General features: G+C 66.0%; 37 protein-coding genes and 1 tRNA gene. 20 read left to right on the top strand and 18 right to left on the bottom strand.

Annotation, left to right across the window (positions count from 1 at the left end; genetic code table 11):
• Nucleotides 1-180 precede the first annotated feature (180 nt).
• Nucleotides 181-501 (top strand): AzlD domain-containing protein, encoded by a 321-nt coding sequence (locus tag ACFU4Z_RS15290; protein WP_379063161.1) that lies wholly within the window; start codon nt 181-183, stop codon nt 499-501.
• 6 nt (nt 502-507) lie between these two features.
• Here ACFU4Z_RS15290 and ACFU4Z_RS15295 read toward each other — a convergent pair whose 3' ends face one another.
• From ACFU4Z_RS15295 to ACFU4Z_RS15330, 8 genes are all read right to left on the bottom strand, one after another.
• Complete coding sequence (locus tag ACFU4Z_RS15295; protein ID WP_379063163.1) at nt 508-1173, bottom strand: hypothetical protein; 666 nt, start codon at nt 1171-1173, stop codon at nt 508-510.
• A gap of 43 nt (nt 1174-1216) precedes the next feature.
• Nucleotides 1217-1672, bottom strand: coding sequence for an acyl-CoA thioesterase (locus tag ACFU4Z_RS15300; RefSeq protein ID WP_379063488.1), 456 nt, complete (start codon nt 1670-1672; stop codon nt 1217-1219).
• Nucleotides 1673-1680: 8 nt separating this feature from the next.
• A complete protein-coding gene (locus tag ACFU4Z_RS15305; protein WP_379063165.1) occupies nt 1681-6621 on the bottom strand; it encodes an NAD-glutamate dehydrogenase in 4941 nt (1646 codons plus the stop codon).
• Nucleotides 6622-7039: 418 nt separating this feature from the next.
• Nucleotides 7040-8716 (bottom strand): energy-dependent translational throttle protein EttA, encoded by a 1677-nt coding sequence (ettA, locus tag ACFU4Z_RS15310; protein ID WP_379063167.1) that lies wholly within the window; start codon nt 8714-8716, stop codon nt 7040-7042.
• A gap of 79 nt (nt 8717-8795) precedes the next feature.
• Nucleotides 8796-9320, bottom strand: a complete 525-nt coding sequence (locus ACFU4Z_RS15315) for a single-stranded DNA-binding protein (protein ID WP_379063169.1) — start codon at nt 9318-9320, stop codon at nt 8796-8798.
• A 357-nt stretch (nt 9321-9677) separates the two neighbouring features.
• Complete coding sequence (locus ACFU4Z_RS15320; RefSeq protein WP_379063172.1) at nt 9678-10361, bottom strand: hypothetical protein; 684 nt, start codon at nt 10359-10361, stop codon at nt 9678-9680.
• 399 nt (nt 10362-10760) lie between these two features.
• Complete coding sequence (locus tag ACFU4Z_RS15325; RefSeq protein ID WP_379063174.1) at nt 10761-11729, bottom strand: threonine/serine dehydratase; 969 nt, start codon at nt 11727-11729, stop codon at nt 10761-10763.
• Entirely contained in the window at nt 11726-13768 is a 2043-nt protein-coding gene (locus ACFU4Z_RS15330; RefSeq protein ID WP_379063176.1) for a cytochrome c oxidase assembly protein, read from the bottom strand. Before ACFU4Z_RS15330 ends, ACFU4Z_RS15325 begins: the two co-directional genes overlap by 4 nt.
• An 81-nt stretch (nt 13769-13849) precedes the next feature.
• Here ACFU4Z_RS15330 and ACFU4Z_RS15335 point away from each other — a divergent pair, with 81 nt between their 5' ends.
• The 6 genes from ACFU4Z_RS15335 to ACFU4Z_RS15360 all read left to right on the top strand — a co-directional run bounded on the left by ACFU4Z_RS15335 (nt 13850) and on the right by ACFU4Z_RS15360 (nt 18150).
• Nucleotides 13850-14224 carry a DUF4345 family protein gene (locus tag ACFU4Z_RS15335; RefSeq protein WP_379063178.1) on the top strand — a complete coding sequence of 125 codons (375 nt, stop codon included), beginning with the start codon at nt 13850-13852 and terminating at the stop codon, nt 14222-14224.
• 103 nt (nt 14225-14327) lie between these two features.
• A tRNA-Arg gene (locus tag ACFU4Z_RS15340) sits at nt 14328-14401 on the top strand.
• A gap of 100 nt (nt 14402-14501) precedes the next feature.
• Nucleotides 14502-15182, top strand: a complete 681-nt coding sequence (locus ACFU4Z_RS15345; protein WP_379063180.1) for a hypothetical protein — start codon at nt 14502-14504, stop codon at nt 15180-15182.
• Entirely contained in the window at nt 15179-16093 is a 915-nt protein-coding gene (locus ACFU4Z_RS15350; protein WP_379063182.1) for an alpha/beta fold hydrolase, read from the top strand. The genes ACFU4Z_RS15345 and ACFU4Z_RS15350 overlap by 4 nt, the downstream gene beginning before the upstream one ends.
• Before the next feature lie 38 nt (nt 16094-16131).
• Complete coding sequence (locus tag ACFU4Z_RS15355) at nt 16132-16869, top strand: MerR family transcriptional regulator (RefSeq protein WP_379063184.1); 738 nt, start codon at nt 16132-16134, stop codon at nt 16867-16869.
• A gap of 402 nt (nt 16870-17271) precedes the next feature.
• Entirely contained in the window at nt 17272-18150 is an 879-nt protein-coding gene (locus ACFU4Z_RS15360) for a TIGR03619 family F420-dependent LLM class oxidoreductase (RefSeq protein ID WP_379063186.1), read from the top strand.
• 275 nt (nt 18151-18425) lie between these two features.
• On the opposite strand, the gene ACFU4Z_RS15365 is transcribed toward ACFU4Z_RS15360, so the two are convergent.
• Entirely contained in the window at nt 18426-19856 is a 1431-nt protein-coding gene (locus ACFU4Z_RS15365; protein ID WP_379063188.1) for a lipase maturation factor family protein, read from the bottom strand.
• 737 nt (nt 19857-20593) lie between these two features.
• On the opposite strand from ACFU4Z_RS15365, the gene ACFU4Z_RS15370 reads away from it, so the two are divergent.
• A complete protein-coding gene (locus tag ACFU4Z_RS15370) occupies nt 20594-22171 on the top strand; it encodes an alpha/beta fold hydrolase (protein ID WP_379063190.1) in 1578 nt (525 codons plus the stop codon).
• 6 nt (nt 22172-22177) lie between these two features.
• Here the strand turns inward: ACFU4Z_RS15370 and ectB are convergent, their stop codons facing one another.
• Entirely contained in the window at nt 22178-23419 is a 1242-nt protein-coding gene (gene ectB, locus ACFU4Z_RS15375; RefSeq protein WP_379063490.1) for a diaminobutyrate--2-oxoglutarate transaminase, read from the bottom strand.
• A gap of 355 nt (nt 23420-23774) precedes the next feature.
• Here ectB and ACFU4Z_RS15380 point away from each other — a divergent pair, with 355 nt between their 5' ends.
• From ACFU4Z_RS15380 to ACFU4Z_RS15390, 3 genes are read left to right on the top strand one after another with little or no spacing between them, the layout of a single operon-like run.
• Complete coding sequence (locus ACFU4Z_RS15380; protein ID WP_379063192.1) at nt 23775-24506, top strand: ABC transporter permease; 732 nt, start codon at nt 23775-23777, stop codon at nt 24504-24506.
• Nucleotides 24499-25332: an ABC transporter permease gene (locus ACFU4Z_RS15385; RefSeq protein ID WP_379063194.1), complete on the top strand. Its 834-nt coding sequence runs from the start codon at nt 24499-24501 to the stop codon at nt 25330-25332. Before ACFU4Z_RS15380 ends, ACFU4Z_RS15385 begins: the two co-directional genes overlap by 8 nt.
• A 2-nt stretch (nt 25333-25334) precedes the next feature.
• Nucleotides 25335-26327, top strand: a complete 993-nt coding sequence (locus ACFU4Z_RS15390) for an ATP-binding cassette domain-containing protein (protein ID WP_379063196.1) — start codon at nt 25335-25337, stop codon at nt 26325-26327.
• Between the two features lie 32 nt (nt 26328-26359).
• Here ACFU4Z_RS15390 and ACFU4Z_RS15395 read toward each other — a convergent pair whose 3' ends face one another.
• The gene (locus tag ACFU4Z_RS15395) at nt 26360-27043 is read right to left on the bottom strand and encodes a DUF4389 domain-containing protein (protein ID WP_379063198.1); all 684 of its coding nucleotides are present in this window, start codon (nt 27041-27043) and stop codon (nt 26360-26362) included.
• Between the two features lie 238 nt (nt 27044-27281).
• Here ACFU4Z_RS15395 and ACFU4Z_RS15400 point away from each other — a divergent pair, with 238 nt between their 5' ends.
• The 4 genes from ACFU4Z_RS15400 to ACFU4Z_RS15415 all read left to right on the top strand — a co-directional run bounded on the left by ACFU4Z_RS15400 (nt 27282) and on the right by ACFU4Z_RS15415 (nt 30658).
• The gene (locus tag ACFU4Z_RS15400) at nt 27282-27575 is read left to right on the top strand and encodes an excalibur calcium-binding domain-containing protein (RefSeq protein WP_379063200.1); all 294 of its coding nucleotides are present in this window, start codon (nt 27282-27284) and stop codon (nt 27573-27575) included.
• A 53-nt stretch (nt 27576-27628) separates the two neighbouring features.
• On the top strand, nt 27629-28045 hold the full coding sequence (locus tag ACFU4Z_RS15405) for a hypothetical protein (protein ID WP_379063202.1): 417 nt from the start codon (nt 27629-27631) through the stop codon (nt 28043-28045).
• 232 nt (nt 28046-28277) lie between these two features.
• Nucleotides 28278-29420, top strand: coding sequence for a PLP-dependent cysteine synthase family protein (locus ACFU4Z_RS15410; protein WP_379063492.1), 1143 nt, complete (start codon nt 28278-28280; stop codon nt 29418-29420).
• A gap of 44 nt (nt 29421-29464) precedes the next feature.
• Nucleotides 29465-30658, top strand: a complete 1194-nt coding sequence (locus ACFU4Z_RS15415; RefSeq protein ID WP_379063494.1) for an MFS transporter — start codon at nt 29465-29467, stop codon at nt 30656-30658.
• Nucleotides 30659-30721: 63 nt separating this feature from the next.
• On the opposite strand, the gene ACFU4Z_RS15420 is transcribed toward ACFU4Z_RS15415, so the two are convergent.
• Nucleotides 30722-31048 carry a hypothetical protein gene (locus tag ACFU4Z_RS15420; RefSeq protein WP_379063204.1) on the bottom strand — a complete coding sequence of 109 codons (327 nt, stop codon included), beginning with the start codon at nt 31046-31048 and terminating at the stop codon, nt 30722-30724.
• A 393-nt stretch (nt 31049-31441) separates the two neighbouring features.
• Here ACFU4Z_RS15420 and ACFU4Z_RS15425 point away from each other — a divergent pair, with 393 nt between their 5' ends.
• Nucleotides 31442-31975 carry a DUF4254 domain-containing protein gene (locus ACFU4Z_RS15425; RefSeq protein ID WP_379063206.1) on the top strand — a complete coding sequence of 178 codons (534 nt, stop codon included), beginning with the start codon at nt 31442-31444 and terminating at the stop codon, nt 31973-31975.
• Here ACFU4Z_RS15425 and ACFU4Z_RS15430 read toward each other — a convergent pair whose 3' ends face one another.
• Genes ACFU4Z_RS15430 through ACFU4Z_RS15440 form a run of 3 tightly spaced genes read right to left on the bottom strand, consistent with a single transcriptional unit; the run spans nt 31976 to nt 34537 of the window.
• Nucleotides 31976-32296 (bottom strand): hypothetical protein, encoded by a 321-nt coding sequence (locus tag ACFU4Z_RS15430; protein WP_379063208.1) that lies wholly within the window; start codon nt 32294-32296, stop codon nt 31976-31978. It abuts the gene before it with no gap.
• On the bottom strand, nt 32297-33445 hold the full coding sequence (locus ACFU4Z_RS15435) for a fatty acid desaturase family protein (protein WP_379063210.1): 1149 nt from the start codon (nt 33443-33445) through the stop codon (nt 32297-32299). It lies immediately after the preceding gene.
• Nucleotides 33446-33478: 33 nt separating this feature from the next.
• Entirely contained in the window at nt 33479-34537 is a 1059-nt protein-coding gene (locus ACFU4Z_RS15440; RefSeq protein ID WP_379063212.1) for a ferredoxin reductase, read from the bottom strand.
• 198 nt (nt 34538-34735) lie between these two features.
• Here ACFU4Z_RS15440 and ACFU4Z_RS15445 point away from each other — a divergent pair, with 198 nt between their 5' ends.
• A complete protein-coding gene (locus ACFU4Z_RS15445) occupies nt 34736-35353 on the top strand; it encodes a TetR family transcriptional regulator (RefSeq protein ID WP_379063214.1) in 618 nt (205 codons plus the stop codon).
• Here ACFU4Z_RS15445 and ACFU4Z_RS15450 read toward each other — a convergent pair.
• From ACFU4Z_RS15450 to ACFU4Z_RS15460, 3 genes are all read right to left on the bottom strand, one after another.
• Nucleotides 35350-36675, bottom strand: coding sequence for an MFS transporter (locus ACFU4Z_RS15450; RefSeq protein WP_379063216.1), 1326 nt, complete (start codon nt 36673-36675; stop codon nt 35350-35352). The two genes, ACFU4Z_RS15445 and ACFU4Z_RS15450, sit on opposite strands and share 4 nt — an antisense overlap.
• Before the next feature lie 187 nt (nt 36676-36862).
• Nucleotides 36863-38023: a hypothetical protein gene (locus ACFU4Z_RS15455; protein WP_379063218.1), complete on the bottom strand. Its 1161-nt coding sequence runs from the start codon at nt 38021-38023 to the stop codon at nt 36863-36865.
• Nucleotides 38023-38958: a metal-dependent hydrolase gene (locus ACFU4Z_RS15460; RefSeq protein WP_379063220.1), complete on the bottom strand. Its 936-nt coding sequence runs from the start codon at nt 38956-38958 to the stop codon at nt 38023-38025. Before ACFU4Z_RS15460 ends, ACFU4Z_RS15455 begins: the two co-directional genes overlap by 1 nt.
• A 256-nt stretch (nt 38959-39214) precedes the next feature.
• Between ACFU4Z_RS15460 and ACFU4Z_RS15465 the strand changes: the two genes are divergently transcribed.
• The 3 genes from ACFU4Z_RS15465 (at nt 39215) to ACFU4Z_RS15475 (ending at nt 42582) form a co-directional block, all read left to right on the top strand.
• A complete protein-coding gene (locus ACFU4Z_RS15465) occupies nt 39215-39859 on the top strand; it encodes a TetR/AcrR family transcriptional regulator (protein WP_379063222.1) in 645 nt (214 codons plus the stop codon).
• A gap of 113 nt (nt 39860-39972) precedes the next feature.
• Nucleotides 39973-40542: a PadR family transcriptional regulator gene (locus tag ACFU4Z_RS15470; protein WP_379063224.1), complete on the top strand. Its 570-nt coding sequence runs from the start codon at nt 39973-39975 to the stop codon at nt 40540-40542.
• A gap of 9 nt (nt 40543-40551) precedes the next feature.
• Nucleotides 40552-42582: an FAD-dependent oxidoreductase gene (locus ACFU4Z_RS15475; protein WP_379063226.1), complete on the top strand. Its 2031-nt coding sequence runs from the start codon at nt 40552-40554 to the stop codon at nt 42580-42582.
• The last annotated feature ends 147 nt before the right edge of the window (nt 42583-42729 follow it).

The raw sequence follows: 42729 nt of genomic DNA on the forward strand, positions 1-42729 counted from the left end.
GGGGGGGGGGGGGGGCGGCCCCCCCTGGCGGGGGGGCGGCCCCCCGGGGGGGGGGGGCCCCCCCCCCCCCGCGCCGGAACCGAGCATCGAATGAGTGCGTCCTCGGCACTCGCGTCCGACCCGAACCTGTTCGACAGCATCAGCTTTCGACAGCGCGCAGCTCGATAGGCGGATGTGCTCATGATGTCGCCGTTATTGCTCGCCGCCGCACTCGTGCTCGCGGCGGGAACCTACGCGTTCCGGTGGGCCGGGCCCGCGTTGCGAACCCGGATCCGATTCCCCGCCCGGGCAACGGCATTGCTGGATACAGGCGCGGTTGTCCTGCTCACCGCGCTGGTGGCGGTCACCACCCTGCCCGTCGGATCCGGCCACCTCGGGTCGGCCCTGCCCACAGGAGTTCTCGTCGGCGGCCTGCTGGCCTGGCGCAACCAACCGATGCTCGTGGTCATCCTCGCGGCGGCGGGCACGACCGCCCTTCTGCGCTTGGTGGGCGTCAGCTGAGACGAGTCAGCTCGGGGTGAGCGGAATGGCGCCGCCCATGCGGCGGGCGACCGAGCCGTAGCGGGCATCGATGCGCAACCACGTTTTGGTGGCGCGCACGCGGACGATTTCGGTGGGCAGGATGCGACGAGAGTCGGCCTTGTCACCGGAGTGTGGGATGAAATCCATTGCGGTGAGAGCGAACACGACTCGCATCGGCACCTCCACCTGCGTGTCCGCGGCAGAGACGGTCAGCACCGTCTGGTCGAGCAGCGAGGCGGGCGGCCCGTGGCCGCTGCCGTGCTCCTTGGCCAATCGCGCGCCTTGCTCGGCGAGTTCGACCAGAGTACGGGCGGGCACATCGTCGATGTGGACGAAACCGTCGGTGGGCGGCAGGGCGCCGCGCCAGGCCGAGTCCATCGAGTAGCCCAGGTCGATCGGACTTCCGGTGGCCAAGCCCGCAAGCACCAGATCGGCGCCGACGGTGGCATCGGCGACACCGAGCTCGGCGACCACGGTCCGTACGGCCAGCGCTTCGAAACCCGTTGCTACCCAGCCGGACACGAAACGATCCCCGCGACGGCGCAATCGCACCACCGCCGCGGGGTCCAGGCGCACAGCCCTGGTGAGAAAAGTTGCGAGGTTCTCTCGCTCGGCTGGATCGGAAACCTCCAGCACACGTTGCCCGGACATCACGCTGTTGTCACCACGCGGCTGTCACCGAGTGCGCGACCTTTCACTCCATCCACTCGGCGAGATAGTCGCGCTCGGTGTCGGTGATCCGGCGCAGGCGCTGCTGCTGGATGTCGAACGCGGCGATCTGCGTCGAGGCGATCACCGCGGGCGGCGAATCGGGCGCGGCAGCTGCCGCGCGCACCTCGTAGCCGATGGTGAAGTCGACCGCACGCAGCTGCTCGATCCACATGGCGATATCGAGCGGGGTGTCCTCGTGGCGCAGCTGGCCGCGGTAGCGCACCCGCAGGTCGGCCAGCACGCAGCCCTCTCGCAGCGGCGCGGTCGGACGGCCGTCCTCGAACAGCCACGGGATCCGCGCCTCTTCCAGCAACGTCACCATCCGGGCGTGGTTGACGTGCTGGAACACGTCCATATCCGACCACCTGACGTCTACCTTGGCGTGGAAGCGCTTCGGCAGCACGATACTGCCGCCGTGCGCCTGCCCGCGACCGTTCAACGAACTCGTCAACGTGGTACCTCCGATTGGGCGCCCACCCCGCTCACCATGCTTCGCACTTGCCGCGCTGCAACCGACAGCGTGGCGAGATCGTGGGTTCCGGACTCGAACAATTCCGACAGTGCGGCACGGGCACGCCCGAGCCGAGACTGGTTCTTCGACTCCCAGTATGCAATCTTCTCGTCGGCGGTCTCTTCCGGGTCACCGCCGGAGAGCACGTCGAGGGTCAGCGAGCGCAGCGAGCCGTACATGTCGTCACGCAGTGCGAGCCGGGCGAGCGCATGCCAGCGATCGCCGCGTTCCAGGTGGCTGACGGCCTGCAGCAGCCAGTCGATCTTCAGATGTTCGTTCAGCGCGTAGTACAGCGAACCGACCTCGTCGCCGCCACGATCGGTGATGTCTGCGATATCCAACACATCCAGCAGCGGGAAAAGATTCAGCAGGCCGAAGATCTCGGTGGCCAGATCGGTCGGCGCGCCTCGGGCGATCACTTCCGCCGACTGATCGGTCAGCGTCGCGACGTGGTGACCGCGCAGCCAGCCGGGGACCTGCGGCGCAAGCTCTCGCACGCCCCTGCTGTACCTATTGACCTCCGCACCGACCGCGATCGGCTGCGGCCGGTTGCTCAGCAGCCAGCGGGAGGCACGGTCGAGGATGCGCTTGGTTTCCAGCTCCAGTTCGTCACGGACCGAGACCGAGGCGTCGGTGTCGCGGATTCGCCGCCATACGTCGTGCAGGTCGAAGATCTGGGTGGTCGCCGCGAACGCGCGCACCGCGTCGGTGGTGGTCGCGCCGATCTCCTCGTTCAGCCGATGCGCATAGGTGATGCCGCCGTAGTCGACCATCTCGTTCACCACCACCGTGGTGACGATCTCGCGCCGCAGCCGGTGCTTCTTGATCGCGGTCCCGAACCGGCCGCGCAGCGGCGTGGGGAAGTAGTCGGGCAGCCGGGCCGCGAAATAGGTGCTGTCGGGCAGGTCGGTGTCGAGCAGATCGGCCTTGAGCGAAAGCTTCACGTGCGCCATGAGATTGGCGAGCTCGGGCGAAGCAAGGCCGGAACCCTCTTCCATCCTGTGCGTGATCTCGGCGCCCGAGGGCAGCGCCTCCAACTCGCGGTCGAGGCCACGGCGCTCGTGCAGGTCTTCGATGAGCCGATGGTGCACATTCATCATGCGCGGGGCCTCGGCCCGCGAGATGCCCATCAGGTAGTTCTGAGACACGTTGTCCTGCAACACCATCTGCGCGACCTCGTCGGTCATCGAGGCGAGCAGCGGATTGCGCTCGGCCTCGACCAACTGGCCCGCGCTGACCACGCCGTCGAGCAGTACTTTGATGTTGACCTCGTGGTCGGAGCAGTCCACACCCGCCGAGTTGTCCAGGGCGTCGGTGTTCATCTTGCCGCCGTTGCGGCAGAACTCGATCCGGCCGAGCGCGGTCGCGCCGAGATTGCCGCCCTCGCCGATCACCTCGACCCGCAACTGGTTTCCATTCACCCGCACCGGATCGTTGGACTTGTCGCCGACCTCGGCGTTGGTTTCGGTGCTCGCCTTGATATAGGTGCCGATGCCGCCGTTCCACAGCAGCCCGACCGGTGCGAGCAGGATCGCGCGCACCAGTTCCGGCGGTGACAGCGCTTCCACCCCATCGGCCAAGCCGAGCGCCCTGCGAGCCTGCGGGCTGATCGGAACGGACTTCACCGTGCGGTCCCACACGCCACCGCCCTCGCTGATGAGCGAGGTGTCGTAGTCGGCCCAGGACGAGCGGGGCAGCTCGAACATCCGCTGCCGCTCGACGAAGGAGCGGGCCGCGTCCGGGTTCGGGTCCAGGAAGATGTGCCGGTGGTCGAACGCCGCGACCAGGCGAATGTGTTCGGAGAGCAACATGCCGTTGCCGAACACGTCGCCGCTCATATCGCCGACGCCGACCACAGTGAAGTCCTGAGTCTGGGTGTCGATGTCCATCTCTTGGAAGTGGCGCTTCACGCTCTCCCACGCGCCCTTGGCGGTGATGCCCATCGCCTTGTGGTCGTAACCCGCGGAACCGCCGGAGGCGAAGGCGTCACCGAGCCAGAAACCGTAGCGCTGTGCGACGTCGTTGGCGATGTCGGAGAACGTCGCGGTGCCCTTGTCCGCGGCGACCACCAGATAGGTGTCGTCGCCGTCGCGTCGGATCACCCGTTCGGGCGGCAGCACAGCGCCGGTCGCGAGATCCACGTTGTCGGTGACATCGAGCAGGCCGGAGATGAAGGTGCGGTAGCAGTCGACGCCCTCGGCGCTGAGCGCCTGCCGATCCACGCCGGGATCACCGGTGGCGGCGGGCGGCTGCTTGACCACGAAACCGCCCTTGGCCCCGACCGGGACGATGACGGCGTTCTTCACCGCCTGCGCCTTCACCAGACCGAGGATCTCGGTGCGGAAATCCTCCAGACGGTCCGACCAGCGCAACCCGCCGCGCGCCACCGGCCCGAAGCGCAAGTGCACGCCCTCGACCCGCGGCGAGTACACGAAGATCTCGAATTGCGGCTTGGGCTTGGGCAATTCGGCGATCTCGCGCGGCTCGACCTTCACCGATATGTACGACCGCGGTGTGCCCTCGGCGTCGGTCACGTAGTAGTTGGTCCGCAGTGTCGCCTTGATCAGCGAGAGGATGGCGCGCAGGATGCGGTCGGCGTCGAGACTGACGACCTCGTCGATGCGGCCGCGCACCTGTGTCTCCAGGTCGCCGACATGCAGCGACGTCTCGGTGTCCGGATCGAACCGGGCCGCGAACAGGTCGACGAACAGCCGCGCGATGTCCGGATAGGTGAGCAACACCCTGGCGATATTCGCCTGACTGTACGGAAAATCCGCCTGCTGCAAGTACTTCGAGTACATGCGCAGAATCGACACCGCACGCCACGGCAGCCGGGCGCGCAACACGAGTTCATTGAGCGCGTCCGCTTCGGCGCGGTCGTACCAGACGGCTTCGAAGGCCTCGGTGAACCGCTCGCGCAGGCCACGCACCTCCGACGCCAAGGCGGCGACACGGGCCGAGGACTCCAGCAGTTCCGCGTCCAGGTCCCGATCCAGGGAGCTGCGCAACAGCTCGGGCCTTGCGACAAGGCCGAAGTCGTAGATCCAGCGTTCGACGGCCTGATCGCCGCCGGCCGGTGCGTCGAGCTGAACCTGGTACGGCCGCTCGTCGACCACCTCGACGCCGAGGCTCTGCAACACCGGAAGCACCTGACTCAGCGATACCCCGGTGCCGCCGATGTACAGCGTGAACCGCCAGGAACCCGGATCCGAATGCGCACGGCGATACAGGTTCTGGTCGATGGAGCCTTCGGTGAGCCGCTCCAGCCGGACGACGTCGAACAGCGCACGGTCCGGTGTGAAGTCTTGCTTGTATCCCTCGGGGAACGCCTCGGCATAGCGCTGGACCACACCGGGATCGAGCACCGTCGAGGTGCTCACCTCGTCGTTGAGATGGTCGTCCCAGGTCCGGCTCGCCTCGGCGAGCAGTTTCTGGATGCGCAGCCGGTTGTCCTCGGAGGTGTCGGCGACCGCCTCCGAGGTGCGCGGCACACCGAACTCGGCCTCCGGCATCCGCACCGTGAAATAAACGCTGGCCAGCTCGCTTTCACTGACCCGCGCCGAATAGTCGATGGAGACGCCGCCCAGTTCCCGCACCAGGATTTCCTGCATCTCCAACCGCACCCGCGTGGTGTAGCGGTCCCGCGGCAGATAGACCAGGCAGGCGACGAACCGGCCGTAACCGTCGGAGCGCAGGAACAGCCGAACCTGTCTGCGCAGGCCGACATTGAGCACCGCGGTCGCGGTCCTGCGCATCGTCTCGGCATTCGAGGAGAACAGCTCGGTACGCGGGAACGACTGGATGACCTCGAGCATCGCCTGCCCGGAGAAGGATTCCAGATCGAATCCGCTCTCCTCGATGACCGAACGCACCCTGCGCTCGATGACCGGAATGTCCAGGACGTTCTCGTGCACCGCCGTCACAGTGAAGACACCGATGAACAGATGCTCACCGATGATGGTTCCCGCCTCGTCGAAGTCCGCGACGCCGACGAAGTACGGGTACACCGACCGATGCACCGTCGCGGGCACCAAGCCCTGGGTCAACATCAGCAGTGGCCGCTCGCCCGCGTTGACGGGCACCCGGAAATCGGTGCCGACATCGGGACGCAGCACGCCGAGGCAGGTGCCGGGCAGCGCGGCCGACAGGGTCTGGCCCTCCGTGGTGGTCTGCCGGTAGCGGGCATAGCCGAGAACGGTGAAATTGCCACTGGCCAACCAGCGCAACAGGTTCGCGCAGTCCACCAGGTCGGTGCCGGAGAAGGGCGCCGTGCCGGCCTTGGCCGCGAGTTCCAGCTCGTCGGCCAGCGTGCTCTGCACGTCGCGGATGGCTTCGGTGTCACCGGTCACCTGACGCACGTCGGCGATCACGTCCGGCATCGCCCCCTCGATCCGGTCGAGCAGCGCCCGGCTGGTCGAGGGGTGCAGCTGGATGTGCATCCATGATTCCTGCAGCCCGGTATTGCCGTTGCTGTCGACCTCGTGCGGCACCGCCCTGAGCAGTCGGCCGTCCGCGTCGCGCTCGACCTCGAAGATCGGGTGGATCACCTCGCTGACGCTGACCCCCATCCGGCTCAGTGACGAGGTGATCGACTCCACCAGCAGCGGCATATCGTCGGTGACCAGCTGCACCGCGGCGCCGAGCCCGGATGCGTCGTCCGGGTGATACACCCGAACCAGCGCCCGACCGGCCGGGCGGGTCATCGCCAGCTCCGTGTGCCGTCGGAAGATCTGGGTGATACCGGTGATCGCGCAGTCCACATCGCCCGCGTCGACGTGGCGGAAATACGCCTCCTCGAGTGGCCCGAGGTCGCCGCGCAACGCCTGCGGCAAACTCGCGGCCCACGCCGCACTGGACAATTCGGACGAGACCGTCATTTTTCGCCAACTCCCTCGGATTCGGTTCCGCACCAAAGTGACGCCGGTCCGAGAGTAGCTGCGAGTCGCGAACATAGGGGTGAATTCCCTTTCGAACCCAGGGTGTTCACCGCGAACGCGAGTTCGCTGCTTGATTGCCGAAGTCGACGATCCCGGCACGGCAACCGATCGGACCGACGAAGTTATGTTGCCGCGTCGGCGATAAGACCTACCCAGTCCTCGGACTGCGCCTTCGCATGCACAGATCCCACCCTAGCCAGATCCGATCCGTGGCGCGGGCCGACCGTATTTCCTTCGGCAACTGGTCCGATCCGGCGGGGCTGTCCGTATTTCCTTCGGCAGAGTCGGCAGTTACTCGCCAGTCTGCTCGACCGCCTCGACAGGCCGCACCCGCGAGTGCGGCCTGTCGAGCCTCCGCTCAGTCGCGGGTGAGCTTGCGGTGGGTGACCCGATGCGGGCGGGCCGCTTCCAGGCCGAGGCGTTCGATCTTGTTGGCCTCGTACGCCTCGAAGTTGCCCTCGAACCAGAACCACTTGGCGTCGTTGTCGTTGTCGCCCTCCCACGCCAGGATGTGGGTGCACGTGCGGTCGAGGAACCAGCGGTCGTGGGAAATGACCACGGCGCAGCCGGGGAACTGCTCGAGCGCATTCTCCAGCGAGCTCAGGGTTTCCACATCGAGGTCGTTGGTCGGCTCGTCGAGCAGGATCAGGTTGCCGCCCTGCTTGAGGGTGAGCGCCAGGTTCAACCGGTTGCGTTCACCGCCGGAGAGCACGCCGGCGGGCTTCTGCTGATCGGGACCCTTGAATCCGAACGCGCTGACGTAGGCGCGCGACGGCATTTCCTGGTTGCCGACCTGGATGAAGTCGAGGCCCTCGGAAACGACCTGCCAGACGTTCTTCTTCGGGTCGATGCCCGCCCGGTTCTGGTCGACGTAGCTCAGCTTGACCGTCTCGCCGACTCGGACGATGCCGCTGTCCGGATCCTCCAGCCCGACGATGGTCTTGAACAGCGTGGTCTTACCGACACCGTTCGGTCCGATGACGCCGACAATTCCGTTGCGCGGCAACGTGAACGACAGGTCCTTGATGAGCTGGCGATCGCCGAAGCCCTTGTCCAGGTTCGTGACCTCGACCACCACACTGCCCAGGCGCGGACCGGCCGGGATCTGGATCTCCTCGAAGTCCAATTTCCTGTGCTTGTCGGCCTCCGCCGCCATTTCCTCGTACCGGCCGAGGCGGGCCTTGTTCTTGGCCTGGCGGGCCTTGGCGCCCGAGCGCACCCAGGCCAGCTCGTCCTTGAGCCGCTTCTGCAGCTTCTGGTCCTTCTTGCCCTGGACTTCGAGCCGCTGGGCCTTCTTCTCCAGGTAGGTGGAGTAGTTGCCCTCATAGGGGTAGGCGCGACCACGGTCGAGCTCGAGGATCCACTCGGCGACGTTGTCGAGGAAGTACCGGTCGTGGGTGACGGCGAGCACGGCGCCCGCGTACGCGGCCAGGTGCTGCTCCAGCCAGAGCACGCTCTCGGCGTCGAGATGGTTGGTCGGCTCGTCGAGCAGCAGCAAATCCGGCTTGCTCAGCAGCAGCTTGCACAGCGCGACGCGGCGGCGCTCACCACCGGAGAGGTTGGTGACCGACTCGTCCGGCGGCGGGCAGCGCAGCGCGTCCATGGCCTGCTCGAGCTGCGAGTCGACATCCCACGCATCAGCATGATCCAGGTACTCCTGGAGCTTGCCCATCTCGTCCATGAGCTCGTCGGAGTAGTCGGTGGCCATGAGCTCGGCGATCTCGTTGAAGCGATCCAGCTTCACCTTGACCTCGCCGAGGCCCTCCTCGACATTGCCGCGCACGGTCTTCTCTTCGTTCAGCGGCGGCTCCTGCTGCAAGATGCCGACCGTGGCGCCGGGCGCGAGAAAGGCGTCGCCGTTGTTCGGCTGGTCCAGTGCGGCCATGATCTTCAGCACGCTGGATTTACCGGCGCCATTGGGGCCGACGACGCCGATCTTGGCGCCTGGAAGGAAGTTCAAGTTGACGTCGTCGAGCACGACCTTGTCGCCGTGCGCCTTACGAACTTTCTTCATTTGGTAAATGAACTCAGCCATATACACAAGCCTATCGGTGTGAGGTTTGGTGGAACGAAGCAGAGCTACCACTGCCGCCGAGCGCAAACCAGCCGTACGGTCAGGCGTCTGCCGACGCGGATTCGGTGATCCGGGCTGGTACAGCAGGCATGGGCGGCGTGCCCTCCCCCAGCCCCTCGCCGTCGACCCGTGCACGGTCTTCTGCGCTCGATCGGTCACAGGTATTGCGCCCTAGATTACTCGGACCGAATGAACGTCCCGCTTCGGTCCGGCGGAGGGGCTGTGCGGTGCAGCGCGACAGGTCGGGGCCCAGCACACTGGCCCGCATTTCGAGGTCGCGCCGTTCGACGCCGTCCTTGGTCCGGTATTCGTGCGACCGCAGCTGGCCGTAGACGATGATCGGATCACCGCGACGTATCGATGCATCGACCCCGGCCACCAGCCTGCGCCAGCAGCTGATGGTCAGGTACAGCGTTCCGCTGTCGACCCACTCCCCGGTCGCGGGGTCGAGCCTGCGGGAATTGCTGGCCATCCGGAAAGTGACCACCTGCTCCCCGTTCGTCAGATCCCGCTTGACCGGATGGGTGACCACATTGCCGATCACCGTTGCCATCGCCTCGTACATGGTCCCGCCCCTTCATTCGTGTTTCGCCCCTCGGCCATCCGCCTCGGTCGCTGCCTCCCCCACCAGGAGTGCACCTCCAGCCTGACCGATCCGGGGCCCGAGAGGACCCCCGAATTCCGAAGCTGTGGACAACTTTCCCGTATGTGGACAACAACCATTTCCAGCGTTGTCGGCAGAAGCCCGCGCGCCGGACATCCACAGCGGACTGCGCGCGGGACAGATACGCCGGCTCGCCGCGTCGAGAACCGCTGCCGTGGACGAGTCGCACCGACATCGACCGCGCTGTCCCGGCCCGGCGCAGCGACGGCGAGATCGCCGAGATCCCCTGTGGTGTAACCGTTTCGGTAGCTCGATCACCTATCCGAACATGGCGCGACGTTGCCTGAACCGCTGTTCGAACGATTTGATATACGCGGACGGTTCGGCAGAGGATGACGTTTCTTCGAGCTCTCCATCGTCGGCAATGCAGTAGATGCGCTCACCGTCGCGCTGACGCCCGATGGCAGCTGCGCGCACGATCCAGCCCACGCTCAATCGTTCGGCCACCAGTGTTCCCGGTGCGCATTTACTCGGGTCGGAATTGCGGCTGAGCATGTATCTGCGGACATTCGCAATCGCCTGCGCCTCGGGCATCGCCTCAATGTCATCCACCGGGGTAATTTCGGCTACCACCACTGGCTGCGGCGACCATGGAGTCACGGCGGGGACTCGCTCGTGGCCGTGGCCATTTCCTCCGGGAGACGACACCAGCGAATCGGCCGCACGATGCTGGTGTGCTGACGGTGCCGCGTTACGCCCGTCCTGCTCACCACTACCATCGGCATCCACTGCCGGGTGCGGGCTTACTCTGCCATGTATGACTCGTGGATCGTCCACCCACGCTCGATTGCGAGCGGTCGGATCATTCGTATCGGCCGATGACTCAATACCACCCGATCGCCCGAATCCGTAACCGACGATCGGAGTCCTGTGCAACGCGACACTGTGCTGATCGCGGGACACACTCGGCATGGACAGCCAGTTCTGAGGTCTTTCGCTCATGTTGGGCTCCCTTCGCTGGATACGACGCGCAGCGGCTGGTGGAGGTAGGGGTCACGGTCAGCCGGTGGCAGCTCGATCGAGCGGCTCGTCCGAGTAGGTCGATCAGGTAGTCGGGGTTTCGGGCCGCCGCATGACGCCACTTCCGCCCGCAGCGATTCTACGGGTACCCAGAGCCGTTCGTCGCGGTCAGCGGGCGAACCATCCCGAGGGCGCGACTGCCGACCGGCACGTCATCGAGCGGTTCACGTGTCGACGTCAGCCGAATCTGCGGTTCGGCACTGACACAGCGACCCGACCTCGCCGAGCGAGGAAACCGCGTCATCGACGCGAGCGTGCTATAGATCCGCCGAAATCCATTCGGAGCGGCCGGTTTCCGCGCGATAGAGCGGCAGCCGAGCTCTACAGCATCGCCAGATCGGTGTTCGCCCCACACAGCACCACTATCGGTCGCTCACCTTCCGCAGGAACATAAGCGCCGCTCTGCACCGCGGCCAACGCGGTCGCGCCGGCGAGTTCGACGACGATCCGGAACTCCCGCCACAGATACTCCCGAGCGGTCGTGATGGCGTCATCGGTGACCAGCACCGAACGCACCTCGTGGCGGCGGGCGACTTCGAGGGCGATATCGCCGATCCTGGTGGCGCCGAGGGAATCCGCCGCGACACTCGACACCTCGATATCCACCGGCCGGTTCGCGACGAGCGCCGCGTGCAATGTGGGGATGCCCTCCGGCTCGATGCCGATCACCTGCTGGCGACGACCGACCGCCGCGGCGATCCCGGCGACGAGTCCGCCGCCGCCGACCGCGACGAGTACCGGCGGCCTGCCGCGTACCTGCTCCTCGAGCTCCAGGCCGACCACACCCGCGCCCGCGACGACGGCGGGCAGGTCGTAGGCGTGCAACTGCAAGGCCGCGCGCTCGGTGGCCAGATCGGTCGCGTAGAGGTACGCCTCGGCGTATGTGGTTCCGTGCCACAGCACTTCGGCGCCGTATGCCCACATCGCGGCCACCTTGGTGTGCGGCGCCGATTCCGGCACGACCACGGTGCACGTCTTGCCGAGGCGTGCCGAGGCCAGCGCGGCGGCGATGCCCGCGTTGCCACCGGAGGCGATGACCACCTGTTCGACGTCCGCACCCGACTCGAGCAGCGCATTGAGACTGCCCCGCACCTTGAAGGTGCCGCCGTGCTGGAGGTATTCGAGTTTCAATGTCACCGGCACCGGTCCGTGCGGACCCGAGACTGTGGTGTGGAAGACCGGCGTCTTGCGGGTCTGCCCGGCCAACCGCTTACGCGCGGCACGGACATCCGATCGGTATACCCGCCGAGACGTTCGGTGCTGCGGCTCAACTAAAGCCCGCTCGATCACTTGCGCACCTCTCGGTCACGTTTTGCCAGCTCGGCGAACATCGCGTTGTGCGCGCTGAGGTCCGCGTCGTTATCACGGTCGGCGGCCCGGTCGGTCCGCTTCGCGAGTTTCGCATCGCTGCGCGACCACTGGATCAGCAGCGCGAGCATTACGACAACCAACGGCACTTCACCGCTGGCCCATGCCAGGCTACCGCCGGTTCGCTGATCTCCGAGCAAATCGTTATTCCAGCCCAGGCCGAGACTACGGAAGAACCACCCGCCCATGACGGTGGTCATGCTCATCAGCGCGATACCGAAGAAGGCGTGGAAGGGCAGCGAACCGAACACCATGCCCAGTTTGGTCAGCGGTTGCACCTGGCGCGGCTTGGGATCGATGCCGATCACCACCCAATAGAACAGATAGCCGCTGAGCAGGAAGTGCGCATTCATCAGCAGGTGCGCGGCGTGCGAGTCGACGAACGAGTCGTAGATGCCGCCCATGTACAGCGCGTAGAAACCACCGACGAAGATCACCGACGCGACGATCGGGTGGGTCAGGAAGCGCGACACCGGGTTGTGCACGGCGGCCTGGATCCATTCCCGCGGCCCGGGAATGCCACCGCGCCCGGCCGGCGGCAGTGCGCGCAACGCCAGCGTGACCGCGCCGCCGAGCGCGAACAGAATGGGCGCCAGCATCGACAACGCCATGTGCTGGCCCATGTGCACGCTGAACACGGCGGGCGAATAACGCCCGACGCCGGAGGACGTGGCGAACAACAGCACCACGCACCCGGATATCCAGGCAAGGGTTCGACCGATCGGCCAGGAATCGCCCCGGGCGCGCAGCCGTCGCACCCCGAGCAGGTACAACACCGCGAGCACGATGGCCAGCGTGCCGAACATCAGGTCGAAGCGCCAGTCGAACAGCAACCGCGCGGCTGTCGGCGGCCCGGTGAGGTTGTAGCCGAGCTCCACTTCGGCGGGTGTCGGTACCGATGTCGGCGCGGGCGGCGGTGTGCGGCCGAGGCCGACGGCCAGTCCCATGGTCGCGGCGAACACCAATGCCTCTACCCCACCGAACCGGATCAGCGCCGCGCGGTCACGGGGGTTCGCCGTGAGCGCAGGCAGCGACGCACGGCGCTGCAGATAGCCGATCGCACCCAGTGCGACCAGCGCGGCGACCTTGGCAAGCACGAGCCTGCCATAGGTGGTGGTGAACAGTTCGTCCCAGCTCGGCACCCGGACCCACGAGTTGATCACACCGCTGAGCCCGATCACGACGAACGCGATTGTGGCGGTCATCGAGAATCGCCGGGCGGCGACATCGGTGTGCGCGCCGCCACGCATGGCGTGCGCGACCACCGCGAACAGTCCGCCGACCCACACCGCGGCGGAAACCAGGTGCAAGATCAGGCTGTTGGTGGCGAGATCGTGCGCACCGCCGGAGGATGAATGCCCGGTCAGCGCCAAGGGCATCATGGTCAGGATCGCGCCGCCGAATAGCACCGGAGTCCAGCCCCAGCGCAGGGCGATGCGGCAGCCGACCGCGACGACCAGCGCGAATACCACTGTGGTTCGCCAGGCCTCGGCCAGGTCGATCTGCCCGATCGCTCGCCACAGCTGTTCGGGCCGCCAGACATCGGCGACCGGTTGACCGGTCGTGTCCGATACGGTCAACGGGATCAGCAGCGCCGCGCAGCAGGCCCAGGCGACGGCGAAATTCGACGCACGCCGCACCGCGCGATACCCGCCCACATCCAGCAACCCGTTGGCCTGCGGCGGTACCAGGAATGCCGCGAAAAGCAGCGAGCCGACGGTCAACGCCGCGGACAGGTCGGCGAGCGCGCGGATCGCGGGCAGACCGTAGGTGGTCAGCGGGCCGGGATCGGGAATGCCCAGCAGGCTCAGCGCCTGCGCCGCGGACAGTCCGACCACCAGTGCGGCGACCACCGCCGCCGTCGCGCCGGCCAGTGCGGTCACCGTCGCGAAGGCCGACCAGGAACGCGACTCACCCGTCTCGACGTCGAGTTCTGCTGGCGGGTCCTGCGCTGACGACATACAACTGAGCGTAGTTCGGTCGGTAATGCGTAGCCCGGTGGGGTTTGGGCCGATACTGTGGGCCGCGGACCCGGAGGTGCGATGTCGATCGTGTTGATTGCCGTGGTGGCGTTGTTCTTCGCCGGCATGGGAATTTACGGGCTGTTGCGGCCCAGCCAGCTGGTCGATCCACTCGGCCTGCTCGCCGATCGCCCCGACGCTCGTGCCGAGGTGCGCGCCGTTTACGGCGGCTTCGGCATCGCGATCGCCGCGGTCCTCGGGCTCGCCGCCGCCGATGTCGGTGACCTGAGATACGGAGCGTGCCTCGCCGTGGCGGCCGCGCTCGGCGGTATGGCGTTCGGCCGGGTGTGGTCGGCCTTCGTGGAACGCCCCTCCGCCTTCTACCCGGTCTGGTTCTTCCTGATCTTGGAGCTGATCATGGCCGGAATGCTGGTACTCGCCGTTCGTCTCGACTGAGGTGACTGAAATGTTGCTAATGCTAAGAACCTAGCAATCTGGACAGTCGCTATACTTGCTGCGCTGGACAGCGCGGCCAATGTCGGCCATGGTGGATGCCACTGCCTCCGTAGCTCAGTTGGATAGAGCAAGGGCCTTCTAATCCCTAGGTCGCAGGTTCGATTCCTGCCGGGGGCGCAAAACCCGCTGTGACCTGCGAACATAGCAGGCCACAGCGGGTATACCCCATAAGCGGAACGGTCAAACACCTAGGAACTTCGGCGAGCAGGCTCCGAGGATGGGGAGCGATCTCGACGAACTAGAGGAGCCGCTGGACGACTTCGTCGGTCGGCTGCGCCAGACCAACAAGTCCACGGGCACTATCGACACCTACTCGCGGAATGTGCGCTATTCCAAGGCTTTTCTCGCCACCCGCGGCCTCCCGACGACATCGGCCCAGCTCACCGGGGCGAACATCGGCGCCTACATCGAGGACACACTGGCTCGCCCGAACCGGCGCACCGGCAAACCCATCACCCCGGAGTTCGCGCACCGGCAGTATCGGAGTCTCCAACAGTTCTGCAGGTACCTTGCCGCCGAAGAGATCCCGCTGACGGATCCATTCGGCAAACTCGCCCCGCCGCTCCTTCCCGACAAGCCGATCCCGGTCCCGGCCGTCGAAATGTTGCGAAAGTTGCTCGCGGTATGCGAGGGCGGATGCTGGCGGGCTGGCGGTCTCGCCAGATGCTCGACCGGTACGGCGCATCCGTCGCCGCCGAACGCGCCCGCGACGCCCACCAACGAGCCCGGCTCGGAGATCAGCTGTAGCTCCCTACCCGTAGCGGCTCGATCCTGCACGCGGAAATCGGCAACGTCCGATCAGCCTCACGGCAACGCGTTGAACAGCTGCAAACGTTCGGGTACTACGACGGAAGGGTTGACCCTGACCCTGCGTCAGGGTTGGAGCCTTGTCGCATGACGAACAACATCACTTCCTCGGATCGGCTCGCTGCGCCGGTCGGAGGGTTCCAGGAAGTCGACGGCCGCCGCATTTTCGTGCATCGGTCGGGTAGCGGCGGACCGGCCGTCGTGTTCCTGCCGGGCGCGAGCGCGGTCGGTCTGGACTATTTCGGGGTCCAGCAAGAGGTTTCGCAGTTCACCACCGCTGTGGTGTACGACCGCGGCGGCACTGGCTACAGCGATTCACTCCCGTTGCCGCGCTCCGCCGCCGCGGTCGCCACGGAACTGCGCGAGTTGCTGCGCGCCCAGAACATCGCCGGCCCCTACGTTCTCGCGGCGCACTCGCTCGGCGGCTTCTACGCGCATCGGTTCGCGCAGTTGTTCCCGCAGGACGTGGCGGGACTGGTCTGGTTGGACGCTCTCCACCGCGACTGGGACGACTTCATGCCGCCCAGCGCGAGTCTGGCCGTCGCCGAGCAGATGGCACCGAATCTGGAGCAGCTCGAACAGATGAGCCTGGCCCAGCGCGCGCTGGGCGCCGAGTTGCTCGCGGACTACCCGGAGCACGTGCGGCAACCGCTGATCGATGCCAAGGGCAGCGACGCATGGATCCACGTCGGCATCGCCGAGCGCACCAAGTTGGCCGAAGTCGCGACCGAACTGCGGGCCGGGCCGAACATTCCTGATGTCCCGGTGGTCGCTCTCACCGTGGTGGGCATCGACCCCGCCCAGCAGGCGCTGACGTCGGAGCGGACGCTGCAAGAGATGCATGACAGCAAGAGGAGAATGGACGCGGCCCTGGTGAGCGCGGTCTCGCACGGGGAACAACGCATCCTCTCCGACACCCTCCACCACCGGCTCTGCTTCGACCGCCCCGATGCCGTGGTCCAGGCGATCCGCGACGTCGTCGACTGGGCGGCGCGCCCCTAGACTCGGCACGATCACGTTGCACGACGACGAGGAGGACGGTGCTCACGATCAGCCAACTGGCGGCGACCGCCGGCGTGACCGTGCGCACCGTTCGCCACTACCACCACGTCGGCCTGCTGCCCGAGCCCGAGCGCGATGCCTCCGGCTACCGCCGCTACAGCGCGCAAGCGGCGGTGGATCTCATCCGGATCAGGACCCTCGCCGATGCCGGTGTTCCGCTGGCCCGTATCGACGCACTGCTGCATGCCCAGCCGACCGAGTTCGCTTCGGCCATCACCGACATCGACGCCGAATTGCAGCGCAAGATCGACCAGCTCACCGACTACCGCCGCCGGATCGCTGAATTGGCCAGCGGCGAAAGACTTGTCCTGCCCCCTGAGGTGGTCGCCATCCTGAACCGGATGCGCGGTCTCGGGGTCAGCGAACTGAGGGTACGACTCGAGCGCGACTCGTGGATCCTGATGCAGGCACTGGACCCGCGCGCCATGCCGCAGCGGATACGAGACAAGAACGCCGGCTTCGACGACCCCGAGACGACGCGCCTGTATCTCGCCTGTGATCAATCAGTCGACTGGGATCCGCACGATCCACGCCTGGACCGGCTCATCGACGACCTGGACGCATGGGAGATCGAACACGAACGAGATGGCAGCCGGCCAGGAAACCTGAAGCTGGTCATTTCCCGGATCTCCGAGGCATCACCGGCCTGGCAACGCATCGTCGATACGCTCGCCCACCGCGCCAATCGGCGCCGAACCGCCGGACACGACAGCTGAAGCCAGCATCAGATCGTCGATCGCCATCAATGCACTGCCCGAGAACTCCCTGAAGCCGTGACCGAAAATCCGCTTGCTGCGCCCGCGGTTGAGCGGGACGGCTGCACCGAACCGGTCCCGGTGACCGGGCAATTCCCTCCCGCGGCGGGGCCCGCCACCGTACTTTCGGCGAGGTGGAGAAACTGGTCTTCGTCCTGCGGCGTACCGATAGCGATGCCACCGAGTCGTGGTGTACGACGCTGCGCACCACCGTGGCCGGACCGATCGGGTCGGGCGGATGATGGCGTCGGTCGCGCGGATCGGGGCCGATCGCAACCTCGATACCGTGTCGGTGAGCGGATATCCGGTCCGCGGCCCGTTCGTTGCGACGAATCCCGCTGCGGTACAGAAGAACACCGGCGCATGAGATTCACCTACGCGCAGTCGATGACCGATCCGGCGCATTATGTGCCGCTGGCGCGGGCTGCCGAAGCGGCCGGGTTCACCAGCATGTGTGTGGCCGACAGCATCGCCTATCCGGCCGAGTCCGACTCGACCTATCCATACTCCCCCGACGGGAGTCGCGAATTCCTAGAGGACAAACCGTTCGTCGAGGCGTTCGTGCTGTCGTCGGCTCTGGCAGCCGCGACCACGACGCTTCGGGTGCTGCCGTTCGTGCTCAAGCTGGCGATCCGGCCGCCGGTGCTGGTCGCCAAACAGGCCGGTTCGCTAGCTTGTCTGAGCGGCAATCGATTCGCGCTCGGCGTCGGAATCAGTCCGTGGCCAGAGGATTTCGCAATCATGGGCGTCCCGTTCGAACGCCGCGGCAAGCGGATGGACGAATGCGTGCAGATCATCCGCGGGCTGTGCGCGGGCGGCTACTTCGAGTTCCACGGCGAGTTCTACGACATCCAGCGGATCAAGCTCACGCCCGCGCCGACCGAGCCACTGCCGATCCTGGTCGGCGGGCACAGCGATGCGGCATTGCGCCGCGCCGTGCGGCTCGGCGACGGGTGGATGCACGCGGGCGGCGACGATGCGGAGTTGGCCCGGCTTCTCGACCGCATCGATGAACTGCGTAGCGAGCGCGATGATCCGAGGTCTCCGTTCGAAATCCACGTCGTCGCACCCGATGCCTACTCCCTCGATGGGGTGAAACGGCTGGAGGATCGGGGTGTCACCGATGTCATCGTCGGGTTCCGCCCCTCCTACCGGCACGGACTCGACGTCGAGCCCCTGGCCGCGAAAATCGACCGGCTGGAGCAGTACGCGCAGACCATCATCGCCGGCTCACCAAGATAATCCGCGTTCCAGGGCTGCACTGCGCAGTGTCAGTTCCTGCCGGCAGGGTCGACGCCGAGGGTCTTCCCGGCACTCGGTGGCTCGTGCCGCATGCCGAGCCACAGGATGCGGCCACAGACCTGGTCGGCCGGATCGATCTCGGCCTACAGCGATAGGTAGAGCTCGAACAGCCGCGGATGCTCCCCGGCCCGGCTGTTCACCAGCGCGAGCACAGCGCCGGGAGCAGCTGGGCCGCATCTGCGACCGACCCGGCCGTGTGATCGTGGCGCCCGCGGTCAGGTGGTCGTGGTCGTCATCGGTGGAAGGTACTCGCCGACCAGTTCGCGGTGCCACCATTGTCGTTCGCGCCGCAACTCGTCGCGGGTTGTGTAGCGGTACACGTAAATCCGCGCTCGCACGAACCGCGGCGGGGCGTCGGGGAAGGGACACCGGCGCAGCAGTCGCAGTGTGGCCGGGTCGTTTCGCAACAGTCGGTCGACGAAGGCGAACAGCCAGCCGCGGGCGTACACGGGCGAGATCGCGGCGAACCACATCAGCCAGTCCAGTCGTAAATGGTATGGGGCCCATTGCCTCGGCCATCGGCGCGGATCACCCGGCTTGCCTTTGAACTCGTACTCCCGCCACCGCGTCCGCTCGGTGATCTCCGCGTCGTCGGTGCCCTCGAACACCACCTCCTCGCGAATGCGACCGATAGTGCCGAAGGCCCCGTAGGCGTTGACCAGGCGAAAAGGATTGAAGGACGCGTTCATTCGCTGATGCCGGGAAATCAGATTGCGCGCGGGCCAGTAGCTCAGGAGCACCACCGCGACGGCGAACGCGATCACCAGACCCGCGAACCATGCCGGCGCGCCGGGCAATGACGGCGCGTCCGGCACGGGCAGCACGGCCGCGGCCGACGATCCGTCGATCGCGGTGGCTGCCAGCAGTATCGTCACCCAGTTCAGCCAGGCGAAGTTTCCGGACAGTACCAGCCACAGCTGGGTGACGATGAGCAACGCCGCGGCCACGCTCGCGACCGGCTGCGGCGCCAACAGTCCGAAAGGGACGACGAGTTGGGCGAAGTGGTTGGCCGCTACCTCCACTCGATGCAGCGGCTTGGGCAGACGGTGGAAGAACCAGCTCAGTGGACCTGGCATCGGCTGGGTCTCGTGGTGGTAGTACAGGCAGGTCAGATCCCGCCAGCAGGAATCCCCGCGCAGCTTTATCAGCCCCGCGCCGAACTCCACCCGGAACAACAGCCACCGCGCCAGCCACAGCACGAGCACCGGCGGCGCCACCCGATCATTGCCGAGGAAGATCGCGAGGAATCCAGCCTCCAGCAGCAGAGACTCCCATCCGAACGCGTACCACGCCTGCCCCACATTGACGATCGACAGGTACAGCACCCACAGCACCGCCCACAGCAGCATCGCCGCCCACAGCGGCACGAGATCCGGCGCTCCGGCCACGGTCGCGGCCGATAGCACGACGCCGAACCAGGCGACGGCGGCGAAGAACCGATCCGAGTAGTAGAGCTGAAAGATGCTGGGGGCCAGACGAAATGACACGCGACGCACGAACCGCGGCACCGGCAGCATCCCCCGCTCACCGATCAGCGCTCGGAATTGCCGCGCGGCCGCCAGGTAAGCGATCAGATAGATGACGCCGAGGCCGCGCTGGAAGACCAGCCTGCCCAACCAGTACTCGGATTCGGTGAAGGACATCATTGCCCGCTCCCCCACGCCGCCCCCGGTGCCACCGGAATCGAATCCGGCAAACCCGACAGGGCGCCAGCGCACCGTAGATCACCGACTGGCGTCATACGTGGGCGGTACCCGGGACCCGGGCGGGCAAACCAGCGGAGGCGAGACCAACACCGTGGATCGGCGAGCTCATCAGTACTCGGTACTGCCCACCCGACACCGATCCATCACGGCATCGGGAAGTAGGTCGACGAGGCTTTCCCCCTTCCCGAACGGTCGAGGAACAGCCCACTACCGGCAGATTCGACGAGTACCGCCTCACCTCTCGCACGAATCGGCCCCGTCGAAGGCCTCCCATTCCGCGCAGGAAAACCGGACAGGCATGCGGTGGTACTCGACATCAGCGGAACAATCCTCGCCCGGTCGAACCCTTGCCCATCGCCGGCCGACCGTCCGGCAGGCGGCGAGAGCCCCTGTGGAACGAACGTCAACACCTCAGCATGGGCCACCGTCGGCGATCTTGGGCAGTCCGTGGCGGCCAGAAGCGGCCGCGCGAAGACAGTCGTGAACTTCAGCAGCTTCAGGCCTTCCCCTGGTCAGGTGCCCTTCCTGGATTGCGACCGGAGTCCGATCGGAGGTGCTGGAGCCACTACTGCCACAATTGCGGTCCCGGACAAGAATTTCCATTCGTGGGGACAGCCGAGATCGAGGGGCTGGAATGATGCAGCCGACTCGATTGACTGTGCGCAGGAGGCGTTCGATTGGATTCACCCTTGGCGCGCAACAGGTCTCGCCGAGTCCGAGCCACCCTGATGGCGCTTGCCGTCGGCGCGAGTGTGCTCGGCGTACCCGCGGTGGCATCGGCGGACGACGGAGCGGACCCCTACCTCGATCGTCTCGCCGAAACAGCGGCCACTCCGACATTGGCATGGTCGGACTGCCAGGACGGATTCCAGTGCGCCTCCGCACAAGTTCCATTGGACTACAACCTGCCGCACGCCGAACAGATCGAGCTGGCGACGATCAAACTGCCCGCCGCGGATCCGAGCCGGCGGATCGGAACTCTGTTCGTCAACTTCGGCGGACCTGGCCCGTCCGGCGTCGACCGGCTGCGGGAGCGGGCGCGCTGGCCGTGGCTGTTCTCCGATGAGCTGCGGGCTCGGTTCGACATCGTCTCCTGGGACTCGCGATCGGTGGCGCGCAGCGCGGCCGCGAGGTGCTTTCCCGATGCCGCCGAACAACAGGCGTTCCTCGGGTCCCTTCCGGACCTGCCCACCGATGCGAGCGGCGAGGCCGCGTTTTTCGCCAGTTCCGCCGAGCTCGCCGATCGCTGCAAGCAGCTGGCGGGCCCGATCCTCGATCACGCCTCGACCGCCAACACCGCACGCGATCTGGATCTGCTGCGCCGCGCGGTCGGCGACCCACAACTGACCTACCACGGCATTTCCTACGGCACCCAGCTCGGCGCGATCTACTCGAACATGTTCCCGAGCCGAGTCCGGGCACTGGTGCTGGACGGATCGATGGACTTCGAGGGCAACACCAACGGCCATGGCGGCGAAGGACCGGCGGTTCCGCTGGACACCAGGCAGGATGTCGCGGGCGGCATCGCCGCGACCTTCGACGCATTCCTGCGAGATTGTTCGGCCGCCGGGCCGCGCTGTGCCTTCTCCTCCGGCGACCCGAGGCTCAAGTGGACAGTGCTCGCGGAACGAGCGCGGCTGGCACCCATCAAGGTCGACGGTCAGACATGGAACTACGCGGCGGTCATCAACGCGGCCGCCGAGCTTTCCAAGCCGTCGGACTACCCCGACCTCGCCGTACTGCTGCAGCGGTTGTTCGATACGGGCACCGCGATCCCCGGCCTGCTGCCGGTGGCGCAGCAGGCCACCTACCTGAGCAATCGCACCGAAGCCTTCTACACGATCCAGTGCAGCGACTCCATCGTCCCGACCGATCCCGCCGCCTACAGTCGCGCCGCGGTCGCGGAGGATCAGCGAGTGAGATACTTCGGGCGCATCGGTGTCTTCAACGCGCTCCCCTGCGCGTTCTGGCAGGGCCATGACGCCGACAGGTACACGGGCCCGTGGAACCGCCGGACTGCCGCACCGATTCTCGTGCTCAACAGCAGATCTGACCCGGCGACACCGTTGCGCGGCGCCTACGCGGGCGCCGCGGAACTGGACAAGGCTCAGGTGGTTGTGATCGAGGGCGCGGGCCACAGCAGCATGTATGTACAGAGCACCTGCGCCGAACACGTCAAACGCGACTACCTGTTCTCGGGCGTGCTGCCGCCGGAGCGCACCGGTTGCGCCATCGATAAGTCGCCGTTCGACTGACGCCGGTCAGCCGCAGATCACCTCGACCGCCCCGGCGATCAGCGCCAATCCGCGTTCGAGCTCGTCGTCGGTGATGGTCAACGGCGGCAGGAGTTTCACAACCTCGTCGGCCGAGCCGGAGGTTTCGACGAGCAGGCCGCGCTCGAAAGCCAGTTGGCATACCTTGCCCGCCTGTGACGCGTCGTCGAACACCACGCCGTGCACCAGGCCGCGGCCGCGGGTCGAGAGGCCAGGAAATGGGGCGACGAGCTCGGCCAGCGCGCGAGCCGTGCGCTCTCCCTTGGCCAGCACAGCTTTCTGCAGGGCGCCGTCCGACCAGTAGTGCTCCAGTGCCACCCTGGCCGTGACGAAGGCCGGATTGTTGCCGCGGAAGGTGCCGTTGTGCTCGCCGGGCGCCCATTGATCGAGTTCCGGTTTGAACAGCACCAGCGCCATCGGCAAGCCGTAGCCGCCGATCGATTTCGAGAGGGTGACGATGTCGGGGGTAATGCCCGCGGCCTCGAAGGAGAAGAACGGGCCGGTTCGGCCGCAACCCATCTGCACGTCGTCGACGATCAGCATGATGCCGCGCGCCGCACACAATTCGGCGAGCTGCCGAAGCCATTCCACGCGTGCCACATTGACCCCGCCCTCGCCCTGCACCGTCTCCACGATCACCGCGGCGGGCTTGTCCACGCCCGAGCAAGGATCGTCGAGGGCGCGGCGCATCCAGGCCAGTTCGTCGGCCGCGTCGAGGTAACCGTCGTAGGGCATCGGTGTCACGTGCACGAGCGGCACGCCCGCGCCAGCACGTTTGGCGGCATTGCCGGTGACCGACAACGCGCCGAGCGACATTCCGTGAAAAGCATTGGTGAAGTTGAGAATCGTTTGCCGGCCGGTGACCTTGCGGGCCAGCTTCAGTGCCGCCTCCACCGCGTTGGCGCCGGTGGGTCCGGGGAACTGCACTTTGTAGTCGAGGCCACGCGGGGCGAAGACGGTGTCGCGCAGGGTTTCCAGCAGTCGGCGCTTGGCGATCGTGGACATATCAAGCCCGTGGGTTATCCCGTCGCCCGCCAGGTAGTCGATCAAGGCACGCTTGAGGACCGGATTGTTGTGGCCGTAGTTCAGTGCACCCGCGCCCGCGAAGAAGTCCAGGTAGTCTTTGCCGTTCTCGTCGCGTAGCCAGGCTCCGCGCGCGGTGTCGAACACCGTGGGCCAGGACCGGCAGTACCCGCGGACATTCGACTCGAGTTCCTCGAAAACGGTCATCTCGGTGTTGTTTCGACCGACCGGCAAGCAGTCGCCGTCCGTACCGACCTGCGCAGCGGTGACAGTCATCGACGATCCTTCCTGTCGTGCACGAGCAGCTGGCGCCGGGTGGCGACGGCAGATCTGAAGTGACTGTGTTTCTAACACTGGTGCACCGAGTTCGTAGCACTTTTCCAAAAATCGCGCGGAGACCTTCCGCGCGTCTGCTCGCCCCCTCTAGAGTTGACTGTTTGTGCGCGCCAGAGCGGAGGGGGAAGGTTGGCTCGCTGTAGCAGCGCACCTTCGGCGAGCGATGATGGTGTATGTTCGCCTCGCTAGAGCAGGTTTCCGGCGACAGTCACAGTACAAACTCGCGATGTTCGCCGGACTCTTCACGAACTGTGTGTTCGGATTCGTCCGGGCCGCGGTGATGATGGCCGCCGTTCGCGCCTCGGACGGCTTCGGCGGTTACGACGAGGGCACGATCGGCGCCTATGTCTGGCTGTCCCAGGGGCTGCTGGGCGCAACCCAATTCATGGGTCCGCCATTGGAACTCGTCGACCGTGTCAAGAATGGCGATATTGCGATCGACTTCTTGCGACCAGTCGATATCCAATTCAGCTATCTGGCCTCCGATCTCGGCCGGGCGGCGGCCACCATCCTGCCGCGCGGCGTGCCCAGTGTGCTCGTCGGCGTGCTCACCTTCGGACTGACCATGCCGAACACACCCGCTCCCTACCTGCTCGGGTTGCTCAGCGTGCTCCTTGCGGTGGCGTTGTCTTTCCTGTGCCTGTTCGCCGTCGGGCTGATCGGATTCTGGGTAGTGGAAACACGCGGCCTGCGAGTCCTCTACCAGATTTGCGGCACCTTCCTGGCCGGGCTGTTCGTGCCGGTGCACATGTTCCCGGACTGGCTGCGCGCGATTGCGCGTGCCACGCCGTTTCCGTCGATCCTGCAGTCCCCGATCGACATCCTTTCGGGCCGGGTCACCGGCATGGACGCGGCGACGGTCGTTGCCACACAGGTGTTCTGGGTGCTCGTGATCGGCGCGGTGGGCCGGGTGCTGCTCGCGGCCGGGCGCCGCAGGCTGGAGGTGCAAGGTGGCTGAGCCGCCGTTCGTGCCCGCGCCCGCCGGCACCTGGTGCACCCCGTACGCGGCGGTGCTCGCGTCCCGGATCCGCGCTCAGCAAACATACCGGTTGTCCTTTGCCAGCGAGGTATTCAGTGCATTCCTGATCGGGCTGGTGGAGTTTGCCGAGGTGTGGGTCATCTTCCACAACGTCCGGGTGCTCGGCGGTCTAGACCTGGACGGCGCGCTGCTCTTGTTCGGGCTGAGCAATACGAGTTTCGCGCTGGCTCAGGTCTTGTTCGGCCACCTGGATTCGCTGCCGGTCCTCATCCGGATGGGCACGATCGACGCCTACTACCTACGACCGCAGCCGCTGCTGCTGCAGCTCATCACCAGTGATATTTCGCTGCGCCGCCTCGCCCGCGCCTCGGTCGCGATCGTCGTGCTCGGCCTCGGCCTGATTCGCAACGATATCTGCTGGGGCCCTGACACATTGGCGCTACTGGCGACCACACTGACCAGTGGGATCGCCGTATTCGGCGGCCTGTTCGTGTGCGCCGCGGGCGCACAGTTCTTCCTGATCGACGGATCCGAACTGACCAACAGTTTCACTTATGGCGGGTCGTTCGCCGCCATGCAACCCGCTTCGGTGTTTCCGACACCGCTGAAGTTGCTGTTCGGATTCGCCATCCCGGTTTCGTTCACGGCCTATCTACCCACCATCGCCCTGCTCGACCTGCCTGGACCGCCGCTGCTGCCGGCCTGGCTGGCATGGCTGTCGCCACTCGCGGCGATATGGGTATGGCTGCTCGCGCTCGGCTTGTGGCGGATCGGTACTCGGCACTACCAGGGAGGCGGCGGATAACCATGGCGGACAGTGAATTACCCGAAGCAATCATCGATATCAGGGAGCTGACACGCGAATTCATCCTGTATCGCAAGAACGGGCACCGCTGGCGAAGACGCCGCGAAATACTCACCGCCGTCGACAGGATGACCTTCCGTATCGACCGCGGCGCCGCGGTCGGTTATATCGGGGCGAACGGGGCGGGTAAATCGACCACTATCAAGATGCTGACCGGCATTCTGGTCCCCACCGCGGGCACCGTACGCACCTGTGGCCTGGAACCCGTCCGCCGGCGGCGCGATCTAGCCGCCCGCATCGGGGTGGTGTTCGGACAGCGTTCGCAGCTCTGGTGGGATCTGCCCCTGCGCGAATCGTTTTCGATTCTGGCCGCCATTCACCGGCTGGAGCCCGACGTCGCGCGCAAGCGCACACATGAACTGGTCGAACAGCTCGAGATGGCCGAGACCCTCGACACTCCGGTGCGACAGTTGTCGCTCGGGCAGCGGATGCGGGCCGAGGTCGCCGCGGCGCTGCTGCACTCACCCGAGCTGGTGATCCTCGATGAGCCGACCATCGGCCTCGATGTGCTCTCCAAGCAGCGACTACGCGAGTTCCTGCGCGCCGAGCGGGCCGACCGCGGCACCACGCTGCTGCTCACCACCCACGACATGGGCGATATCGAGCGACTATGCGATCGAGTTCTCGTCGTCGATCGCGGCAGCCTGGTCTACGACGGATCGGTGAACGGACTAGCGGTCCGGGTCGGCGCCCGGCGCGTGCTCGCCGTCGACCTGGCCGAGCCGACCGGTGATCTCGACAATCTGCCCGGCGCCGAGCTCCTGACGAGCGAAGGCGACGGGATTCGCCAGCGGCTGGCCTTCGATGCCGAAAAAACCACGGCTGCACAACTTCTCGCGGCGGTGTCGGATCGTGCCGTGGTACGTGACCTCTCCATAGAAGAGCCGGACATCGAGGACGTGGTCCGGCGGATCTACGAATCCGCCACCTGGTAGTCGCTCGAGGCCCGGCTCTATTGCCTTGCCGTTCAGTTATTTTCGGGTTCCCGCGCACCTTGGTCGAGCCGGAAGGGCGGATATTCGTCGCGCAGCAGCGAGGTGTACACCTGCACCCGCAGCACCCACCTGTTGACTCCCATCGCGAAATCGAACAGGCCCCTCGGATAGACCGCGGTGAACAGCAGCGCCACCGCCGCGATCAGCGTGATAATCGGCAGCAAAGGGACCCAGGAGACGCCGTAGTCGTCACCGAAGGCCAGGTATCCGCCACCGACGAATGCCGAAACCACCAGGTAGTGCGGGATGGCGAGCAACCACCATTTCACCAGCACGAGACCGCGATGCAGTCGCTCCGGATAATCCACCTCGATATCGGCCGCATAGTCCGCGTTCGACTGGAGGCTGAACGGCGGATATTTGTCGGTGCCGAGCGGCGACCAAGCGTAGAACCCCACCCGCCAGCTCCAGCGGAGCACGCCGACACCGAAGTCGAACAGCCCACGGGGATATTTGCCGGTGAACAGAATCGCGAAGAAGGCGATCACGGTGACAACGGCCCATGCGATGTGCAGGAAAAACAGCACGATGTAATGCGGGATGGCCAGGATCCATTTGACCAACCACATCCAGCGGGACAGCGCTGGATCGAGATCTCCTCTGATACGAACCGGTTCGACGGACTTACCCAGATCGACAGGATTTTCGGGTTCCATGATCGACGCTCCTTCGGGTGCTTCGACACGCGCAACGAATCGGGTTGCGGAATGTCCTGATTGTCCCGTACCGGAGAGGCTCCGAAGCCACGTTCGGATACCGACACGCCAACGAATCCCCACCCGGGTGCGCGCACCGCACAGTCCCCGCACGTGGCAACGCCGCGTTGCACCATGACACCACGGCACGAAACACTGGGCGGCGTTTGTCCAATCCAATTACCTCGGGGGTAATCCAATGCGTAAGTCTCGTCCTGTCGTGCTCGTAATCGGCGCGCTGCTCGTCGCCGTGCTGGTGTTGTCGATGAGCGGCTGCGGCAAGAGCAAAAAGCGCCGCAACTCGACCTCTTCCCGACCGGCCGCGACGTCGACCGTCACCAGCACCCCGCAGCGTCCGTTCAAAGACTGCACCGAAGCGTGGGCCATCGGGAAGCCACCGCTGCGGCGGACCGACAAGGGCTACTCGATCACGCTGGACAAGCTCGACGGCGCGGAGGACGGCGTCGCCTGCGCGGTGCGCCCGACCCGCTGAGACCGGCAGATCAGCCCGTGACATCCGCGGCGCGGCTTGTACTATCGGGAAACGTGACGTTCAGCGCGCTGCGTTTCCCGGGGACCCGGGTGGTGATCGCTTTCGCGTTCGCCCTCTGGGCACTGACGCTGGCGCTGCCGGAATGTCACCTCTTCCCGCAGACGAGCAGCGACCACGCGCATATCGAATCGGCCGATCCGTCAGTGGCCTCGTTCGCGCCGGTCCAATTCCGGATCGATCGCCATCAGCACGCGGCCGCGCCGGACCAGCATCTGTCCAACGACGCCATAGTCGTCACGCTGCCCCGCGGCGCGTCGTCGATGCTCGGCCTGCTGGTCCTCGCCGCAACGCTGATAGTCGTGCTGCCGTTGCCCGCCGCCCACGGCGGCGGGCTCCGCGCACCGCCATCCCTGCTGCCCGCCTGCCGAGGCAGGGACACCCTCCTTCGAATCGGCATCGCCAGAATCTGATCGGCCAGCGTCAGGCCGGAGCTTGCCGGGGCCCGGCCGGTGTTCGTGCGTTTTCCCGCACTCACACCCGCTCGCTGTCCACCAGCGACCGAACAGAATCGACGATTCCATGCAGCACCTGGCTGTGCGCACGCACGACCTGCTAGAGCCCGCTCTCCCCACCGACCCGGCCGCGCTGCCGAGTCCGGCGAGTCTGTTGACGACGGCGAATCGCTGCCAACGTCCCGCCACGATGGTCGGCAATACCCCGGTCCTCTGGATCACCGAACCACTCTCTTCCGCAACCGATTCGGCGCACGCACCGGAAGGGCGCGGGTTCTGGGCCAAGCTGGAGGGCGCCAATCCCGGCGGCATGAAGGACCGCACCGCCTTGCACATGGTGGCGCGCGCGACCGCGCGCGGCGACCTGACGCCGGGCGCGCCCATTATCGAATCCACCAGCGGCACACTTGGTTTGGGCCTGGCGCTGGCAGGCATGGAGTACCGGCATCCGGTCCGCCTCGTCACCGATCCCGGCCTCGAACCGCTGATGCGGCACATGCTGGCCGCCTACGGCGCCGACGTGGAGATGGTCACCGAACCGCATCCGACCGGAGGCTGGCAACAGGCACGGCGCGACCGGGTGGCCGCACTGCTCGCCGAGGACCCGCGGGCCTGGTGCCCGGACCAATACCGCAACCCCGACAACCGGGATGCCTACGCGCCCCTTGCCATGGAATTGGTCGCGCAGCTGGGCCGGGTCGATGCGCTGGTGTGTTCGGTGGGCACCGGCGGTCATTCCGCGGGCATCGCCAGGGTGCTGCGCCGATACTTCCCGCACCTGCGGCTGATCGGCGTCGACACCGTCGCGTCCACCATATTCGGGCAGCCCGCGGGCCAGCGACTGATGCGCGGGCTCGGCTCCAGCATCCATCCCGACAATGTCGACTATCCGGCGTTCGACGAAATCCATTGGGTCGCACCGGCCGAGGCCGTGTGGGCGTGCCGCACGCTGGCCGCTACGCATCATGCGAGCGGCGGCTGGAGCGTGGGCGCTGTCGCGCTCGTCGCGGGCTGGCTGGCCCGCACCAGCGACCCGGACGTGCGCATAGCCGCGGTCTTCCCGGATGGTCCGTTGCGCTACTTCGACACCGTGTACAACGACGAGTACTGCCGCGCGAACGGGCTGCTCGGCATCGCCGCGCCGAGCGAACCGGCGACCATCGCCCATCCGGCGGCTGCCGTTGTCGACTCGTGGACCCGGTGCACCACTGTCGTCGATCCCCGCGATCGCGAAGGACGTGGCGATCCGGCGGCGACGGAGCCGTGCAGGCGCACCGATCCGGCCGCACTGTCGCGCGCCGCCGGCGAGGCAGCACCGGAGGTCACCCGGTGACCAGCGTTTACGCCACCTACAGGTCCTTCAACCGGCCGAGCCGGATGCTGATGATCAACCAGTTCGCCATCAACACCGGCTTCTACATGCTGATGCCATATCTCGCCGGATATATGGCGGGCCCGCTCGGCCTGGCCGCATGGGCGATCGGACTGGTGCTCGGCATCAGGAACTTCTCCCAGCAGGGCATGTTCCTGGTGGGCGGCACCTTGGCCGACCGGCTCGGCTACAAGCCGCTTATCGTGTCAGGATGTCTGCTGCGCACCGGTGGTTTCGCGGTACTCGCCGTCGCCGATTCGCTGCCCGCGCTGCTGATCGCCTCGGCGGCAACCGGTTTCGCGGGCGCACTGTTCAACCCCGCGGTACGGGCCTACCTCGCGGCGGATTCGGCCGAGCGCAGGGTCGAGGCGTTCGCGGTGTTCAATATTTTCTACCAGGCGGGCATCCTGTTCGGCCCGATCGCCGGTCTGGCGTTGATGGCCTTGGATTTCCGGGCGACCGCGACGGGCGCGGCGGTGGTTTTCGGGTTGCTCACCCTTGCCCAGCTGCGCGCGTTGCCGCAGCATCGGGCCGAACCCACCACCGCGTCGGTGCTCGACGACTGGCGGGTGGTGCTGGCCAATCGCCCGTTCCTGCTCTTCGCGCTGGCGATGATCGGCTGCTACGTGCTGTCCTTCCAGGTCTATCTCGCGCTGCCGATGCAGGCCGCCCGCATCGTCGGTGCGGATTCGGCGTCCGTGGTGATGACGGCGGTATTCGTGGTGTCCGGCGTAGTCGCGATCGCCGGCCAGCTGCGCATTGCCCGATGGTTCACCCGGCGGTGGGGTCGTCCACACAGCCTGGTCTTCGGTATGGCGATTCTCGCGGCCGCGTTCGTCCCGCTGTTGCTGGTGCCGGGCGACGGACTCGGAACCTGGACTGCCGTCGGCGCGCTGCTGGTCACCGCGGCGGTGCTTGGTGTGGGTGCGGCGGCGGTGTTCCCGTTCGAGATGGACACCGTGGTCGCGCTGTGCGGCGATCGTCTGGTCGCCACCCATTACGGCTGCTACAACACCATCGTCGGTATCGGAATTCTGCTCGGCAATCTCGGCACCGGGACGATTCTGGACGCGGCGCGCGGCGCGGGCATGAGTTCGCTCGCGTGGGCCGGACTGATCGCCATCGGCGTGGCATCTGCGTGCGGACTGTATGCGCTCGCGCGCTCCGGGCGGCTGGAGGCGCCACTGCCGGTCGGCTGAGCGTCCCGCATCCACACGGGAGACCGCCCCGGGCGCACCGTGCCCGGGGCAGGTCGGCGCGGGTCAGGTCGGCGCTTGACCCGTAGCCGAATACAGGCTCACTTCGCCCTCCTCGCTGAGGAAGGCATTCACCAGCATGGTGCGGTTGGCCGCCATCTCGTCCGGTTCAGGAGCGATGGTGGTGATCGAAATCTGCGGAATGGCAGCCCAATTCACGACATACCGTTCGGGCGGGCCGTCGTCGTCGGACAGTCGCGCGAGTCGAAACACCGACACGGTCTTGCGGACGATGAGGTTGCGCACGACCTCCGCAATTCGCTCGGGGTCTTCCAGGGCGAACATGAAGCCGAATGTCAACTCGGGCGAGGACACGTAGGCAGGCACGAACATCGAGGCTAGCCGATGGAAGGGCGCTGCGCAGCTACCGCGCCGGAACAGGTTGCTGCCCATGCGCTCACGGATTTCGCCGCGACATCGATGCCACCTTCATGTGACCGATCCGTAACGGACCATAACAATTTCCAGGCAGGTTCTCTCTTTTTACACCATATGGTTGCGCAGATCCGACTATCGAGCTTTCCTGAAAGGGTCCCGATTTCTCGGGCCGTCTTCCTCATCGCATCGTCGCGGATTTCCCGGTTTCTTTGCCGTGTTGGTGGACTGTGGGGGCGGCGCTCCGGGCGCGGGTCTGCGCTGGAGCCGAGGGGTGCCCCTCCCCGAAATCCCCCTCGGCCCTGGCGCATCCAGAAAATCGCCATCGTTACCGCAGGGGTGGTATGCATCATGTCTACCGAATACGCAGCAGGCCGTATCGGAACCAGAGAGCTGCCACCACCGTCGGAGTTACTGCGCGCATTCCGCGAGCCCGACAATCCGAATCGCCGACACCACCGGGTGCTGGACGCGGCGCGCGCACTGGTCGAATGCCATGAACGCAGGCATCGGGCCCAGCAGGCCGCGCACGCCCCCGGGGCATCCAGCGGACGGGTCGCGGCGTGTACACAGCTGGTCGAGGACATTGATGGGCGCCGCGCGGAGCTGGTCGGCCGCATCGACCATTGGGTGGCCGCCAATATCCAGCACCGAACCGGCGCCTCGCTGCACACCGAGACCCTCGGCGCTGTCATCGATCGCATGGCCGCGAAATGGATTGCGGCACAACAGGCTTTAGGAATCACAGCACCAACCGACCCGCACCCACTGCAGCTGGACGGTGAAGCCCACCTGCAGTGGTGCCGGTTGGCCGAGCTTGCCGACGGCTACAAGGATCTGATCACCGACGTGAACGAACACCGGCGCCGACTGCCGGTGTGGTGACTACCGGAGGTCTTCGACCCCCGGCTCGACCACCTCGGCCTCGACGAACGCGGCGGGCCCGCCTGCCGCGTCGTAGGAAACGCCGGGGCCCTCATCGAGCAGATCTTCGGCGAACTCGTCCTCGTGCGGCGACTCGGCATCGCGCCGCGCCGCCGCGGCGGCTTCGTTCATCTCGATGGCATCGGTGATCCATTCACCGATCTCCCGAGTGACTTCCTGCACGGTGCCGGTAATGATCGACGCAATATTACCGACATGCCGCGCACCGGAAGTCGTTAATTCCTGGATCAAATCCTTGTTGCTTTCGAATTTCCCGATCATTCACACGTCCACTTCAGTTGGCTGACGTTGTCGCATCACAATAACACCGGGCGCGCTCTCCTTCCGGACCAAGAACGGCGGCAGTGCGAGCTTGAAAAGTTTTCCCCACACCGATCCGATCTGCTTGCCGAACGAGCCCGTGTTGTATGGAAGGCCGTACTTCTCGCACAGCGCCCGCACTTCCGGAGCCAGCTCCGGATACCGGTTCGCGGGCAGATCCGGGAAGAGGTGGTGTTCGATCTGGTGCGACAGATTGCCGGACATGATGTGGAACAGCCGACCACCGGTGATGTTGGCCGAGCCGAGCATCTGCCGCACATACCACTCACCGCGCGTCTCGAACTCCGTCTCCTCCTCGGTGAACGTTTGTACGCCGGTCGGGAAGTGGCCGCAGAAGATGATGGAGAAGGACCAGACGTTGCGAACCAGATTCGCGGTGACGTTCCCGGCGAGCGTGCTGAGGAACAGCGGACCCGACAGCGCCGGGAAGACCACATAGTCCTTGAGCACCTGCTTGCTCGCTTTGCGCCACTGGCCGCTCAACAACTTTTTGACATCGGCCCACTTCCGCTTGCCGCGCACGATGTTCTCGACTTCGAGGTCGTGGCCCATCACGCCCCACTCGAAAAGGACCATCAGACCGAAGGCGTACAGGGGATTGCCCAGTCGCAAGGGATTCCACTGCTGTGCCTCGTCGACGCGCAGGATGCCGTAACCGATGTCGCGGTCCTTGTTGTGGATGTTGGTGTAGGTGTGGTGCATGTAGTTGTGCGAGTGCCGCCACTGATCGCCGGGGCAGACGTTGTCCCACTCGAACTCGCGGGAGTTCAGATCCGGCTCACGCATCCAGTCGTACTGGCCGTGCATGACGTTGTGGCCGATCTCCATGTTGTCCAGGATCTTCGACACGCTCAGCGCGGCGACCGCGGCCAGCCAGAACGGCGGCAGGAAGCCGAGATACATCAGGCCACGGCCGGCGACCTCGAAGCCGCGCTGCGCCTTGATGATCGAGTAGATGTACTCGCGGTCGCGATCGCCGAGGTCGGCGACGACTGCGGCGCGCAGCTCGTCGAGCTGCCTGCCGAGCTCCTCGATCTGGTCCGGAGTCAGTACCAGCGGGCCGTCTTTCGTTTCGGTCAAAATAGTCATTGCTCAACTCCCCTTACTAGTGAAATCAATTGCTCAGATGTCGATCTCGACGTCGCCGACGGGCGCGCTGATGCACAGCTGGATGGGCTGATCGGGGTCGCTGTCGGTGTCGCCGGTGCGTACGTTGCGAGTGCAGCCGGTGCGCCGAACCGCGGTACAGGAGAAGCAGATACCCATCCGGCAGCCGTATTCCGGTGTCAGACCGGCCGCTTCGGCCTGCTCGAGCAGCACCGCGCCGTTGTTCTGCGCGCTGACTCCGCTCGCGGCGAAGCTCACCGTGCCGAAAGCCTCGCCCACCTCCACTGGGGCGACCGACAGGGTGAACTCCTCGGTGTGCAGCCGGTCGGCCAGCTGCTCCGCCTCGAAGATCTTGCGCACCGCGTCCATCAGTCCGGGCGGGCCGCACACAAAGGTCTGCGCTTCGGCGAACCACGGCGCGACCCGCTCCAGCTCGTCGTAGTCGAAGTAGCCCGAACCGTAACTCGTATACCGCGATTCGATGCGGAAGTTCTTGTGCGCCCGCTCGATCTCCGCCAGTTCCTGGCGATGCGGCTGCACCTCGGGCGATTTCGCGTAGTGCAGGAAGGCCACCTCACCGGGATAACCCTCGTCGGCGAGGGTGCGCAGCATCGAGAGCACCGGCGTGATGCCGCTGCCGCCGCTGATCAGCAATACCCGCTCCGGGCGCGGCTCTGGCAGCTGGAACACGCCCGCGGCGGGCGCGAGGTCGACCACCATTCCCGGCAGCGCCCTGGTGTAGAGGTACTGCGAAACCAGGCCGTCCGGGTGCGCCTTGACGGTGAGCTGGATGTGCCGGTCACGGCGCGAGGGCACGTTCACCGGCGAGTAGCAGCGGGTGTGCCTGACGCCGTCGATCACCACGCCGATCTGGACATACTGCCCGGGCGCGTGCCCGGTCCACTGCCTGGTCGGGCGCAGGGTCAGCGTCACCGACCCCAGCACCGAGCGGCGCACGTGGGTGATCTCGGCCCGCATCACCCGCGTTGTCAGCGTCGGGCGAATGAGTTCCAGGTACCGATCGAGGGGGTGCGGCGTGGTCAGGGTCTGCACCAGGTTGATGAGATCCACCATTCGGTTCTCCGTGCCTTGCTTGTCGGGAGCCGGGGCCCTGCTTGTCAGGGCTCGGGACGTGCGACCAAAATTTCAGTGCACGTCTGTACACTCAACTAGTGTGACCGATGACCGGGGTCCGATGTCAACCGGCAAAACGTGTGACCCGAACTACATCTCTCGATAGGTTGAATGGTGAACGAATGTATGCTCACCGTGATGAGCGAGCAGGCAGCGACCCGAGGCGAACGCAAGGAGCGAACCCGCCAGGCCCTACTGGACGGCACTCTCGCCCTGGCCGCCGAACGCGGGTTCGCCGCGCTCAGCCTGCGTGAGATCGCCCGCTCGGCGGGGATCGTGCCGACCGCGTTCTACCGCCACTTCTCCTCGCTGGAGGATCTCGGCGCCGCGCTGGTGGACGAGGGCGTCAAAGCACTGCGCCTCGCACTGCGCGAGGTGCGCCGCACCCCCGACGCCAGCCTGTCGGACACGGTGCGCTTCGTCTTCGAGCAGGTCGCGGCCAAACGCGAGATCTTCGGCTTCCTCACGCGCGAGCGCCACGGCGGCTCGGCGGCGCTGCGCCAGGCCATCGCCATGGAGTTGCAACTGATCGTCCGCGAACTGGTCGCCGACCTCTCCCGCATCCGCGCACTGGATTCCTGGCCGCCCGACGACCTCGAAGTCGCCGCCGACCTCTTGGTCGCCACCGTCACCGACGGCATCGCCGCCTACGTCGCCGCAACCCCGCGCGACCAGCGGTTCATCGTCGACCGCACCGTCCGGCAGGTCCGTCTCATCGCCCTCGGCATGGGCGCTTGGTGGCCGACCAAAGACTAGGAGGCGCGGTCCGGGCCCGGCACCATCAGCAGAGCGGCGAGACCGACGGCGAGTACGACCAGCAGACCGGCGATGCCGGCGCGGTCGGCATCGAAGAGCCAGACGAAGAGGCCGAAAAGGCTTGGGGCGAGGAAGGAAACCGCGCGACCGGTAGTGGTGTAGAGGCCGAACATCTGGCCCTCGCGGCCGGGCGGGGCAAGCCGGGTAAGAAAGGAGCGGGCGGAAGCCTGCGCCGGGCCGACGAAGACGGTGAGCAGGAGGCCGAAGATCCAGAACATCAGCGGGCCGGAGACGATGACCAGCGCCAGTCCGCAGAAAAGCATCGCGCCGAGGGAGACGACGATGACGATCTTCGGGCCGACGCGGTCGTCCACTCGACCCGCGATGATCGCACCCAAGGCCGCGACGACATTCGCGGCGATGCCGAACAGGAGCACATCGGAGTCGGCGATGCCGTAGACGCGCACGGCGAGCACCGCGCCGAAGGTGAAGACACCGGCGAGGCCGTCCCGGAAAATCGCGCTGGCCACCAGGAAGCCGACGGTGCGGCGGTCGGCGGACCACAGCTCGCGCAGATCACGCCACAACACCCGGTAGGAACCGAAGAAGCCCGCCTTGGCCGCGCCGGGATCGGCGCTGGTGCGCGGCAGTTCCGGCACGGCGAAGAGCACCGGAAGGGAGAAGGCGGCGAACCACACCGCGGCCAGCATCGCGACCAGCCGGATATTCAGTCCGTCATCGGTGGGCACGCCGAGTAGACCGCGGCTGTCGCCGTCACCGGAGATGAAACCGAAGTAGCAGATCAGCAGGAGCAGGATGCCGCCGAAATAGCCCATAGCCCAGCCGAATCCGGAGACCCTGCCGACGGTCGCCTGCGTGGACACCTGGCGCAGCATGGCGTTGTACGGAACATTCGCCAGCTCGAAGAAGGCCGAGCCGAACCCGAGCAGCACCAGTCCGATCCACAGATCGTGGTAGTCGTCGTGCACGAAGAACATCAACGCCATCGCCAGGATCGTCAGCGCCGTCAGGACCGCAAGGGAGCGTTTACGTTTCGCCGTCGCATCGAAGCGCTGCCCGCTGATCGGCGCGGTCACCGCGACGATCAGGCCCGCGATGCCGAGCGCCCAGCCAAGCCACGCGCTCGCCGAGATCCCGCCGGGCAGATCGTCACCCACCTTGTCGGTGAGATACACCGAGAAGACGAAGGTGAGGATCACCGCGTTGAAGGCCGAAGACCCCCAGTCCCACAATCCCCACGCCACCACTTGCCCGCGCCCGGCTGCCTGCCCGACAGTCGCCCGCGCGTCCACCTCGGTCATGTCGCGCAGCCTAATGCGGATCCGGCGTCGCGTCGGGACAACACTCGAGACGACCGGTCCGCGCTCGCGCGGGCGTGTCGACGGCCGGTTGGGCGGGCATCGAGATCAGAACGCCCGATGCGCACCCATTCCGCCCGACGTGTACGGCTGTTCACCACGCGTTGCCGCAGTGCCGAGGATTATGCGGCTATGACGGGTGAGTCACCGCATCCGCGCTGACGAAACGCGTGTCGGTCTCGTCGACTTTTCTGTGCGGCACCGTGAATATGGCGACTACGCAGAGTATTGCGATGATGAAGCACGACAGTGTGTACCAGAGATTCCCGACCGGGTCCCCCTCGCTTGTCGAACCGTCGACGGCGCCGAAGAAGTCGGGCAACGCGGTCGCCCAGAGTAACGCCATCACGCACAGATACACCACGCTGTAGATCCGGACGAAACTGTTCGTGTAGCACGGAGTATTCACCTGGTCTCGCCGTAGCCGCAGCCACTGGCGGGCGAGAATCGGGACAGCGACAACGGTGACGACGACCAGTTCGGCCGCGTAGAGGAATCCCCGCAACGTGGTGTTCCCCATGCCGAAAAGCGTTGCGGGGATCGGCAACACGGCTGTACCCAAAGATCCGAGTACGCCGATGACAACTGTCCGCCAGACCAACTGCGGTCCAGAGAAAGTACGGCCATGGTCGACGTGGCGACCGACGAACAGCTGGACACAGAACGCGAGCGACATCGGCCACAAAGCCGCGAACACAACCACGCTCGGCAGTGGCACCGAATCGAACATCGGTTGATTGAGCGGGTTTTCGGTCGACCACTCCCACCACCGCAGTTGCGGTCCAAGGTGGTCGAAGATCTCATAGAAGGCGTGGTGGACGAAGCCCACGCAGACCGCACCGACGAGAACCCCGTACTGGCGGAAGACTCCCAGCATTCTGACTATTTCGAAGGCCAGTGTGGCCATCAATGGGTAGATCGCGACGATATACAGCGGGAGTCGACCCCAGAGGAACTCCACGGTGAAGACGTTGTGCGCGAACATCGTGTCGACATGTGCGTCGATGCCGAAGGCCGCGGGAAAGTACAGCGGCGGTTCGATGATGAACAGGTATGCGGTCGCACCGAACCAGACCACCAGGTTGGTGGGATCACCCTGCCGACGCAAGCGCACTATCGCGTATATCAGCGCGAGCACCGCGCCGAGCACGATAGTGAGCTCGAGGACCGGAAGTGTCCAGTTCTCCAACCCCACCGGGTTTCGCAACTCGACGAGTCCACCGGCCTCCGCACAGGAGAAGCCGAGCGCCTTCGCGAGCTGGTCGAAGGTGGGTGCGCAATGATCGGCCATCAGTCCGCCTGCCGCGATGCGCGCGTACCCGCGGTGTACCAGTGCGAGACGTCGTATCCGGCGTCGTAGCGCTCGAACCACACATCGGCGAGTGCGGGCAGCTTCTCGTGGTCCGGGTTGTGCTTGGGCAACTGACTGCGGATGACGCCGGCCAACGCGACGAGTTGCTCGCCGAGTGGCAGCTGGTCGAAGGCGCGCAGCATCGGACCGTTGTCCGACCCGGGCAGCCGTAGCCACTTGCGCAGCTTCTGCTTGTGCCGATGCGTCGCGAACATCGCCAGTGCGTCGATCTGCCGATCCGCCAGCGGGACATGCTTGTTGAAGCCGTCGCAGGCCAACCTGATCACCTTCATCACGTGCCGGAATATCGACGGGGCCATACGCATCCGGTAGGTGTCGCTTCCGACAAGGGAATCGAAAATGATGAGCGCGGAACTTCGATGTTCGACTTCCTCGACGAAGTGCCAGATGAACAGCGACGCGACCCGGTCGTCTCCTGGTTGGAAGAGGGACGAATCGTTGTCGAGCATGAGCTTGAACACCGGAGTGAAGGTTGCCTCCAGGTCGGCGGTATAGGCGAGCCGGTAGTTGAGGGGGGTGTGCACGGTGAGGCGGTCGAATTCCGCGATGACGTCGTTGAGAGTTTCCTGGAGCCCCGGAAATCGCCTGATCAGCGCATTCGCGTGCTGGCGATGGGCGGTCGAGTGCTGTCCCTCCTGACGCACGAACGCGTCGGCTTCCTCTGCGATCGCGCGATCGGTTATCCGCGGCATGGCCTCGCGAATCATATTGACGATCATCTTCTCGAAGCCGATGGCCAGGAACGACACCGCATTGGCCATCGATGAGAAGGCCGGATTCTCCTCGTTCCACACGAAGGGCACGTCGTAGTCGGCGAATGCGAACCGCATTTTTCGGACTTGCAGATCGGTCACTTGGCTATACCTCGAATGTCGGAAGTGGTCTGACCTGATGGCCCGCTCGGATTCGCCGAAGCCATGCCATGGTGAAGCGATCATACACAGAATCGATAATGTGTATGATAACAATCGCCGGCACCGGCCCGAGCTGGGGAAACGACGACGGCACACCCCTGTGATACCGTCGAACCCCCGATCGAGACCGTCGATGGGGCTCCCGCGCGGTCGAATTCGCACGCGGCGGACACGGTTCGAGCCGAGGAAGCGAGCAGTGGCAGGAAGGCGCGGATGGGCTGGGAGTCCACCGGACAACGATGAAGATGCGTCTCGTCGAATTGTCGCCGCTGCTGTCGATCTGATCGGACGAACGGGTTCGGAGATCAGCATCGCCGACGTCGCGGAGTCACTCGGGGTCATCCGCCAGACGGTGTACCGATACTTCCCCAGCGCCGATGCCCTGATGAGGGCCGCGGCGATCGCGTCGGTCGACAGTTTTCTCGATCGGCTGGCGCAGCAGGTAAGCGGCATCGAAGACCCGGTCGCAGCAATGACAGAGGGCGTGGTTTACACCCTGACCGAGGTGCACCGGACGCCCCATCTCGGCATCCTGCTCTCGAGCACGTATTCGAACGTCCACCCCGACAGCCTCACGTCCGAAGAGGCGCAAAGCTTCGGAATGCTCATGATCAGACGTTTCGACGTCGATTGGGAGCGCTACGGGTACGACGACACGGCGCTACACGAGCTTGTCGAATACGTCCTGCGAACAATGCAATCGTTCTTCGTTTCCCCGGGCAATCCACCACGCAGCGACGAGGATCTGCGGCGATACCTGACCCGCTGGATGGGGGCCGCGATCATCGCCCAACTCGAGCAACGCCCGACATCTGGACCGCCCCGGCACGATTCGCGATAGCAACCCGCATCCGCGGGCCGCCGCCGGCAGCCACGTCGATGGACCTGCCGATAAGCCGTACGCCACTATGCACTCAGTTGCATAGTACCGCGTGTAACGATTATTCTGGCCGCATGGCCCTCGAGCATGCCCTGCTGGTATCGCTGACCGAGCGGGCCGGCTCCGGGTATGAGCTGGCGCGCCGATTCGACAAGTCGATCGGCTTCTTCTGGAGCGCCACCCACCAGCAGATCTACCGGGTGCTCAAGCGCATGGAGGAATCCGGCTGGCTGACCGGCGAATCGGTGACCCAGGAGGGTAGGCCCGATAAGAAGGTCTACTCGGTCAGCGAAGCCGGTCGCACCGAGTTGGCCAGATGGATTGCCGCGCCGAGCGATACCGGCATGCCCCGCAACGAACTCGGCGTGAAGATCCGCGCCGCCGCGCACGGTGACATCGGCGCGCTCTGCGACGAGGTCGCCAGGCATCGCGACCAGCACAACCAGCGACTCGAGCTGTTCGGACTCATCGAGAAACGAGACTTTCCCGCACCGGATCAGCTCTCCGGTACGCCACTGCACCAGTACCTCGTCCTGCGCGCGGGCATCCGCGTCGAGGCGGGGTTCGTCGAATGGTGCGACGAAGTTCTGCAAGCCCTGCAACCGCGTGCGACAGCCCCGCACCCGGAACCCGGAGAAAGGTGAGACTCGCAGATGAGTTCTTTCCCCCACCTGTTCGAGCCGCTCGACCTCGGCTTCACCACATTGCGCAACCGCGTGATCATGGGATCGATGCACACCGGCCTGGAGGATCGCGCCTGGGACACCAACAAGCTGGCCGCGTACTTCGCCGAACGCGCCCGTGGCGGTGTCGGTCTGATCATCACCGGCGGCTACGCCCCGAATCGCACCGGCTGGCTACTTCCCTTCGGCGCGAAGCTCACCAACAAATCCGAGGCCTACCGGCACCGGACGATCACCAAGGCCGTGCACCGAGAGGGCGGCAAGATCGCCATCCAGATCCTGCACGCGGGCCGGTACTCCTATATGCCCGGCAGCGTGTCAGCGTCCTCGATCAAGGCCCCGATCAACCCGTTCCGGCCGCGCAAGCTCTCGGCCAAGGGCGTCGAGCAGACCATCGATGACTACGCCCGCTGCGCGAAGCTGGCCCAGTTCGCCGGCTACGACGGCTGCGAAATCATGGGCGGTGAAGGATATTTCATCAATCAGTTCCTCGCACCGCGCACCAATAAGCGCACCGACAAATGGGGTGGCTCGCCGGAGAACCGCCGCAGGATCGCGGTGGAGATCGTGCGCCGCACCCGCGCCGCGGTCGGCCCGAATTTCATCATCGTGTTCCGGCTGTCCATGGCCGAGCTGGTCGAGAAAGGGCAGACCTTCGACGAGATCGTCGCCCTGGCACAGGAACTCGAAGCCGCGGGCGCGACTATCCTGAACACCGATATCGGCTGGCACGAGGCGCGCGTTCCGACCATCGTGACCTCGGTGCCCCGCGCCGCCTTCGTCGAGTTCACCGCGAAGATCACCGAGCGGGTGAACATCCCGGTCTGCGCGTCCAACCGGATCAATATGCCCGAGATCGCCGAGGAGATCCTCACTCGCGGTGACGCCCAACTGGTTTCGCTCGCCCGCCCCTTCCTGACCGACCCAGAGTGGGTGAACAAGGCCAAGGGCAACCGGGTCGACGAGATCAACACCTGCATCGCCTGCAACCAGGCCTGCCTGGATCACGCCTTCCAGCACAAGACCGTGTCCTGCCTGCTGAACCCGCGCGCGGGCCACGAAACCGAGCTGAAGCTGCTACCGACCCGGCGCACCAAACGCGTCGCGGTCGTCGGCGCGGGACCGGCCGGGCTCTCGGCCGCGGTCAGCCTCGCCGAACGCGGCCACCGGGTAGACCTTTTCGAGGCCGACGACAAGATCGGCGGCCAGTTCGACATCGCGCGCCGCATCCCGGGCAAGGAAGAGTTCAACGAGTCGATCCGCTACTACACCAGGATGCTCGAGGTCACCGGTGTGACCGTGCACCTGAACAAGCGGGTCACCGCCGAGGAGCTCATCACCGCCCGCTACGACGAGGTGGTACTGGCCACCGGTGTGCGCCCGCGCATTCCGAACATCCCGGGCGTCGACCATCCGATGGTGCTGTCCTACGCCGAACTGGTGCGTGAAGAACGCCCCGTCGGTAAGCGTGTCGCGGTCATCGGCGCGGGCGGAATCGGCTACGACGTGAGCGAATTCCTCACCGTCGAAGGCCATCCCGCCCTGAAGCTCGACGAGTGGAAGGAAGAGTGGGGCGTCGACTCCGAGGACGAGCAGGCCCGCGGCCAGCTGACCACCCCCAAGCCCGCGCCCGCGGCCCGCGAAGTCGTACTGCTGCAACGCAAGTCGACCCCGTTCGGCAAGGACCTCGGCAAGACCTCCGGCTGGGTACACCGCGCCGCGCTGAAGGCCAAGGGCGTCGAGCACGTCGGCGGCGTGAACTACGAGCGCATCGACGACAACGGTCTGCACATCAGCTTCGGCGAGAAACGCCAACGCCCGCAACTGATCCCGGTCGACAATGTGATCATCTGCGCGGGCCAGGAATCAGTGCGCGAACTGGAGGACCCGCTGCGCGCGGCAGGCATCAACCTGCACCTGATCGGCGGCGCGGAACTGGCCGCCGAACTGGACGCCAAGCGGGCCATCGACCAAGGCACCCGCTTGGCCGCCCGTCTCTGATCCCACCGGCACACGAGTCGGGGGGGGGGGGGGGGGTGCGCGCGCGGCGGCGCGGGGGGGGGGGGGGGCGCGCCCCCCCCCCCCCCCCCGGGGGGGGGCCCCCCCCCCCCCCCCCCGGCTCTCCGGCCTAGCTCGACAGCGCTCGAG

Source organism: Nocardia sp. NPDC057440 (assembly GCF_042802915.1).
GTDB lineage: Bacteria > Actinomycetota > Actinomycetes > Mycobacteriales > Mycobacteriaceae > Nocardia.

What these genes read in the sequence shown, in the direction of transcription:
- ACFU4Z_RS15470 (WP_379063224.1), top strand. Translation starts at nt 39,973, where the DNA reads ATGGCCCTCGAGCATGCCCTGCTGGTATCGCTGACCGAGCGGGCCGGC.
- ACFU4Z_RS15445 (WP_379063214.1), top strand. Translation starts at nt 34,736, where the DNA reads ATGAGCGAGCAGGCAGCGACCCGAGGCGAACGCAAGGAGCGAACCCGC.
- ACFU4Z_RS15435 (WP_379063210.1), bottom strand. Translation starts at nt 33,445, where the DNA reads ATGACTATTTTGACCGAAACGAAAGACGGCCCGCTGGTACTGACTCCG.
- ACFU4Z_RS15365 (WP_379063188.1), bottom strand. Translation starts at nt 19,856, where the DNA reads ATGATGTCCTTCACCGAATCCGAGTACTGGTTGGGCAGGCTGGTCTTC.
- ACFU4Z_RS15440 (WP_379063212.1), bottom strand. Translation starts at nt 34,537, where the DNA reads ATGGTGGATCTCATCAACCTGGTGCAGACCCTGACCACGCCGCACCCC.
- ACFU4Z_RS15420 (WP_379063204.1), bottom strand. Translation starts at nt 31,048, where the DNA reads ATGTTCGTGCCTGCCTACGTGTCCTCGCCCGAGTTGACATTCGGCTTC.
- ACFU4Z_RS15400 (WP_379063200.1), top strand. Translation starts at nt 27,282, where the DNA reads ATGCGTAAGTCTCGTCCTGTCGTGCTCGTAATCGGCGCGCTGCTCGTC.
- ACFU4Z_RS15350 (WP_379063182.1), top strand. Translation starts at nt 15,179, where the DNA reads ATGACGAACAACATCACTTCCTCGGATCGGCTCGCTGCGCCGGTCGGA.
- ACFU4Z_RS15360 (WP_379063186.1), top strand. Translation starts at nt 17,272, where the DNA reads ATGAGATTCACCTACGCGCAGTCGATGACCGATCCGGCGCATTATGTG.
- ACFU4Z_RS15345 (WP_379063180.1), top strand. Translation starts at nt 14,502, where the DNA reads ATGGGGAGCGATCTCGACGAACTAGAGGAGCCGCTGGACGACTTCGTC.
- ACFU4Z_RS15455 (WP_379063218.1), bottom strand. Translation starts at nt 38,023, where the DNA reads ATGGCCGATCATTGCGCACCCACCTTCGACCAGCTCGCGAAGGCGCTC.
- ACFU4Z_RS15395 (WP_379063198.1), bottom strand. Translation starts at nt 27,043, where the DNA reads ATGGAACCCGAAAATCCTGTCGATCTGGGTAAGTCCGTCGAACCGGTT.
- ACFU4Z_RS15450 (WP_379063216.1), bottom strand. Translation starts at nt 36,675, where the DNA reads ATGACCGAGGTGGACGCGCGGGCGACTGTCGGGCAGGCAGCCGGGCGC.
- ectB (WP_379063490.1), bottom strand. Translation starts at nt 23,419, where the DNA reads ATGACCGTTTTCGAGGAACTCGAGTCGAATGTCCGCGGGTACTGCCGG.
- ACFU4Z_RS15335 (WP_379063178.1), top strand. Translation starts at nt 13,850, where the DNA reads ATGTCGATCGTGTTGATTGCCGTGGTGGCGTTGTTCTTCGCCGGCATG.
- ACFU4Z_RS15320 (WP_379063172.1), bottom strand. Translation starts at nt 10,361, where the DNA reads ATGAGCGAAAGACCTCAGAACTGGCTGTCCATGCCGAGTGTGTCCCGC.
- ACFU4Z_RS15390 (WP_379063196.1), top strand. Translation starts at nt 25,335, where the DNA reads ATGGCGGACAGTGAATTACCCGAAGCAATCATCGATATCAGGGAGCTG.
- ACFU4Z_RS15330 (WP_379063176.1), bottom strand. Translation starts at nt 13,768, where the DNA reads ATGTCGTCAGCGCAGGACCCGCCAGCAGAACTCGACGTCGAGACGGGT.
- ACFU4Z_RS15380 (WP_379063192.1), top strand. Translation starts at nt 23,775, where the DNA reads ATGTTCGCCGGACTCTTCACGAACTGTGTGTTCGGATTCGTCCGGGCC.
- ACFU4Z_RS15315 (WP_379063169.1), bottom strand. Translation starts at nt 9,320, where the DNA reads ATGTACGAGGCGATGGCAACGGTGATCGGCAATGTGGTCACCCATCCG.
- ettA (WP_379063167.1), bottom strand. Translation starts at nt 8,716, where the DNA reads ATGGCTGAGTTCATTTACCAAATGAAGAAAGTTCGTAAGGCGCACGGC.
- ACFU4Z_RS15475 (WP_379063226.1), top strand. Translation starts at nt 40,552, where the DNA reads ATGAGTTCTTTCCCCCACCTGTTCGAGCCGCTCGACCTCGGCTTCACC.
- ACFU4Z_RS15430 (WP_379063208.1), bottom strand. Translation starts at nt 32,296, where the DNA reads ATGATCGGGAAATTCGAAAGCAACAAGGATTTGATCCAGGAATTAACG.
- ACFU4Z_RS15415 (WP_379063494.1), top strand. Translation starts at nt 29,465, where the DNA reads ATGCTGATGATCAACCAGTTCGCCATCAACACCGGCTTCTACATGCTG.
- ACFU4Z_RS15305 (WP_379063165.1), bottom strand. Translation starts at nt 6,621, where the DNA reads ATGACGGTCTCGTCCGAATTGTCCAGTGCGGCGTGGGCCGCGAGTTTG.
- ACFU4Z_RS15290 (WP_379063161.1), top strand. Translation starts at nt 181, where the DNA reads ATGATGTCGCCGTTATTGCTCGCCGCCGCACTCGTGCTCGCGGCGGGA.
- ACFU4Z_RS15295 (WP_379063163.1), bottom strand. Translation starts at nt 1,173, where the DNA reads ATGTCCGGGCAACGTGTGCTGGAGGTTTCCGATCCAGCCGAGCGAGAG.
- ACFU4Z_RS15425 (WP_379063206.1), top strand. Translation starts at nt 31,442, where the DNA reads ATGTCTACCGAATACGCAGCAGGCCGTATCGGAACCAGAGAGCTGCCA.
- ACFU4Z_RS15410 (WP_379063492.1), top strand. Translation starts at nt 28,278, where the DNA reads ATGGTCGGCAATACCCCGGTCCTCTGGATCACCGAACCACTCTCTTCC.